This is a genomic window from Streptococcus oralis, assembly GCF_001075875.1.
Classification (GTDB): Bacteria; Bacillota; Bacilli; order Lactobacillales; family Streptococcaceae; genus Streptococcus; species Streptococcus oralis_I.
Map to the genome: position 1 here is coordinate 1 of NZ_JUOS01000115.1, position 57,671 is coordinate 57,671.

Sequence of the window (57,671 nt, forward strand, 5' to 3'; positions counted from 1 at the left end):
TGGTAAAATCTAGCTCAATTTGTGTATTTTTAGGGTAAAATTCACACCATTCAACTGAAATTGATTCAAATTAGATGAAATTTTGTTTTCTGTAAATGTGGGAAAACATTGATTTTAAGCGGATATTGAAACTTATTCAAATAAAAGTGTTTCCAACCAGGTCTTAAGAAAGCTCGTAAAGCATCACAATTTAGTAAACGTTAATTCGAAAGAATTACTATACTTACAAAGAGCACCTTTCGGGGTGTTCTTTTTTATTGATATCTTGTAGATTTATAATTAGAAATCTCCTTGAATGGTATCGGGTAAATGAAAAGATTCGGAGATCATATCCTATTTCTTCGTACTTTAGTCTAATACCTATAATGTAAAAAACTCTAGCTATCAGGTAGTTGATAGTTAGAGTTTTTTTCTATTCATATGATTTAATGAGATTAAATAAGGCTTCTACTTCTGATGACAGTGTAGCTGATTTGAGATAAGCATAATAAACTGTAAATGTTATCTGGTCCTCCGGTATTAGAGGGATTTTTATTAAATCATCATCTTCATCAGAAAGTGCGATATCAGCTAGTAAACTAAGGCCAATCCCTTTCTTTAAAAGTTCTTTAATGATGACAATATCGTCACTCTTAAAGAATATTTCTGCCTTGTTTTGATGCTTTTGATTAAGTAGTTCAAAAGCTTTCAGGTGAACAAAGTGTTCGTCTAAAAGTATAAAGGATTGATCTACTAAATCTTCAAAAGTGAGGGAAGGAGCAGTAGCAAGAGGATGGTTCTTAGATAAAACGACATACAGTTCTTTATGAAAGAGTTCATGCGTCTCTATTGAAGGATGATTGAGTGGTTCAATCAAACCTAGTAGGCTTGCATCAAGGTCTCCCTTGAGGAGAAGATTTAATAACTCTACGGAGCCACCGCGGATAGGGCGTACTTTTTTTAAAAAATCGAATTTATCTTTTTCGTTTAAGGCAGCAAAGAGATACTGAATGATAATAGGAGGGAATCCTACAGTAGAGTATTGGGCCAAGGAACGATTGATTTCTTTGCGAGTAGAAATAACCTCAGGTAAGATCTTTTCTGTATGCTTTAGAAGGATCTGCCCTTGAGGAGTTAGTTTGAAGGAACGATGTGAAGGATCATGGTAAATCAATTTGCAATTAAAAGATTCCTCTAAGCGCTTGATGGCATAAGAAATAGATGGCTGGCTGACTTTATGTTGTTTTGCTACTTCCGTATAGGATTGAAGCTGGCAGAGGTCATAAAAATATTGTAGATCTTTTAAATTCATATGGGCTCACTTTCATTAGTTGGAGAAGGAAAATAAGTGGAAATCACCAGATAAACACTTTTTATCCGTATCCTACAATTTGACTATACGAGTATTCACCGGTTAAAATGTAAGTGAGTCAGGGATATCAAAGGTTATCTAAGATACTTTCAAAAATGACCAACATCTTTTCTCGTTTATCAATAGGGAGCTGTTTAATCTTCATGTTGATTCTTTTGAGTGAAAGATTGTCGGTCTTATCAGAGGTTGATTCAAGGCTATCAAAATTGAAAAATTCCTCTGGGGTCATCTCTAGGGCGACAATCACTTTTTCAAGACTGTGAATGGTCAGATTCACATTTTGGTTTTCAAGTTGATTGATATACTTAAGCCCAAGTCCTGCTTGTTCCGAAAGTTCTTCCTGGCTCATTTTTTTCTGTGTTCGAAAATATTTCACTTTTTGGGAAATATATTGTTGTAAATAGTTTTTATTCGTCATATAAATAGAATACAAGTTTTGTATGACAAAAAAACATATTAAAAAATACAAAGTATTACATAGCAAACTTATATAATTTTTATTTTAATTCGGATTGTCAATTTGTATGATTAGTTTCTTTTACTCGAAACTTTTAGGAAAGAGTGATCATCGAGAGTTTTATGAGTTCAGAACTTTATAAAAAATAACACCTTAAAGTGCCATTAACAATAGTGTTTTAAGTATAAAAGAGCTTATTAGAAAATTGTCTTCGTAGACTCATTATAACATATGCGTACACGATTGTATTTTTTAAACGACAAAGTTTTCCAAACAATTCATTTTAGGTGGTATAATAGGAGTAAAAAGGAGGTTGCACTATGACTGCACATGATATTTTAAACAACCCTTTCCTCAATAAAGGGACTGCCTTTACCTTAGAGGAGCGAAAGGAACTAGGTCTTATTGGTTTACTGCCACCATATGTTCAAACGATTGAAGAACAAGCGGCGCAAACTTATGCACAAATGCAAACAAAAGCCAATGATTTGGAAAAACGTCTTTTCCTAATGGAAATTTTTAATACCAACCGAACTCTTTTCTATTACCTCTTTTCTCAACATTTGGAGGAATTCAATCCAATTGTATACGATCCAACCATTGCAGATACCATTGAAGGCTATAGTGACCTCTTTGTAGATCCACAATATGCGGGATATCTTGATATCAATCATCCTGAAAATATTGAAGCCACTTTGAAAAATGCTGCTGGGGATCGCGAGATTCGTCTCATTGTTGTAACAGATGCAGAAGGAATTCTTGGAATCGGTGATTGGGGAACAAATGGTGTCGATATTTCTGTTGGGAAATTGATGGTCTACACGGGTGCTGCTGGAATCGATCCTTCTATGGTCCTTCCTTTAGTTATTGATGCAGGGACTAACCGTGAAGAACTTCGTAACAACCCTAACTACTTAGGGAATCGTCACGAACGGGTTCGCGGTGAACGTTACTACGACTTCATTGACCAATTTGTTCAAACAGCAGAACGTCTCTTTCCTAAACTTTACCTTCACTGGGAAGACTTCGGCCGCTCGAATGCTGCCAATATTCTTGAAAAATACCGGAAACAAATTCCAACTTTTAATGATGATATTCAAGGTACAGGAATCGTTACCTTGGGTGGTATCTTTGGTTCACTGGATATTAGTGGTGAAAAATTAACAGATCAAGTTTATCTCTGCTATGGTGGTGGTACTGCGGGTGCAGGAATTGCCTCTCGTGTTCTTCGTGAAATGGTGAATGAAGGTCTTTCTGAAGAAGAAGCCTATAAACGTTTCTTTATGGTTGATAAACAAGGTCTTCTCTTTGCTGACATGGATGACCTAACCCCTGAACAAAAACCGTTTGCTAAGAAACGTGCTGACTTTAGTAATGCAGACAAGTTGACTGATCTGCTTGAAGTAGTGAAGACTGTGAAGCCAACCATTCTTGTAGGAACTTCGACTCAGCCTAATACCTTCACTAAAGAAATAGTAGAAGCTATGTGTGAAAACACAGAACGTCCGATGATTTTCCCTTTGTCAAATCCAACCAAACTAGCAGAAGCTAGTGCCAAAGATTTGATTGAATGGTCAGATGGCAAAGCTTTTGTCGCAACAGGAATTCCTGCTGATACAGTTTCTTATAAAGGTGTCGACTATGTGATTGGTCAAGCCAATAATGCCTTGATTTACCCAGGTCTTGGTCTAGGTATGCTGGCTTCTGAAGCAAGTCTTTTGACTGATGAAATGATTGGAGCAGCAGCTCATTCATTGAGTGGTATTGTCAATCCAGGCCAACCAGGAGCTCCTGTCTTGCCACCGTTCAAATATGTAGCAGGTGTTTCTATTAAAGTAGCAGAAGCAGTCGCTAAAAAAGCACAAGAGCAAGGTCTTGCGCGTGCTAAGGAAACAGATATGGCCAAAGCAGTTCGTGATTTGAAGTGGTATCCAGAGTATAAATAATTCATTGTTGCTGTCTATCCTTTGCTAGCGACAGATTTGTATGGGCTGTGGACTTAAGTAATTTAGAAAGGATACCTATGTCACTCTTGTTAACCTCGATTACGAGTATTATTCCGATTATCGCTATCATTGTTTTGGGGTATATTCTTCAGGTGAAGGGATGGTTTGGAGATGCCTTTGGACCTAACCTATCTCGTTTGATCATGAATGTAGCCTTGCCAGCGTCAATCTTTGTGTCGGTGATGAAATACCTAACACTAGATAAGCTAATCAGTCTTTCTGGAGGTCTCCTTTATACATTTGTGGCCTTTATCTTGGGCTATATCGTAGCTTATATTGCAGTTGTGGTTTTCAAGGTTCGTCCAGGACGGCGAGGAACCATGATTAATACTTTTGTGAATGCCAATACTATTTTTATTGGTTTACCTTTAAACGTTGCTCTTTTTGGGGATCAGGCTCTTCCTTATTTCTTAATTTACTATATCACCAACACGATTTCCACCTGGACATTGGGCGTGTATTTGATGACGAGTGACAGTAAATCGGGTCAAAGCAAGGAGACAAGTAAATTTGACTGGAAGAAATTGCTGCCAGCTCCGCTTGTAGGTTTTCTTGTGGCTCTGCTATGTTTGATTCTTCGAATCTCTATTCCAGACTTCGCAACGAATACCTTGACTTATGTTGGAAATATCGTCACTCCCCTATCTCTGATTTATATTGGTATCGTTCTTGCAAAGGCAGGCTTGAATACTATTACTTTTGATAAAGATACAATTGTCACTTTAGTTGGACGCTTTATCCTAGCTCCTCTAATCATGCTTCTTGTATTGAAGTTCTTTGCGCCAAATATGGCGACAGTAGAATTTAAGACCTTTATGATTCAGTCCGCTACACCAGCTCTAGCTGTTCTCCCAATCCTTGCTAATCAGGGAAAAGGAGATGTGGAATTCTCTACGAATGTGGTGACTCTAAGTACGGTTCTATTTATCGTTGTTATTCCAATATTACAAACTTTATTAGGATGAGAAGGAAGAGGATAGGATTGAAAGTTTTGCATTAAGAAATTTCACTATTATAGATACATCTATTCCTATTTCTTGAAATCAAAATCGGCAGAAACTCTTCGGACGTTTCCTATCAAGCGCTTTTGAGCTGTCCTAAAAGCCAGACTTTTCAAACTAGGATTGAAAAAAGCTCGTAAAGCATTACAATTTAGTAAACGTTCTTCGAAAGAATGACTATATTTACAAAGAACACCTTTCGGGGTGTTCTTTTTTAATCCTCAATAGAGAGTTAACCCCCAAAAATCACACCACTAGCCTTTGTCTTATACAATTTCTTCCTAGTATAAGTTTAGTATGATATAATTAAATGCGAATAATTTAAAGGAGTTATAAATGAAAATAGGAAAAAGCATCAATTGGATTTTGATTCTGTTAAGTTGTTTAATTGCTATAGTACTGATAAGTTTTATGCTCTTCTTTAATCATAAGAAGCAAGATGTAGAAGCAGTAAATGCTACAACAGAACAGGTTTCTGCTACTAGTACGACAGCGACTAGTACAACAACCACTAGTTCAACGACTACTCAAGATAGTGTTATGACTACTGAGGAAAAACCTTCGACACAAGAAGAGCAAACGAATGCTGAGTCACAAAAAATAGATGAGCAAGCCATTCTAAATGGAGATTTCTCTACTCTAGTTGGAACATGGAGAAATGGACTTGGGCAAGAGTTTACATTCGATAAAAATGGACTAGTGAATAGTGGTAACATTGAAAAAGTGAGTCTAGGTAACGATGGGAGTATTAACTTTAGTGTTAGAAGTGGGAATACAGGATTTGGTATGAGTGTTTATCCTGCGGGAACTACTATGAAGTGGGTTGATTCTGATCCAAGTAAAAATAGGCTTATTGCTGGTCAAGCTGCTCCAACTAGTTCAGAACAAGTCTTTTATAGAGTAGACTAAATGATTAACCATCTCATTAAATTTGAGATGGTTTTCTTCTTTATTTGTAAGTCAGTATCATTTTATGGAGATGAAGTAAGTAGGGTTCAAAAATAGATTTTTCCACTAGACATTCGTCTACTTTTTATTCTTTTCCATAAAGGTAACGACTGGCAATTAACCAAGTAGCAATATACATTATCACGTTAACCAAAAATGCGACAACGATGACTATATTCCAATCATGGGATAAATTAGTAGTTACAATCCCCATAATTGTTGTACCAAAAAGTCCACCAATCTGTTTGTTAGCGTTTAGAGTTGCACCAGCAATTCCAGATAATTCTTGACCAGCAGCTTCCATAAGAATGGTTGTAGTTGCTGGAGTTAACACTCCGATACCTAGACTCATTAAAGAAAATAAAGGAATTAGGATGTATAGTTGAATTTCATGAAAAAGAACTCCAATTCCAAAAATTCCTGCTGCTCCTACAATGGCAAAAATAATTGAGACAGTAGCGAGGCTTCCCACGGAAAATCGTTTTACAGCACGTGCGTAAAATAAATTACCAATAATTAAGACAATCATTCCTGGTAGAATGAGGAGTCCAGAAACCATTGAGGAAAGGTTTAAATAAGTTTGAAAATAGAGTCCTAGCACCAAAACAATGCCATATAGTGAAATGTTAACTACTAAACCTAATAGATTAGAGACAATAAACTTAGCATTTTTTAATAGTTGGTGGGGAACAATAGGTGCTTTACTTTTTTTATCGTGGACTACTAAACCAATAGCAAATAATATAAATATGAGAAGAAACAATAAAAGATTTGAGTTACTATAACCATATTGATTCCCTTCAACAAGGTAAATAACTAGACTTCCGATAGTTGTAACCAGAAATATATTACTAAAGATATCAATTCTGGTCTTTAGATTGGCAATATTATTTTTCACGAGAAGTAATATTGAAATTACTGTCAAAATTCCAAATGGAATATTGACTAAGAAAATACCCCTCCATCCGAAGTAGTTAATAATTAGTCCACCAATAAAAGAACCAGTACCGGTTGCAACAGAAATAATTGCTGTCCAGATTCCTAACATACGTGCTCTTTTAGTAGAATCGGGGTATGAAATGAATAAAAGTGCTAATGAACTTGGCATGAACAAAGAAGCACCGAAACCTTGAATGAATCTAATTATAATTAATGTTTCAATATTTGGTGAAACAGAGCACCCTAACGAGGCAAGTGTAAAAATTGTCATTCCAATTAATAAAATTCGTTTAGCACCATATTTTGTTGTTAAATTTCCTGAAAGTAGGAGCAAAGACCCTAAAGCTAGTGTATAGGCATTAATAATCCAAATGGATTGCTCTAATGAGACGCTCATAGCTGTTTCGATATGAGGAACAGCAAGAACCACTCCGGTTGTATCTAGGACCGCCATAATGTATCCTAGCGAAAGAATAAAAAGTAGATAAGCTGGCGCTTTTGTATTTGTTTTTTTCATCAAGCTTCCTCCGTTATTTCATCAAACCAATTTTTATTTATCAATCAAAAGCAATACATTTAACTTTCTGAAAATATTTTACTTGAGTATATCCAGTACCAAGGTATCTTCCACCAGCGCGACAGAGAATATCTTTGATACGGTCAAACTTAGTTATAATATTCATAGTAATTTCCACTTTCAAGTGATATAATTAGCTTATCATGTAATTATTTCTGAAACAAGAAGGGAAAAAAAGTATAGTAACTATCAAAAAAGGAGGAAACGAATGGAGACTTGCAAGATGCAACCTTTGAAAAAAACAATTTGTCCAGCAAGAAGGGTCTTGAATTTACTAAAAGGTAAATTTACTCTTGAGATTTTATCTGAAATTATTGATGGTAATATACATTATGGTAGTCTTTTGCGTAGTGTAGAAGGTATTAATCCGAGAATATTAGCTCAACGGTTACATGATTTCGAGAAAGAAGGTATTTTATCAAGAAAAGTTTTACCGACATCGCCTCCACAGGTTGAATATAAAGTGACAAAAAAAGGTATTGCCCTAAGAAGTATCGTTGAAGAAATGAAAAAATGGGAGCAAACTTATGGTGATTAGATTGAATTTGCATAATTTATTACTAATATTTTTCTATAAATAAAAAATGTAATTATGAAAGATTTTGTAACCTTGTTAATCAAGGCAATGTAAAACACTAGTTCAAATGTGTGACTAGAGTTTGTGGGCTCTATAATTTTTTGTAGTGGATAAAACCATAGGTAAAAATAGGAAAAATAAAAAATCATCTAAATTGAACTGCCCCCCAAAAGTTAGACAGAAAAAATCTAACTTTTGGGGGCGTTCTTTTTTGTATTACTAGATAATTATATTCGTTATACCTCAACATTCCCACTAGACAGTCGTCTGCTTTTTTTATATAATAAAAATAAACCAAAATGGTTGAATTTTTAAAAATAAAGTCAACCTGCAACGAAAGCATCAGACTAGGAGGTAAAATATGTACCAACCAGAAAAACTCAAGGCTCGGAGAAAAGAGTTAAAGCTAACACAGAAAGAAATTGCAGAGAAGCTTGGCATTAGTTTTCAGGCTTATTCGGCTTGGGAACGTGGAGTCAAGGAGCCTTCCGAAGAAAAAGTTAAACAGCTAGAAGAGATTTTAAAAGTACCAAAAGGCTATTTTACTCAAATCGAAATTGTCCGTCTCTATAACAGCCTTTCCAATCAAGGGAAAGAGAAGGTGGTGGTCTATGCTCGCGACTTGGCTCAAGAAGAACAAGCCAAGAAGGTGACTGTTATTTCAGAAAAACTCTACGAGTATCATGTCTACGAACGCATGTCAGCTGGGATTGGTGCTTCAGTTTATGATGATCGAAACTTTGACACGGTTTACTTTAATGAGGAACTAGCTCACGATTTTGCTTCCTGGGTCTCTGGAGATTCTATGGAACCCAAATATCAAAATGGATCAGTAGCTCTGATTCGAGAGACCGGATTTGATTATGACGGTGCTGTCTATGCAGTGGTTTGCAATAACCAGACCTATATCAAACGGGTCTATCGAGAAGAGGAAGGCTTGCGTCTGGTTTCCATCAATCCTAAATACAAGGATATTTTAATTTCTTACGAAGAAGATCCGCGGATTGTGGGTATTATCGTGGGCAATTTCGTACCCATGGAGGGATAGTCTATGGGCTACTTTGATTATTCCAGAGAGCCCAAAAGTGATATTGCCTTTGTCGATATGAAGTCCTTTTATGCTAGCGTTGAGTGTGTAGAAAGAGGACTTCATCCCCTCAAAACCTCCCTTTGTGTCATGAGTCGGGCGGATAATTCTGTTGGGCTGATTCTTGCCTCCTCACCTATGTTTAAAAAGGTCTTTGGAAAAGCAAATGTTGGCCGTGCCTATGACCTCCCCTTTGATATTAAGACGCGTAAATTTTCCTACTACAATGCCAAAAAACAAGGCTTACGGACAGACCCAGCCTATGTGAGATTTATCGAAGACTGGGCTCGGGAGACCGTCATTGCCCCTCCTCGGATGGATAAGTATATCGCAGTCAACATGGAAATTCAGCGCATTTTCCAGAATTATGGCAGTCCAGATGATATTTATCCTTATTCAATTGATGAAGGCTTTATTGATCTAACTAGTTCGCTTAATTATTTTGTTCCGGACCAGCAGATTTCTCGTAAAGATAAGCTGGACATGCTTTCGGCTCGTATCCAGAGAGATATCTGGCGACAGACCGGGATTTACTCGACGGTCGGCATGTCGAATGCCAATCCTCTGCTTGCTAAGTTGGCTTTGGATAATGAAGCCAAGCACACACCGACTATGCGAGCCAATTGGTCTTACCAGGATGTGGAAGATAAGGTCTGGTCTATTCCAAAGATGACTGACTTTTGGGGGATTGGACGTCGAATGGAGAAGCGCTTGAACGCCTTAGGAATTCATTCGATTAAGGAATTGGCTAATAGCAATCCGGATGTCCTGAAGAAGGAACTTGGCCAAGCTGGACTTCGCTTGTGGTTTCATGCCAATGGAATAGACGAGAGTAATGTTCACAAGCCCTATAAAGCCAAATCTCACGGCTTAGGCAATTCGCAAATTTTACCGAGAGACTATGTCAAGCAGCGAGACATCGAAATTATCCTTCGAGAGATGGCTGAGCAGGTGGCTATCAGGCTTCGACGGGCCAGAAAGAAGACGACAGTTGTGTCTATTCATCTTGGATTTTCTAAGCAGGAACAAAAACGCTCCATCCATACCCAGATGAAGATTGAGCCGACCAATAATACCGGTCTTTTAGTCAGTTATGTACTGAAATTATTCCATAGCAAATATACTTCTGGAGCTGTCAGAAGCGTTGCCATTAGTTATTCAGGATTTGTGGACGAGTCCTTTGCTTTAATTTCCCTTTTTGATGATGTTGACAAGCTAGAAAAAGAAGAAAGGCTCCAGACTGCCATTGATTCCATTCGAGAACAATTCGGCTTTACTTCTCTTTTGAAGGCAACTGCCTTAGAGGATGCATCGAGAAGTATTGCCAGAAGTAAGCTGATCGGAGGGCACTCTGCTGGAGGATTAGATGGATTAAAATGATTGATCGCTCTTATTTGCCTTTTCAATCCGCGAGGGATTATCAAGATCCAGGCATGCAGAAGTGGATGGGCTTTTTTCTATCGGAGCATACCAGTTCACTCAGTGCAGAAAAAAATCGTGTCGATGTATCGCCTGATTTGAATCCAGTCGAGAAGTTGTTGCTACTTTCCCAGCTCTACGTCGGACGCCTAAAAGGATCTTTCGTGGTCAAGGATAAAAATCATAAAAGTACGATATTGGGTGAAGTAAGAGAATTATCTCCTCAAGAAATCTCTATTAGAACGGATGAAGGCTATCGATTAATAAGGGTAGATGATATTCTCACAATCCAACTTTGTCAGGAGGAAGTTTATGACTAGAAAAGAGTTATATGAAAACAAACTACAGATGGACTATTTTTCAGATGACTACATTCGTTTTGAGGAAGATTTCCAAAAATACTCTGCCATGAATGTACCCTTGACTTTCTTGATTGATGATATTCTGCGAACCATGGCTATCAACCAAAAGAACTACTTTGTCTTGAACAAGGAAAATGCCCAGGATGGTAGAGATCATTATTATTATTTTGAGATAGATTATCGCGTAGGATGTAGAAGTTTTCACTATAAAAAGCATGTAAATAGATAATTTGAACGCTACGACAGATGAAGTCTATATTTATTTTGAAAATAAATTACCCAGTGAATTAGCACCCCTAACAGAGAGTGCTAAAACATCATAAATTCATCAAGTGATTTCGAAAATTTTGAGAATAACGGAAAAAACGTTAAAAATGGTTGATCAGTAGATAAATATATCGATGACTATATTTTTTATCATATTGTAAAATAAAAATTTCTGAAAATTTTTTATGGATCTGAAATTTTCTCCACAAGAATACAAAGACTAGTAGATTTAAGAATGTATAGACTCCGAAAGTTAAATTTTTCGGGGGTGTAGTACAGAGGAATTCCTCCCTCTCAAAGCCTCTCTTTTGTCATGAGTTGTGTGATCTATCCTTGGATATCAAGAAATGCAAATCTTATGAACTATAATGCCAAGAAATAAGGCTTGTCAACAGATCCAAAATTTATCTAAGATTGGTTCCGAGTACTTCTGCTTATTCCTTCTAGAGATTGCAGTCAATATGGTGGAAATTTAGACCATTTAATGCAGAATAGAGAGTCCGATTTGTCATCAAAAAAACATCATTTTCTTAGTTCTTGTCATAGATTTGTAATGAAAATGTACTTTCTTTGTAAAAATCAAAATGCTATAATTCTCTAAACAATTTTCCTTGCACAGGGAGGTTATTATGAAAAAATATAGATTGTTAAAGAAAAGTTTCTTGGCGCGTATCCTTGGATTGCTGATGGTATTTCTCTTCTTATCAGCATTCACAGCACCTGAAAAACCAGACTATGGTATCTACGATCCAAATCATTATTTGACAGAGGACACTATCACACAAATTCGTGATTTGAATGAAGCTAATAGTAAAAAGGCAGAAAAGCTTCAAGTGGGAGTTTATATCGTGGACAGTTTAGAAGGAGAAAACATTGAAACGGTCGCTAATGAGACGGCTAGAGCCTGGAAGATAGGTTATTCAGGAGATAATTTTGGAAGTTTGATTGTGGTAGCTGTTCAAGATCGAAAATCAAGAGTTGAAACAAGTAATAATACCGCAATTAGAATAACAGACTACCAAACCAAGCAGATCTTGGCAGCCAGTCGTACAGATTTTAAAAATGGGGACTATAGTAAGGGAATTCTAGCGATTGCCAAAGCTTTGGATAATCAGTTTTATAAGGGAAGTGGAACCTTTTCATCTGATGAAACGTCGTTTGCAGATGCTTCCGCCAAAATCAGACGTTACTCTGATAGCATCAGTGGTAAAAAATCGAGTCGAAATAGTAGCTCGTCTAGTCATCGTAAGAACAGTGATCCTATGGACAATGTGTTCGGAGTCGGGATAATCATTTATTTCATTATCATATTTATAGCCATTATTAGAGGAGGCGGCGGTGGCCGAGGAGGAGATTCCTCTGACGGAGGATGGTGGTTTAGTGACTCATCCGATTCGGATTCATCTTGGTCAGACTCAGGTTCAGATTCTTCTGGTGGCTGGGACGGCGGAGGCTTTGATGGTGGAGGTTCATCTGATGATTGGTAATGTCAGTATAAAATTTAAAGAAATGAGTAGGTTTAGATATGAAAAATAAAGGAATCATTTATGTATTGAGCATTTTACTAGCTATTATCTTGCTGGGAGGTTGCTCGGTCGTAGGTACTTATAACGGTCTTGTCTCTGAACAGACCAAGGTAGAACAAGCTCAAGCAAATGTAGCGACAGCCCTCCAACGTCGTTCAGACTTGATTGGAAATTTGGTAGAGTCTGTAAAGGGACAAATGAACCATGAGACAGAGGTCTTCACCCAGATTGCAGAAGCACGTGCAAAAATTGGGAATGGCTCTGTTACTTCGAAGGAAAACCAAGAGGCTCAAGGTGAGTTGAGTTCAGCTATTTCACGCCTGCTTGTGTTGACAGAGAACTATCCTGAGCTTAAGAGCAATCAAAATGTGGAACAACTCATGACGGAGTTGGCTGGAAGCGAAAATCGTATTTTTGTAGCCCGCAAGGATTACAACCAGGCAGCAACTGACTACAATCAAAAATTGAGAAGCTTCCCAACTGTTCTCTTTGCTAATATGATGAACTTTAAAGAAGCAGAAACCTTCAAAGAAAGCGAAGAAGCCAAGACAGCTCCAAAGGTTGACTTTAGTACTTCTACATCAAAACAGTAGACTGGCCGTTTATTTCTAAGAATTGCAAGATCTGGAAACTACTTTCCAGGTCTTTTTGCTATAATAAAAATAGGAAACAGTTCTGGAGGTGATGAGATGGAGAAGTTGCTACAATTGTTGATTTTAGTGCCCTATTTTTTCTTTTTTAGTTGGCAAAGGAAGGTACGACCAGGAAGTAAGCACTTTTCATTCCTTTACTATTTTTACTGGATTTATTTACCTCTCATGGCCTTGTTTAGTCTAACCTTCACTCTTTTTTCGCTAATCTTATTTAATTTTATTTTACTAGAGCCCAAGGATTTGGCTAGGTGGTTGATATGGATAGTTTTAGTCTTTTTATCCTTACTCAATGACTGGATAGTTTATACTTGTCTAAAGTTTATGAAAAAACTGAAGTTGGAAAAGAATAAGGCTAATCTTCCTTGAGAGAACTGAGGAAATTAGTGCCTAATAACTGAAGGATGCTTCGATTCTCAATGTTGAGTTAAGTAGAAGTTTAAATTAGGGAAAAATGAAACTAAGAGTAGGAATTTTAAGAGGAACTAATCTCGATGATTAGCCCTTTTTTGCCCTAAGGGAAAACGGAATATTTCTTGAAAAAATTGGGCAAATATGCTACAATAAAAAGAACATTCTAAAATATTCAGAATTTAAAGTAAGGAAAAAAATGGCAAATTTACTAAAAACAATCATCGAAAATGATAAAGGCGAACTCCGTCGCTTGGAAAAGATGGCGGACAAAGTCTTAAGATATGAAGATGAAATGGCTGCGTTAACAGACGAGCAATTGAAAGCAAAAACAGAAGAATTCAAACAACGCTATCAAAATGGTGAGACTCTTGACCAACTTTTGTATGAGGCGTTTGCTGTTGTACGCGAGGGAGCTAAGCGTGTTCTTGGTCTTTTCCCGTATAAGGTTCAGGTTATGGGGGGAATCGTTCTTCACCATGGTGACGTTCCTGAGATGCGTACTGGTGAGGGGAAAACCTTGACAGCGACTATGCCAGTATACCTTAACGCCCTTTCAGGTAAAGGTGTACACGTAGTTACGGTCAATGAGTATCTATCAGAACGTGACGCGACTGAGATGGGTGAGTTGTACTCATGGCTTGGTTTGTCAGTAGGGATCAACTTGGCAGCCAAATCTCCAATGGAGAAAAAAGAAGCTTATGAGTGTGATATCACTTATTCAACAAACTCAGAGATTGGTTTCGATTATCTTCGTGATAACATGGTTGTTCGTGCGGAGAATATGGTTCAACGTCCGCTTAACTATGCCTTGGTCGATGAGGTTGACTCTATCTTGATTGACGAAGCTCGTACTCCTTTGATCGTTTCAGGAGCCAATGCAGTTGAAACTAGCCAACTCTACCATATGGCGGACCATTTTGTGAAGTCTTTGGATAAGGATGACTATATCATTGATATTCAGTCTAAGACAATTGGTCTATCTGATTCTGGTATTGACAAGGCTGAAAGCTACTTCAAACTAGAAAATCTCTATGATATCGAAAACGTAGCCTTGACTCACTTTATCGACAATGCCCTTCGTGCTAACTACATCATGATTCTTGATATTGACTATGTGGTCAGCGAAGAGCAGGAAATCTTGATTGTCGACCAATTTACAGGTCGTACCATGGAAGGTCGTCGTTATTCTGATGGTTTGCACCAAGCGATTGAAGCCAAAGAAGGTGTGCCAATCCAAGATGAAACCAAGACTTCAGCTTCTATTACCTACCAAAACCTTTTCCGTATGTATAAGAAATTGTCAGGGATGACAGGTACTGGTAAGACTGAGGAAGAAGAATTCCGCGAAATTTACAATATTCGTGTTATTCCTATCCCAACAAACCGTCCGGTTCAACGTATCGACCACTCAGACCTACTCTATGCAAGTATCGAAGCTAAGTTTAAGGCTGTTGTCGAAGATGTAAAAGCTCGCTACCAAAAAGGTCAACCTGTCTTGGTTGGTACAGTTGCAGTTGAAACCAGTGATTATATTTCTAAAAAATTGGTAGCCGCAGGCGTTCCTCACGAAGTATTGAATGCCAAGAACCACTACAAAGAAGCTCAAATCATCATGAATGCTGGCCAACGTGGTGCAGTTACAATCGCGACCAACATGGCCGGTCGTGGTACTGATATTAAGCTTGGTGAAGGTGTTCGTGAACTTGGTGGACTTTGTGTCATTGGTACAGAACGCCATGAAAGCCGTCGTATCGATAACCAGCTTCGTGGACGTTCAGGACGTCAAGGGGACCCAGGGGAGTCACAATTCTACCTTTCTCTGGAAGATGATTTGATGAAACGTTTCGGTTCAGAGCGCTTGAAGGGTGTCTTTGAACGTCTCAATATGTCAGACGAAGCAATCAAATCTCGTATGTTGACACGTCAGGTTGAAGCAGCACAAAAACGTGTTGAAGGAAACAACTACGACACACGTAAACAAGTCCTTCAATACGATGATGTCATGCGTGAGCAACGTGAGATTATCTACTCACAACGTTACGATGTCATCACTGCTGATCGCGATTTGGCTCCTGAGATTCATGCAATGATTAAACGCACTATTAATCGTGTTGTTGATAATCATGCGCGTGCTAAACAAGATGAAAAACTAGAAGCTATCTTGAATTTTGCAAGATACAACTTGCTTCCAGAAGATTCAATTTCACTTTCAGACCTAGAAGGTTTATCAGACCAAGCAATCAAAGATGAACTTTATCAACGTGCCTTGAAAGTCTATGATAGCCAAGTTGCTAAGCTTCGTGATGAGGAAGCTGTTAAAGAATTCCAAAAAGTCTTGATCCTACGTGTTGTAGACAACAAGTGGACAGACCATATCGATGCTCTTGATCAGTTGCGAAATGCTGTTGGTCTCCGTGGTTATGCTCAGAATAACCCAGTCGTTGAGTATCAAGCAGAAGGTTTCCGTATGTTTAATGATATGATTGGTTCCATTGAGTTTGATGTGACTCGTTTGATGATGAAAGCACAAATTCATGAACAAGAGCGTCCACAAGCAGAGCGTCATATCAGTACGACAGCAACTCGTAATATTGCTGCACAACAGACTGAGCTTCCTGCAGATTTGGATCTTAGCCAAGTTAAGCGTAACGACTTATGCCCATGTGGTTCTGGTAAGAAATTTAAAAACTGTCACGGTAAACGACATTAAGAATGACTAATTTTCAGGCGGATGCCTAGTGAAAAGTGAATTTTCGCTTGGCGTCCGTTTGCTTTATAAGGAGGATGAATCATGGTATTTACAGCCAAAAGCCCTAAAATTAATATTGAAGAAGTTCGTAGTTTGTCTAAATTAGAAGGACAGGCACTTGCCAATAAACAACAACGCGATCAAGAACTTGAAGCGATTATTCGTGGTGAAGATCAACGCATTTTGTTAGTGATTGGTCCGTGTTCGTCTGACAATGAAGAAGCAGTTCTTGAGTATGCTAAGCGTTTGGCAAAACTGCAAGAAGAAGTAAAAGACCGTGTCTTTATGGTCATGCGCGTCTACACTGCTAAACCACGTACTAATGGTGATGGCTATAAGGGCTTGATTCACCAACCAAATGCCAAAGAAGCACCTAGTCTCATCAATGGGATCAAGGCGGTTCGTCACCTGCATTACCGTGTTATTTCTGAAACAGGAATGACGACAGCGGATGAAATGTTGTACCCAGAAAACCTTCCTTTGGTAGATGACTTGATTTCTTACATGGCAGTTGGAGCTCGTTCGGTTGAAGATCAACAACACCGTTTTGTAGCTAGTGGAGCAGATTTTGCGACAGGTTTTAAAAATCCAACGTCTGGAAATCTCAATGTCATGTTCAACGGTATTTATGCGGCTCAAAACAAACAAAGTTTCCTTTTCCTAGGGAAAGAAGTTGAAACGACTGGAAATCCTCTATCGCATGCTATTCTCCGTGGTGCCCTCAATGAATACGGGAAAAACATTCCTAACTACTACTATGATAATTTGATGGATACCATTGCCCAGTATGAAAAGATGGGCCTTGAAAATCCCTTTATCATCATTGATACCAACCATGATAACTCAGGCAAGCAGTATATGGATCAGATTCGTATCGTACGTCAGACCTTGATTAACCGTGACTGGAATGAAAAGATTAAAAAATATGTTCGTGGTTTCATGATTGAGTCTTATCTAGAAGACGGTCGTCAAAATGAACCAGAGGTCTTTGGGAAATCTATCACCGATCCATGTCTAGGATGGGACAATACTGAGGCTCTTGTACGTGAAATCTACCAAAGACTAGGAGAATAATATGGCATTTATTGAAAAAGGTCAAGAAATCGATATTGAAGCGATTAAGGCGGAAACACAGTTATCTGCAAAAGCCTTGCAACATAAGGAAAGCCGTGACCAGGAACTAGCAGACATTCTTTCAGGAAAGGATGACCGAATCTTGTTGGTCATTGGACCTTGTTCGTCTGACAATGAAGAAGCAGTTCTTGAGTATGCTCGCCGTTTGGCAGACTTGCAGAAGAAAGTTGCGGATAAGATTTTCATGGTCATGCGTGTTTACACAGCCAAGCCACGCACCAATGGAGATGGCTACAAGGGTTTGGTTCATCAGCCAGATACTTCTAAAGCACCAAGTTTGATTAATGGTTTGCAGGCTGTACGTCAGCTTCATTATCGTGTTATTACAGAAACTGGATTGACTACAGCAGATGAAATGCTTTATCCCTCCAATCTAGTTTTAGTTGACGACTTGGTAAGCTACCATGCCGTGGGAGCGCGTTCAGTAGAAGACCAAGAACACCGTTTTGTAGCTTCAGGGATTGATGCACCAGTAGGGATGAAAAATCCAACCTCAGGAAATCTATCTGTTATGTTTAATGCCATCTATGCTGCACAAAACAAGCAAACATTTCTTTACCATGGACAAGAAGTTGAGACTTCAGGTAATCCCCTGGCCCACGTTATCCTTCGTGGAGCTATGAATGAATATGGGAAGAATGAACCAAACTTCTACTATGAAACTCTCTTAGATGCTATCGGCCGTTACGAGTCTATGGGGCTTGAAAATCCTTTTATCATGATTGATACTAACCATGATAATTCAGGCAAGCAATATATGGAGCAAGTTCGAATTGTTCGTCAGGCTCTGCTCAATCGTGACTGGAATGAAAAGATCAAGAAGACAGTTCGAGGTTTCATGATTGAATCTTACTTGGCAGATGGTCGCCAAAATCAACCAGAAATCTTTGGTTGTTCTATTACAGACCCATGTCTAGGATGGGAAAACACAGTAGCCTTGGTAGAAGAAATCTATACTACCTTAACAAAATAAGTGAAAAGGATGGAGTTGGGGGAACCTCAACTCTTTTTGACGAAAATGATAGTTGGACACGGAATCGATATCGAAGCATTAGCTTCCATACAACATGCAGTTGAAAAAAGAGAAGGCTTTGCGCAGCGTGTTTTGACAGACAAGGAATTGAAGCGCTTTGTCAGTCTCAAAGGTCGTAGACAGATTGAGTATTTGGCTGGTCGTTGGTCAGCTAAAGAAGCTTTTTCAAAGGCTATGGGAACGGGTATTGGAAAGCTAGGATTTCAGGATTTGGAAATTTTGAATAATGAGAGAGGTGCTCCCTACTTCAGCAAATCCCCGTTTTCAGGAAAAGTTTGGCTATCTATCAGCCATACAGATCAGTTTGTGACAGCTAGTGTTATTTTGGAGGAAGATTATGAAAACTAGTCCACATAGACCAACCAAGGCCCTTATTCATCTAGAAGCAATTCGCTACAATATCCAACAAATGGGAGCGCACATTCCCCAAGATACCCTCAAATGGGCAGTTGTAAAAGCCAATGCCTATGGACACGGAGCGGTTGCTGTTGCAACAGCTATCCAGGGTGACGTTGATGGTTTTTGCGTTTCGAATATCGATGAAGCCATCGAGCTTCGTCAGGCAGGAATTTCTAAGAAGATTCTTATTTTAGGAGTATCTGAGGTTGAATCTCTTTCATTGGCTAAGGACTTTGATATTACCTTGACAGTGGCTGGGTTGGAATGGATCCAGAAACTCATAGCCACAGAGTCAGACTTATCAGGTTTAACTGTTCACCTTAAAATTGACTCAGGTATGGGACGAATTGGTTTTAGAAGTGCAAGCGAGGCTGAAGAAGCTCAAACTTTACTCAAGGAGCATGGAGCAAATGTTGAGGGAATCTTTACACACTTTGCAACTGCTGATGAAGAGTCGGATAGCTATTTTAAGGAACAGTTAGAGTGTTTCAAGGAAATACTTGCTGGCTTGCAAGAAGTACCAGAATTGGTTCATGCTAGTAACTCCGCAACGACTCTATGGCATGCAGAAACTATTTTCAGTGCTGTTCGCATGGGAGATTCCATGTATGGCCTCAATCCAAGCGGACAAGTTTTGGAATTGCCTTATGAACTAAAACCAGCCTTAACTTTGGAGTCAGCTATTGTTCATGTTAAAACAGTCCCAGCTGGGGCTTGTATGGGTTACGGAGCAACTTATCAAGCAGACGGTGAGCAAGTCATTGCAACGGTACCGATAGGTTATGCAGATGGTTGGACACGAGATATGCAGAATTTCTCAGTTCTGGTGGATGGACAATTGTGCCCCATCGTAGGACGTGTATCCATGGACCAAATCACCATTCGTTTGCCTAAGCTTTATCCATTGGGTACCAAGGTAACCTTGATTGGCTCAAACGGGGACAAGGAGATTACTGCAACAGATGTAGCGGTTTACCGTGGAACCATCAATTATGAGGTAGTTTGTCTCCTCAGTGATCGAGTTCCGAGAGAATATTATTAAAAAACAGAAGGAAAGGAGTGTAGCATGAATTTACACCAACCCTTGCATGTCTTGCCAGGCGTGGGACCTAAATCAGCAGAGAAATATGCCAAACTAGGAATTGAAAATCTGCAAGATCTCTTGCTCTACTTTCCTTTCCGTTATGAAGATTTTAAGACCAAGCAGGTGTTAGAACTAGAAGATGGTGAAAAGGCTGTCCTATCTGGTCAGGTGGTAACGCCAGCTAGTGTTCAGTATTATGGATTTAAGCGCAATCGTCTTCGCTTTAGTCTCAAACAGGGAGAAGTTGTGTTTGCGGTTAACTTCTTTAATCAACCCTACCTGGCTGACAAGATTGAACTAGGAGCAACTTTGGCTGTCTTTGGCAAGTGGGATCGTGCCAAGGCAAGCCTCACAGGAATGAAGGTTTTAGCCCAAGTGGAGGATGACCTCCAGCCTGTCTATCGCCTCGCACAAGGAGTTAGTCAAGCAGGCCTTGTTAAAGTCATTAAAACAGCCTTTGACCAGGGTCTAGATCTCTTGATAGAGGAAAATATCCCTCAGTCCTTGCTCGATAAATACAAACTCATGTCTCGCTGTCAGGCTGTTCGTGCCATGCATTTTCCTAAGGATTTAGCAGAATACAAACAGGCCCTTCGTCGAATCAAGTTTGAGGAGCTCTTTTATTTCCAAATGCAATTACAGACCCTCAAGTCTGAAAATAAGATTCACGGAAGTGGATTGGTCCTGAATTGGTCCCAGGAAAAACTAACTGCCGTTAAAGAGAAATTGCCTTTTGCCTTAACCCAAGCCCAAGAAAAAAGCCTGCAAGAAATCCTGACAGATATGAAGTCGGACCAACACATGAATCGACTCTTACAAGGGGATGTTGGTAGTGGGAAGACAGTGGTTGCGGGTCTAGCGATGTACGCGGCTGTAACGGCTGGTTATCAGGCAGCTCTAATGGTTCCGACAGAGATCCTTGCAGAGCAGCATTTTGAAAGTTTAGAGAGTCTCTTTCCAGATTTGAAACTAGCCCTCCTAACAGGTTCACTAAAAGCTGTAGAAAAACGCACGGTTTTGGAAACGATTGCTAAGGGCGAGGTTGATGTGATCGTCGGGACCCATGCCCTTATACAGGATGGGGTGGAATACGCTCGACTTGGTTTGATTATCATCGATGAACAACACCGATTTGGTGTGGGACAAAGGCGTATTTTACGGGAAAAAGGAGAAAATCCAGATGTCCTTATGATGACGGCAACTCCGATTCCACGGACCTTAGCCATCACAGCTTTTGGAGATATGGATGTTTCCATTATTGACCAGATGCCAGCGGGACGAAAACCGATCGTAACACGCTGGATTAAACATGAACAGTTGCCCCAGGTCCTGACTTGGTTGGAAGGAGAAATTCAAAAAGGGTCTCAAGCCTATGTCATTTCGCCCTTGATTGAAGAATCTGAAGCCCTAGATCTTAAAAATGCTATTGCTTTATCGGAAGAATTGACGGCTCATTTTGCAGAAAAAGCAAAAGTTGCTCTCTTACACGGTAAGATGAAGAGTGATGAAAAAGACCAGATTATGCAGGAGTTCAAAGATAGAAAAACAGATATTCTGGTTTCGACAACGGTTATCGAGGTTGGGGTCAATGTGCCAAATGCGACGGTTATGATTATCATGGATGCTGATCGTTTTGGGCTTAGTCAACTCCATCAGCTTCGAGGTCGTGTAGGTCGTGGGGATAAGCAGTCTTATGCAGTTCTAGTGGCCAATCCTAAAACGGACTCAGGTAAAGACCGCATGCGCATCATGACGGAAACGACCAATGGATTTGTCCTTGCAGAAGAAGATTTGAAAATGCGTGGCTCTGGTGAGATTTTTGGAACCAGACAGTCGGGCTTACCAGAATTCCAAGTGGCTGATATTATCGAGGACTTCCCAATACTTGAGGAAGCACGTAAGGTAGCTGGTTATATCAGCTCTCTTCCTAACTGGCAGGAGGACTCAGAGTGGCATATGATTGCCCTAAATCTAGAAAAGAAAGAACATTTAGATTAAGCTTTCTCTAAGAAAATCTTAAGTTTGCTTTCAGGGTTATTGCCTATACTAGGGTCATCAAAAAGAAACGAGGACTCTCACATGACAATGACAATTAAAGTGAATTACCAAAAAACGTTTCAACAGGAACAAACTCCTTCTCCTAAATACTAAGTAAAAGAGCGGTAACGCTCTTTTTATATGGGATTCTCAGGTAAGGGATTTAGAAAAGTGCTTATGTTTATTTGATTTACTGAATGTATAAACTTCAACATCACTTCAAACAACACCTTAGTCTTAACAGGCAATCTAAAAGCAGTGCTTTGAGAAACCTGTGACTAGCTTTCTAGTTTGCTCTTTCGTTTTCATTGAGTCAAAAGTTACTTTTAGTTTTTTCTAAGGAAAATATAAGCTATGTTTTAGGAAGGGATTTTATACTGGGTTCATCAAAAAGAAACGAGGACTCTCACATGACAATGACAATTAAAGTAAATTACCAAAAAATGTTTCAAGAAGTAGTAAAGGCAGACAAGCTTGCTACAAAATAGTAGTTATTAAGGGCGGTAGAGCCCTTTTTAAATACTTGCTTTAGGCGAAATATGATAGATTTTTAGTAGACAGAATCGGCAGAATCACGCTATACCAATTTTTATTCTTGACAAGTAAAAGAAACAAGTATATACTGTTTTTGCTGATTCTGCAAAGCGAGAATTAGACTATACCAATTTAAGGGGAAAGCACAGTTTGTCTGTGTCGTATATACTATGTGTGGAATTGTTGGTGTTGTTGGAAACACAAATGCAACTGATATTTTGATTCAAGGGCTTGAAAAGCTCGAATACCGTGGTTATGATTCTGCGGGAATTTTTGTCCTAGGTGGTGCTGAAAACCATTTGGTGAAGGCTGTTGGTCGTATTGCAGAATTGTCTGCTAAAACTGCTGGTGTTGAGGGGACAACTGGTATTGGACATACTCGTTGGGCCACTCACGGTAAACCAACAGAAGACAATGCTCACCCACATCGCTCTGAGACAGGACGTTTTGTCTTGGTCCACAATGGGGTGATTGAAAACTACCTTGAAATCAAGGAAGACTACCTTGCAGGTCACCACTTCAAGGGGCAAACAGATACTGAAATCGCAGTTCACTTGATTGGAAAATTTGTTGAAGAAGACGGCATGTCAGTACTTGAAGCCTTTAAAAAAGCTCTTCACGTCATCCGTGGTTCTTATGCCTTCGCTTTGATTGACTCTGAAAATTCAGATGTCATCTATGTGGCTAAGAACAAATCACCACTTTTGATTGGTCTTGGAGATGGTTACAACATGGTCTGCTCAGATGCTATGGCTATGATTCGTGAAACTAACCAATACATGGAGATCCATGACCAAGAGTTGGTTATCGTGAAAGCTGATAGCGTTGAAGTGCAAGACTATGATGGCAACAGTCGTGAGCGTGCTAGCTACACTGCTGAGCTTGATTTGTCAGATATCGGTAAGGGAACTTATCCTTACTACATGCTTAAGGAAATCGATGAGCAACCAACAGTGATGCGTAAGTTGATCCAAGCCTATACAGATGAGGCTGGTCAAGTAGTGGTGGACCCTGCTATCATCAAGGCTGTTCAAGAGGCAGACCGCCTCTACATTCTAGCAGCTGGGACTTCTTACCACGCAGGATTTGCTTCTAAGAAAATGTTAGAAGAATTGACAGATACGCCAGTTGAACTTGGTATTTCATCTGAGTGGGGCTACGGTATGCCACTTCTCAGCAAGAAACCACTCTTCATCTTTATCAGTCAGTCTGGTGAAACAGCTGATAGCCGTCAAGTTTTGGTTAAGGCCAATGAAATGGGAATTCCAAGCTTGACAGTGACAAACGTGCCGGGATCAACTTTGTCACGTGAAGCTAACCATACTATGTTGCTTCATGCAGGTCCTGAAATTGCCGTTGCTTCAACCAAGGCATATACTGCGCAAATCGCAACTCTTGCCTTCCTTGCGAAAGCGGTCGGTGAAGCAAATGGCAATGAAAAAGCCAAAGCTTTCGATTTGGTTCACGAATTGTCTATCGTGGCTCAGTCTATCGAATCAACTCTCTCAGAAAAAGAATTGATTGATAGCAAGGTGCGTGATCTTCTTGAAACAACACGTAACGCCTTTTATATAGGACGTGGTCAAGATTACTACGTAGCCATGGAAGCCAGTCTTAAGCTTAAAGAAATCTCTTATATCCAATGTGAAGGTTTTGCGGCTGGAGAGCTCAAGCATGGAACTATTGCTTTGATTGAAGAGGGGACACCTGTTTTGGCCCTCTTGTCAGACCCAGTTCTTGCCAACCACACTCGCGGAAATATCCAAGAAGTGGCAGCACGTGGCGCTAAGGTCCTCACTATCGCAGAAGAAAATGTTGCTAAAGATACCGATGATATTGTCCTTACGACCGTACACCCTTACCTCTCACCAATCTCAATGGTCGTACCAACACAATTGGTCGCTTACTTTGCAACTCTACACCGTGGACTTGATGTGGACAAGCCACGTAACCTTGCCAAGTCTGTAACGGTAGAATAAACCCAAAGTTTAAATCATAAACAAAAGTGAACAAAATAGTTTTCTGGAAATCAGAATGCTGTCCTGTTCACTTTTTTGTATACTTAATGAAAATCAATGATCAAACTAGTTCTCTTGTGTAGATATCTCAAAGCAGTGCTTTGAGCAACCTGCGGCTAGTTTGCTCTTTGATTTTCATTGAGTATCACTCCTTTTAAGAATTCATGAGAAATAAATCTAAAATTAAATGTTATCCTAGTTTCTATTAAAATTAGAATTCTTTTTGAAAGCTATAAAAAAACTCTAAGAGCTGGACGATAAGGATCCAACTCTTAGAGGAGTGAGTGTCGTATTTTACTTGCGATATAAACGATCGTATTGGTAGTAAGGATCAAAGGTTACATTGATTCCTAGTTTGCGAAGAACATTTTTGTCTTCGTCTGTTAGGATAATCGTAGAGTGAGCTTCGCTTCCTTTGAGGTTTCCGAGTTCTTTCATGGCACGATCTGCATCAGGATTCTGCATAGCTGTGATTGCAAGTGCGATAAGGATTTCATTTGAGTGGAGTCGGGGATTGCGACTACCCAAGTGATTGATTTTCAAACCTTGGATTGGTTTCACCACTTCTGGTTCAATTAATTTTGTTTCAGCATTGATGTTAGCTGATTTCTTGATTGCATTGATCAAAGCAGCGGCTGTTGGACCAAAGAGTTCTGAGTTCTTACCAGTAACGATTTCACCAGAAGGTAATTCAAGAGCTAGAGCAGGTCCGCCTGTTTCTTCTGCTTTTTGACGTGCGGCAACAGCAACTTTTCTATCAGCTGGTGTGATACCTAGGTCATTCATGAGAAGCTCAATCTTCTTCACAGCAGTTTCTCCAACCTTCTCAGCTTTGAAGTCAAGAACTGTCTGGTAATAGCGACGGATAATTTCCTGTTTAGATGCTTCAATGGCAGCGTCGTTATCAGTGATTGCAAAACCAACCATGTTGACACCCATGTCAGTTGGAGATGCATAAGGAGACTCCCCCAAGATACGTTCCAGCATACGCTTAAGGACAGGGAAAATTTCAATGTCGCGGTTGTAGTTGACTGTGGTTTCTCCATAAGTTTGGAGATGGAATGGGTCAATCATGTTGACATCATCTAGGTCTGCTGTAGCAGCTTCATAAGCCAAGTTGACTGGATGATGAAGTGGGAGATTCCAAACTGGGAAGGTTTCAAATTTGGCATAACCAGATTTGATACCATTGATTTGGTCGTGGTACATGTTAGACATACAAGTTGCCAATTTCCCTGAACCAGGCCCAGGAGCAGTCACGACAATCAAGTTACGACTAGTTTTGATATAGTCGTTTTTCCCCATACCTTCAGGAGAAATGATGTGATCCATATCTGTCGGATACCCCTTGATAGGGTAGTGGAGATAAGAGTCGATACCATTTTTCTCTAATTGATTACGGAAAGCATCAGCTGCCGGTTGGCCTGCATATTGAGTAATGACAACTGAACCAACAAAGATACCGAGTTCATTGAATTTATCGATCAAACGAAGCACTTCTTGGTCATAAGAAATGCCCAAGTCTCCACGAGCTTTTGAGTGCTCGATATTGCTAGCGTTAATAGCGATAACAACCTCAACTTGCTCCTTCAATTCTTGTAAGAGTTTGATTTTGTTATCTGGTTCGTATCCAGGGAGGACACGAGCAGCGTGGAAATCTTCTAACATTTTGCCACCAAACTCCAAGTAGAGTTTGCCGTCAAATTGGTTGATGCGCTCCAAGATATGGTCGCGTTGTAGATTTAAATATTGTTCAGAACTAAAAGCTTGTTTTTTCATTTTTTTACCTCTGACCTCTATTATATAAAAAAAATAGAAGATAAGAAACAACGGAGGTTCGAAATAAGGAAAAAGATTGAAGCAAACGCTTGCATAAAATTAAGAAAAAGTCTATGATGGAATAAAGTGAATGTTAAAAGGGGAAAAAAGATGCAAGAAAAATGGTGGCACAATGCCGTTGTTTATCAGGTCTATCCAAAAAGTTTTAAGGATAGCAATGGAGATGGGATTGGTGATTTACCTGGGATTACCAGTAAGCTAGACTATCTAGCGAAGTTAGGGATCACAGCGATTTGGCTTTCTCCTGTTTATGACAGCCCTATGGATGACAATGGTTATGATATTGCCAATTATCAAGATATCGCGACTATCTTTGGAACCATGGAAGATATGGATGAGTTGATTGCTGAGGCTAAGAAACGAGATATCCGAATCATTATGGATTTGGTGGTCAATCATACATCAGATGAGCATGCTTGGTTTATCGAAGCTTGTGAAAATCCTGATAGTCCTGAGCGAGACTACTATATCTGGCGTGATGAACCTAACGAATTGGAGTCAATTTTCAGTGGTTCTGCCTGGCAATATGACGAAAAGGCTGGTCAATATTACCTGCACTTTTTCAGTAAGAAACAACCAGACCTTAACTGGGAAAATGAAGAACTACGCCAAAAAATCTATGAAATGATGAATTTCTGGATTGATAAAGGGATTGGTGGATTTCGTATGGACGTTATTGACATGATTGGGAAAATTCCTGATCAGAAGATTGTCAACAATGGTCCTATGCTCCATCCCTATCTCAAGGAAATGAATCAGGCTACTTTCGGCGACAAAGAGCTCTTGACAGTAGGGGAGACATGGGGAGCGACACCAGAAATCGCAAAACTCTATTCAGATCCAAAAGGACAAGAACTGTCTATGGTCTTCCAGTTTGAACATATCTGTCTTCAGTATCAGGAAGGACAACCTAAGTGGCAGTACCAAAAAGAGCTAAATGTTGGGAAATTAAAAGAGATTTTCAACAAATGGCAGACAGAATTAGGAGTTGAGGATGGCTGGAATTCCCTCTTCTGGAACAACCATGACCTCCCTCGAATCGTCTCTATCTGGGGAAATGACCAAGAATACCGCGAAAAATCTGCCAAAGCGTTTGCAATCTTGCTTCATCTCATGAGAGGGACTCCTTATATCTACCAAGGGGAGGAGATTGGGATGACCAATTTCCCATTTGAAAACCTAGATCAAGTAGAGGATATTGAATCCCTCAACTATGCGCGTGAAGCTCTTGAAAAAGGTGTTTTAATGGAAACAATCATGGATAGCATTCGCGTGATTGGTCGTGATAATGCCCGTACTCCAATGCAGTGGGATGAGACAAAAAATGCTGGTTTCTCAGACGGACAACCTTGGCTTGCAGTCAATCCAAACTATGTGAAGATAAATGTAAAAGAAGCTTTAGCAAACCCAGATTCTATCTTCTATACTTATCAAAAATTGGTAAACATTCGTAAGGAAAATAGCTGGTTGGTGAGAGCTGATTTTGAACTCCTTGAAACAGCTGAAAAAGTCTTTGCTTACATCCGTAAAGATGGCGACCGTCGATTCCTAGTTGTGGCTAACTTGTCCAACCAAAAGCAAGAGTTCGCAGTTGAAGAATCAATCACATCTATCTTGATTGAAAATACATCAGTAGAAGCAGCTTTAGCTACACAGACCTTGGCTTCATGGGATGCCTTCAGTGTCGAATTAGCCAAATAAACCCATAAACTCAAGTATCCAAAGATGCTTGAGTTTTTTTCTAAAATAAGTGTAGAAATTTCTTTAATAAATATTAGTTTGAATTTTCTAAAAAATACCCTTAAAACCTTTGCTTTTATATAAAAATAGGGTATAATGGTGAAAAATAGTATTTTAAAGGAGAATACCGATGAAATCGAAAAAGTGGCTCGCAGTAGCAGGGATAACGATGAGCGCAGCTCTTCTTTTGGCGGCTTGTGGCAAGACTGAGAAAAAAGCAGATGCTCCAACAACATTTTCGTATGTTTATGCTATTGATCCAACAACATTGGACTATAGCGTTACTAGTAAAAGTTCAACATCAGATGTCATCGCCAACCTGGTCGACGGACTTTTGGAAAATGACAAATATGGAAACTTGATTCCATCGCTTGCTGAAGACTGGTCTGTTTCACAAGATGGTTTGACTTACACATACAAGCTACGTAAAGGTGTCAAATGGTATACTTCTGAAGGAGAAGAGTATGCTGAAGTCAAGGCCCAAGACTTTGTGACTGGTTTGAAACATGCTGCAGATGGTAAATCAGATGGCCTAACACTTATCCAAGACTCCATCAAAGGATTGGCAGAGTACGTTAGCGGTGAAACGAATGACTTTTCAACGGTAGGGATCAAAGCAGTTGATGACTATACGGTTGAGTATACCTTGAACAAACCAGAAAGCTTCTGGAATTCTAAGGTAACAACAGCAACCATGCTCCCAGTTAATGAAGAATTCTTAAATTCTCAAGGGAAAGATTACGGTGCAGCAGCGCCTTCAGGTATTCTCTACAATGGTCCTTATATTTTGAAGAACTTCACTTCGAAATCCGTGATTGAGTACGAAAAGAACCCGAATTACTGGGACAAGGACAATGTGAAGATTGACCACGTCAAGCTTACTTTCTACGACGGCTCTGACCAAGAATCATTGATTCGTAGCTTTGCGTCAGGCTCATATACGACAGCTCGCCTCTTCCCAACTAGCTCAAGCTTTGATTCAACTAAGAAAGAATACGGCGATAAGATCGTTTATAGTCCACAAGAAGCCACTAGCTATTACTTTACTTTCAACGTAAATCGTCAGTCTTACAATAAAACAGCTAAGACAGATGATGCCCAAAAAACATCAACTAAAGAAGCGCTTCTCAATAAAAACTTCCGTCAAGCCATCAACTTCGCTCTTGACCGCCATGCTTACTCTGCACAGATGAATGGCGAAGAAGGTGCAGACAAGATTATCCGTACCAGCCTTGTGCCTTATGACTATGTTCAGGTTGGTGAAAAGACCTTCGGTGAATTGGCTCAAGAACAATTGGTAACATACGGAGACCAGTGGAAGGATGTAGCTTTGACAGATGGTAAAGATACCCTTTACAATCCAACAAAAGCAAAAGCTGCCTTTGAAAAAGCAAAATCAGAATTGCAAGCTAAAGGTGTAACCTTCCCAATCCATTTGGATATTCCAGTTGAACAGACAGATGTCATTGCTGTACAGCAGACCAACTCCCTCAAACAGTCTGTCGAAGCAGCACTTGGAAGTGAAAATGTTGTCATCGATGTACTGCAAATGACTGACAATGAGAAAATGAGCATTACATCTCAAGCTAAAGTGCCTTCTCAAAAAGACTATGACTTGAATGGAACTGGTTGGGGGCCAGACTATCAAGATCCGGCAACCTATCTCAATATTCTAGATGCTAAGAAGGGTTCTGCCCTTAAACACTTGGGTATCACAAAAGGTAAAGATCCAGAAGTCATGACTCAAGTTGGACTTGATGAGTACAAGAAACTCTTGGATGATGCAGCATCAGAAACGAGCGATCTCAACAAACGCTATGAAAAATATGCCAAAGCACAAGCATGGGTTTCAGATAGCTCACTCCTTATCCCTGTAGCATCTTCAGGTGGTTCTCCGACAGTTAGTCGTACAGTGCCATTTACAAAAGCATACTCTCAAGTTGGTATCAAGGGTGATCCATTTGTATTTAAAGGCTTAGAGTTGCAAAACGATATTGTAACCACTAAAGAATACGAAGAAGCTCTTAAGAAATGGCAAAAAGAGAAAATCGAAACAAATGCCAAATACCAAAAAGAACTAGCAAATCACGTTAAATAGTCTTTTGTAACGAATAAAGAAATCCTGTTTTAAAGCAGGATTTCTTTCTTTTCTCCTTTTATTAACGAATGGATAAATAAGGATATAACTTTACTTTTAGGTCAAAATTTGATAATATAGTTGTATGTTACAAAACCTAACATATAAGGAGAAATGAAACATGAAACTTAAAAAACGTTTGATTGGAGCGGGGCTGACACTTGCTGCTGCGGTCTTGTTGACAGCGTGTGGGAAGACAGCATCGGATGCTAAAACCTACTCGTCAACATTTGGTGCCGATCCAACAACCTTCAACTACCTTTTGGACTATTCAGGCGATAACACTGCTGTTGTAACCAACTTGATAGATGGTTTGCTTGAAAATGACAATTATGGAAATCTCATTCCTGCTCTTGCAGAAGATTGGAGTGTTTCAAAGGATGGCTTGACTTACACTTATAAACTTCGTCAAGATGCTAAATGGTTCACGGCTGATGGGGAAGAATACGCCTCAATTAAAGCACAAGATTTCGTCACAGGTATCAAGTATGCAGCTGATAACAAGAGTCAAGCGCTTGATTTGATTCAAAACTCAATCAAGGGATTAGATGATTATGTGACAGGTGCAAATACTGACTTTTCAAATGTTGGAGTCAAAGCCTTGGATGACCATACTGTCCAATATACCTTGACACGACCAGAACCATTCTGGAACTCTAAGACTACCAATAGTATCTTGTTCCCAGTGAATGAAGAATTCTTGACTTCTAAGGGTAAAGAATTTGGAGAGTTGAAAGCAGATGGTATTCTTTATAGCGGTCCTTATTTGTTAAAAGAATTTACATCAAAATCATCACTTGAGTACAAGAAGAATCCTCATTACTATGACCAAGAAAAAGTAACGATTGAAAGAGTTAAATTGGCCTATGTTGATGGTTCTGACCAAGATATGACAATCCGCAATTTCGAAAGTGGAGCCTACTCGTCTGCTGGTGTCTACCCAAATAGCTCAAACTTTGCAAAGACTAAGGAAAAATATAAGGACAACATCGTCTATAGCTTGCAGGACGCAACTTCTTGGTACTATAATTTTAACGTTAACCGCCAAGCATACAATCATACAGCTAAGACTAGCGATGAGCAAAAACAAGCGACCCAAGCTGCTATTTTAAATAAAAACTTCCGTCAAGCCATCAACTTTGCAATTGATCGTACAGCCTACTCGGCTCAATCTAATGGAGAAGAAGCTGCTAAAAACACCCTTCGTAACACGCTTGTCCCACCAACTTTCGTGCAGGTTGGAGATAAGACCTTTGGTGAGACAGTTTCATCTAAGTTGGTAAACTACGGTACGCAGTGGTCAAATATGAATCTTGAAGATGCTCAAGATGGATACTTCAACAAAGAAAAAGCACAAGCTCAATTTGCTGAGGCTAAGAAAGAATTAGAAGCTCAAGGCGTGAGTTTCCCGATTCATTTGGACTTGCCTGTAGATCAAGTTAACAAAACCTTGCTTCCAAAGATTCATTCGCTTAAACAATCTGTCGAATCAACTCTTGGGGCAGAAAATGTAGTGATTGATGTCGTTCAAATTTCAACAGAAGACTATGCCAATGCGACATTCCAAGCACCAACCACAGCTGATCATGACTATGATTTGAACTTGGATGGTTGGTCTGCAGACTACCAAGATCCATCAACTTATCTTAATCCTTTCAACGCTGAGGATGGATTCTATCTCAAGATTTTAGGACTTGATCCAAGCAAGGATACGGATAAGATTACAAGTATTGGATTGGACCAGTATACTCAAAAATTGAAAGCGGCAGATGCAGAAAATACAGACGTAGCCAAACGCTATGAAAATTATGCAGATGCACAAGCCTGGTTGATTGATAGTTCGCTATTGCTCCCTGTAAATTCAAACGGTGGTGGAGCTTCAGTGACACGTGTGACACCATTTACACGAGCTTACTCACTTGTTGGAATCAAAGGTACTGGAAGCAACTACAAGTACATGAGATTGCAAACTAAAGTAGTAACAACTGCTCAATTTGACGAAGCTAAAGTCAAATGGGAACAAGAACGTAAAAATTCTGTCGAAAAGAGTCAAAAAGACTTTGAAAGTCACGTGAAATAATTTTAAGAAGAGGAAACGGGGCAGAAATCTGTAGGCAAATGTCGGTGTCGTAGACTAAATGACGAACAAAAAATTATCAGCTGCCGCGACAAAACTTCATTAGCAATTGCCATAAAGGTCGGGATTTTTGCCCGGCCTTTTTAACATAGAAACCTTTTTTAAGTAACGTTTTAGCCATTTTATCATTGGAGTTTACTATTCTTGTTTTTAAGGTAAATAAAAACGATTACCAAGTGTATATTGATGGTATCCAGTACCACTTTGTGATATAATTAAAGTAAAAAATACTTTGTAGAGGTGTAAGTTGAGTAGACATTCAAAAGGAAGAAAAACGAGCAAGATTCAACAAAACATCAATATCATTTTGTTGTTTGTATATGTCGTGCTTGCTTGTTTTTTACTGTTTTTAATATTCAGATATCATATTTTAGCAATTAGCTATGCCAATGTCCTTATAGCGATCGCTATGATTTTGCTTGCGCTAATAGCCTTGTTTTTGATTTTAAAGAGAAAAGCCAAGATATTCACCATGATTTTACTCGTGGTTCTGGTCATTGTGAATGCAGTTTCTTTGATTGGAGTTCATCAATTCGTTAGCCTAGCAAATCAATTAAATGCAACATCTAACTATTCTAGTTACTCCATCAGTGTTGCAGTTTTGGCGGATAGCGAGATTGGAAATGTCTCAGAATTATCCAGTGTGGCAGCCCCAACCAAAACAGATGCAGAAAATATCAAAAAATTGCTCGATGATATTAAGACAAGTCAGAGTAAAGACTTAACGGTTGAAGACAGTTCTTCCTATCTTGCAGCTTATAAGAGTCTCTTAGCTGGAGAGACCAAGGCAATTATTTTGAACAGTGTCTTTGAAAATTTGATCGAACAAGAGTATCCAGACCATGCCAAAAAGATCAAGAAGATTTATACCAAAGAACTAACCAAGAGCGTTGAAGCGCCTAAAGTTTCTCAAAACAAGGCTTTTAATATCTACATCAGTGGGATTGACACATACGGACCGATTAGCTCCGTTTCTCGTTCGGATGTCAATATCATTATGACGGTCAATCAAGAGACCAAGAAAATTCTCCTGACAACAACGCCTAGGGATGCTTATGTGCCTATAGCTGATGGTGGCAATAACCAAAATGATAAATTGACCCATGCAGGTATTTATGGCGTGGATGCTTCCATTCATACCTTAGAAAATCTCTATGGAATTGATCTGAATTACTATGCACGACTCAACTTCACTTCCTTCTTGAAATTAATTGACCTCTTAGGTGGTGTCGATGTTTATAATGATCAAGAGTTCACATCTCTTCATGGGAACTATCACTTCCCTGTTGGGAATGTTCATCTAAACTCTGAGCAGGCTCTAGGATTTGTTCGTGAACGTTATTCCTTGACCAATGGTGATGGAGACCGTGGACGTAATCAACAAAAAGTCATTGCTGCTATTATTCAAAAACTAACTTCAGCAGAAGCCTTGAAGAATTTTGATGGTATTATGCAAGGATTGCAAGATTCTGTACAAACCAATATGCCTCCTGAAACCATGGTTAGCTTAGTAAATGCCCAACTAGCAAGTGGAGGAAAATATACTGTCATCACTCGAGATCTAAAGGGAACTGGTCGTATGGATCTTCCTTCCTATGCCATGCCTGACAGTAGCCTTTATATGCTAGAGGTCGATCCAAATAGCTTGGAGACACTCAAAACAGAAATCAAAGATATCATGGAAGGAAAATAAGATGATTGATATCCATTCACACATAGTTTTTGATGTAGACGATGGCCCAAAGGATAAGTCAGAGAGTATAGCACTTCTTAAGGAAGCCTATGCCCAAGGAGTCCGTACCATCGTTTCGACCTCCCATCGTCGGAAGGGGATGTTTGAAACACCAGAGGAGGACATTGCAAGAAATTTTAAAGTTGTCAAGGAGTTGGCTAAGGAGATTGATCCCGACTTCACCATCTTGTATGGAGCAGAAATCTATTACAGTAGTGATGCTTTAAACAAATTAGAGAATCAACAGATTCCTCAACTAAATGGTACCCGTTATGCCTTGATAGAATTTAGCATGAATACCCCTTATCGTGAAATCCATAGCGCATTGACCAATATTTTGATGTTGGGAATAACCCCTGTTATTGCCCATATAGAGCGTTACGATGCTTTGGAAAACAATGAAAAAAGGGTGCACGACCTCATCAACATGGGATGCTACACCCAGGTCAACAGTTCGAGTATTCTTAAACCAAAACTGTTTGGTGATACCTATAAATTCATGAAAAAGCGTGCTCGCTATTTCTTGGAGAGGGATTTGGTCCATATAGTTGCTAGTGATATGCATAATCTAGATAGTCGTCCACCTTATATGCGAGAGGCTTATGAGATAGTGAGCAAAAAATATGGCCAAGATAAGGCTCGGGAACTCTTCGTGAAAAATCCCGAAAAAGTCATTAAAGATCAAATAATATAGGAGTAAAAATGAAAGAACAAGATACTATTGAAATCAACGTTATTCAGTTGTTAAAGGCACTATGGGCAAAGAAGCTACTAATCCTTCTTGTAGCTATCGTGACAGGAGTTGCTGCATTTGCATATAGTAGTTTTGTGGTCAAACCTGAGTATAGAAGTACAACGCGAATCTATGTGGTCAATCGAAATCAAAGTGACAAACCAGGTTTGACAAATCAGGATCTACAAGCAGGAACATACTTGGTTAAGGACTACCGTGAGATCATTCTTTCCCAAGATGTTCTTGAAAAGGTGGTTTCTGATCTAGGCTTGACCATCAATGCAAAAACATTGTCTAAGAAGGTTCAGGTAACGGTTCCTGCAGATACACGTATCGTATCTATTTCAGTTAGCGACCATAAACCAGATGAAGCAAGTCGTATTGCAAATGCACTTCGAGAAGTTGCAGCACAGAAAATCATCGCAGTTACTCGAGTTTCGGATGTAACGACTCTTGAAGAAGCCCGTCCAGCTACTGGACCATCATCACCAAATATCCGTCGCAATACCTTGATGGGAATCGGTGCTGGAGCAGGTCTGGTGATTATCGTGGTTCTACTAGTTGAGCTACTAGATGATCGTGTTAAACGTCCAGAAGATATCGAAGATGTTATGAAAATCTCACTCCTTGGAGTCATTCCTGACATGGATAAATTAAAGTAAGGGAGAACTTATGGCAAAGTTAGAATTATCACAACAAAAACTGAACTCTGTAAAAAAAGCAGAAGAGTACTACAATGCTTTACGTACAAATATACAATTGAGTGGCAATAACTTAAAGGTTATTGCTGTTACATCGGTTGACCCTAGCGAAGGAAAGTCTACAACAGCTACTAATGTTGCTTGGGCTTTTGCGCGTGCAGGCTACAAGACGCTGTTGATTGACGCCGACATCCGAAACTCAGTCATGTCTGGAGTATTCAAGTCAAGAGAAAAAATTACTGGTTTGACAGATTATCTAGCTGGCACTCAGGACTTGTCAAATGGCCTTTGTGAGACAAACGTTGAAAATTTATTTATGATCCAGTCAGGAGCAGTTTCTCCAAATCCAACGGCTCTCCTTCAGAGTGATAAGTTTGGAAGTATGATCGAAACCTTGCACAAATATTTTGACTATATTATCGTCGATACGGCACCGATTGGAGTTGTAATTGATGCAGCCATTATCGTCCAAAAATGTGATGCATCTATTTTGGTCGCGGAAGCTGGTGTGGCAAAACGAAGAGAAATTCAAAAAGCTAAAAGTCAGTTAGAGCACACTGGAATACCATTTTTGGGTGTAATTTTGAATAAATTTGACATTCAACGTGAAAGATATGGTTCTTATGGGGCCTATGGTTCCTACGGGAAAAAATAAAATGAAGTTAGGGAGACTAGTATGGAAGGAAGGGGTTTCTACAATGTAACTCTGGCGTTCTTACAGAGTATACTTGTTAGTTTTTTAGCTTATGTACTGATTGCAATTTCAGAAACTGATATTGTTTTAGATACAGTATTTGTCCTTTTTTTCCTTCACTTTGCAGCCTTCTACATTAGTGGCTACGGTAAGGATTTTTTCAAACGAGGTCAGTATGTTGAACTAGTTGAAACGGTCAAATACATCCTCTTTTATGCCTTGTTAATTAGTTTTTCAAGTTTCTTCCTAAAAGAGAAATTTGTAATTTCTAGACGAGGAATGCTTTATCTACTTTCCTTGTATGGTGTTTTGAATTATCTACTCAGTTTCTTTGTGAAGCGTTATTGGAAACCCTTTAACCACAATTTGAAGGGTAGTCGTAAGATTTTGTTGATCACAGCAACATCACGTACTGAAAAAGTACTGGACCGATTATTAACAGCTAACGATGTGCAAGGGGAACTGGTCGCAGTATCTGTTTTAGATAAGCCAGAATTCACTCATGATAAGATCCTTGTTGTACCAAGTGAGGAATTGCTTACCTACACGACGCATGAAGTAGTAGATGAAGTCTTTGTCAATCTTCCAAGTGAGGACTATGACATCGGGGCTATTATTTCTCAGTTTGAAACAATGGGAATTGCTGTAACAGTCAATCTCAATGCTTTCGATAAAAACTTAGGTCGCGATAAACAAATCCATGAGATGGCGGGCTTGAATGTAGTGACATTTTCTACAAATTTTTACAAGTCGAGCCATGTGATTGCCAAACGCATCCTCGACATTTGTGGGGCCATTGTTGGATTGATCCTATGTGGGATTGCTAGCCTATTTTTAGTTCCTATGATTCGAAAAGATGGTGGGCCTGCAATTTTTTCACAAACTCGTGTCGGAAAAAATGGTCGTCACTTTACCTTTTATAAATTCCGCTCGATGCGAGTCGATGCAGAAGCGATCAAGGAACAGTTGATGGGTCAAAATACGATGCAAGGTGGTATGTTTAAGATCGATAACGATCCTCGAGTGACAAAGATTGGACAATTTATCCGAAAAACTAGCTTGGATGAATTGCCACAATTTTGGAATGTTTTGATTGGCGACATGAGTCTAGTCGGTACGCGCCCACCAACTCTAGATGAGTACGAAAAATACACACCTGAACAAAAACGTCGTCTAAGCTTCAAACCTGGTATTACAGGTTTGTGGCAAATTAGTGGTCGAAGTGAAATTACAAACTTCGATGAGGTTGTTAAGTTGGATGTGGCTTATATCGATGATTGGACCATCTGGAAAGATTTTGAAATATTGCTAAAAACTGTAAAAGTTGTATTGATGAGAGATGGAGCGAAGTGATTCTATGAATAAAGTGAGAGAAATTCAATTAGGAGAGTTAACTCTTTTAGAAAGTTATATCGACCTTTGTAAAAGATATAATTTGCGTTATTACGCCTTGGGTGGTACATTACTCGGTGCCATTCGTCATAAAGGATTTATCCCATGGGATGATGATATGGATTTAGGAATGCCTAGAAAAGATTACGAAAAATTCTTGTCAATCTGTGAGAAAGAGCTTCCTGAAAGTGTTATTTTAAGACTTCACGATGATAATCTAGGTAATACTTCGATTATGGATACTTCAATTCAAATTCAATTTGGCAGTGAATGGTGTAGTCCTTTTATTGATATCTTTCCTTTAGATGGTTACCCAGAAGACGGAATCCATTACTGGTTGCATACGAATAAAATAAAGTTCTATCGTGCCTTGTCTAAAATTTCTGTTATCAATCGTTTGCACGAGAGAGATAGAGGATCGTTTGAAAATGCGATTGTGAAAGTTTCAAGAGCCTTAAAATTAAATAAACTTTTAAACACTTCAAAAATTAACAAAAAATTACAAAGTATCATTAAACAATATGATTACGAGACTAGTAGCATTGTCGGAAATGTCTTGGGTTCCTACCGCGAACGAGAACTCGCAAGAAAAGAAGTGTTTGGGGAACCGCAATTACTAGAGTTTGAAAACTTACAAATTAGTTGTCATGAGAATCCTGATGAATATTTGACAAAGATATATGGTGATTACATGCAACTTCCAAAAGAAGCTGAGCGTAAAGGTCATTTTGAGTCTACGTGGGGAGATTAAATTGAATAGTTTTGAATTAATGGGGGTCAGAGTTGACCCCTTAACAATGGACGAAACTGTCCAAGCTGTTGAAAAATTTGTTATTGAACAACGTTCGCTCCACTTAATGGGAGTGAATGCAGATAAAATAAATCAATGCCAAACAGATGAATCGATTAAAAAGATAGTGAATGATTCTGAAATCATTAACGCAGATGGAGCCTCGGTTGTTCTTGCTTCTCGTTTCTTGGGTTATCAAGTGCCAGAACGAGTCGCTGGGATTGATTTGATGCAAAGATTGCTCCAATTAGCTAATGAAAAATCTTATTCGGTTTACTTTTTTGGTGCCAAAGAAGAAGTCTTAATAGATATGCTAGAAATCTTTAAGAAGGATTACCCGAACTTACGAGTTGTCGGACATCGAAACGGTTATTTTTCTGAGCAAGATGAGTACAGTATTCAGGAAGACATTCGAGCGAAAAATCCTGATTTTGTCTTTGTGGGGATTACTTCTCCTAAGAAAGAATACATCATTCAAAAATTTATGGATCATGGTGTGAATTCTGTATTTATGGGAGTCGGAGGTAGCTTTGACGTCCTATCTGGCCATATCAAACGTGCACCCCTCTGGATGCAAAACGCACATCTAGAGTGGTTGTTCCGAGTGGCAAATGAACCTAAACGTCTTTTTAAACGTTATTTCGTAGGAAATGCCACCTTTATTAAGCGAGTTTTAGATGAAAAACGAAAATCAAAAAAATAACATTTTACACATCTCACGTACCATGGATATCGGTGGTGCAGAGCGGATAGTTTATCAGTTAAGCTCGGACCTGAAAGATGAGTTTGATAGTGTTCATGTGGCGTCTACTGGTGGGCTTTGGGAGAGCGAACTAGCTGCTCAAGGGATTCAACATCATAAAATTTTAGATATCGATAGTAAAAATCCCGTGACAGTATTAAAACTTTTAAGTAGTATCCGCCAAATAATCAAAAAGAATGATATTTCAATAGTCCACACTCACCATCGTATGGCTGCTTTTTATATCCGTTTATTAAAACTTGTTCATCCAAAATTGATACACGTTTATACAGCCCACAATGTCTTTAAAGATAAATTGCCTCTATATAGATTTGCTTTAAAAAATGCCAAAAGTGTAGCAGTAGGAGAAGCAGTAAATAAAAACCTAAAAGAAGACGTAGGCATTACTAATAGCAGGATTATTTATAATGGAGTCGTCTTAAAAGAAACGGATGTTCAGGTCGATGAGATTATTAGTTATAGTGGGATTAAACTTGGCTGTATAGCTAGATTGTCTGAACAAAAAGGTTTGACTTATCTTATTGAAGCTATGTATCTACTGACCGTTAAGGATATTCGGTTGTTTATCGTTGGTGAAGGCGAGCTTCGAGAAGAATTGGAAAACAAGGTTAAAGAGCTACAACTTCAAGATTCGGTAACTTTTTTAGGATATCGGAAGGATATTGTAGAATGTGTTAATAGTTTTGATTTTTGTGTTTTGCCTTCAGTATTTGAAGGATTTGGCTTAGTTGCTATTGAGGCATTTATGAATAGCAAAACCTTAGTTGCGACGGATATACCGGGATTAAACGAAGTTGTTACAAGTGAAAATGGGATTCTAGTTCCAGCAAAAGACCCTGCTGCTCTGGCATCTGCTATTGATAAATTATCTACAGATGCAACATTAAGACAGGAACTTGCTAGCCAAGGAAAGAAAGACTATGAAAACAAATTTAGTTATCCTTTGTTTTTGGAGAGCTATCGGGAATTGTATAGAGAACTAAAGGGAGAACAAAAATGAAAAAAGTCATGCTAGTTTTTGGGACGCGTCCAGAAGCAATCAAAATGTGTCCTTTGGTAAATGAGTTGAAAAAAAATGACTCCATCAAGACTGTCGTCTGTGTGACAGGTCAACATAAGGAGATGTTAGAGCAGGTTTTAGATGTATTTAAGGTCGTTCCTGATTATGATTTAGGGATTATGAAAGCTAATCAGACCTTATTTACAATTACGACTAGTATTTTAGATAAGATTCAAGCTGTACTTGAACAAGAAAAACCTGATATTGTTCTTGTCCACGGGGATACCAGCACAACATTTGCTACAGCTTTAGCTGCCTTTTACATGGGCATCAAAGTTGGACATGTGGAAGCAGGATTACGAACTTATAATCTTCAAAGTCCATTTCCTGAGGAGTTTAATCGTCAAACGACATCTATTATAGCGGATTACCATTTTGCACCGACAGAAGTTGCAAAGGAAAATCTTCTAAAAGAGGGAAGAGAGAATATTTTTGTAACGGGTAATACGGTTATTGATGCTTTAAAGACAACTGTTCAGGATAATTACAATCATCCAATTTTAGAGTGGGCTAAGGACAGTAAATTGATTATGTTGACAGCTCACAGACGTGAAAATCTTGGGCGACCAATGGAAAATATGTTTAATGCTGTTAATCGTATTTTAAATGAATTTGAGGATGTTAAAGTTGTTTACCCAATTCATAAAAACCCTAAGGTTCGTGAGCTGGCAAGTAAAGTATTTGGTGACAATGAACGTATGAAAATTATTGAACCTTTAGAGGTCATTGATTTCCATAATTTTATGAACCAAAGCTACATGATTTTAACAGATTCTGGTGGAGTTCAGGAAGAAGCTCCATCATTAGGAAAACCTGTTTTAGTCATGCGTGACACAACAGAGCGTCCAGAGGGGATTGCTGCTGGAACATTAAAACTAGTGGGTACGGATGAAGAAAATATTTACTCTAATTTTAAACTTCTTTTAGAAAACCAAACAGAATATAACAAGATGAGTAAGGCTAGCAACCCATACGGAGATGGAAAAGCTTGTGAAAGAATCGTCGATATTATTTTGGAAGGATAGGGATAATGGATAAGGTTTCTATTATTGTACCAGTGTACAATGTCGAAGATTGCTTAAGCTATTGTGTAGACAGTCTACGACAACAGACCTATAAAAATATAGAAATCATACTGGTAGACGATGGTTCTGCAGATTCTTCAGGAGAAATTTGTGACCAATATGCTCAGGAAGATGAGCGTATTAAGGTACTTCATATTGATAATGGAGGACAATCTCGTGCCAGAAATATTGGAGTCCAAGCATCATCTTCTGAATGGATTATGTTTTTAGATTCTGATGATTATTACGATTTGAAAGCCGTCGAGTATTTAGTTGCTTTGAGAGATAAATACGCAGTCGATTTAGTCGTCACGTCAATTGTTGAAGTACGAACTTATCAATCAGAATTGAATACTGACGACATTTCTCTCGAAAATAGTGAGAAATTAGATCGTTATACAGGCCTTGTTCGTATGTTTTACGGAAATAGTGTTGGAACACATCCAGGTGGTAAACTCTATAAGAAAGAGATTTTACTTCAGTATCCTTATCCAGAGGGAATGATATACGAAGATTTAGCGATGGCTTACGAGCATATTCATTACTGTGCTGAAATTGCGGTTGGGTATAGAAGTGTTTATAAATACTACCGACGTATGGGCAGTACTGTTAATTCGAAGTACAGTGAACGTCTCTTGAATTTTTACAAGGCGATGGAATGGAATAGAAGTTATATCGAACGAGACTATCCTAATGATAAGGAAATGAGAAGAGCTTTAAATGTCCGCTACGTCTTTAATGGTCTACATGTTGTACATGCTATGCTCAGTTCAAATATGTATTCGGATGTCAATAAAATCGGAAAAGAATACACTAGATACTTCAGCGATATTATTCCTAATCCAAATATAACAGGGAAAAATAAAGTGAAATATTTGTTATTGCTACTATCACCAAGATTATATAAAAAAATTAGAGGAAAGATTGGTTAGAAACTTATGAAAGTCTTAAAAAACTATGCGTATAATCTTTCCTATCAACTTCTAGTGATAATTCTTCCTATTATAACGACACCTTATGTAACAAGGGTGTTTAGTTCAACTGATTTAGGAACTTATGGTTACTTCAATTCCATTGTTACCTACTTTATTCTTTTAGCTACTTTAGGTGTTGCTAACTATGGAACAAAAGAAATTTCAGGTCATAGGAAGGATATCTGGAAGAATTTTTGGGGCATATACACCTTGCAACTTAGTGCCACTATCCTTTCGATCACCTTATATATTATCATGTGTCTCTCCTTTCAATTTATGCAGAATCCTGTTGCTTATATATTGGGATTGGGTTTGGTATCTAAGGGGATGGATATTTCTTGGTTATTTCAAGGGTTAGAGGATTTTCGTAAGATAACAGTTAGAAATATTACTGTCAAACTTGTAGGTGTTATTTCGATTTTCTTGTTTGTAAAATCAGCAAATGATTTATATTTATATGTTTTTTTGTTGACTATATTTGAGCTGCTGGGGCAGTTGAGTATGTGGTTGCCAGCAAGGGAATTTATTGGTAAGCCTCATTTTGATTTATTATATGCAAAGCACCATCTAAAGCCTGTAATTTTGCTATTTCTACCGCAGATTGCTATTTCGCTATATGTTACTTTGGATCGTACTATGCTAGGAGCGTTATCCTCAACTAAAGACGTCGGAATTTATGACCAAGCCTTAAAATTAGTCAATATTTTGCTTACACTAGTGACTTCGCTAGGAAGCGTGATGCTTCCTCGTGTTGCCAATCTCCTATCAACTGGAGATCACAAGGCTGTAAACAAAATGCACGAGACGTCCTTCTTGATATATAATTTAGTCATTTTTCCTATCATTGCAGGGATGTTAATTGTTAATGACGATTTCGTGCAATTTTTCTTAGGACAGGATTTCCAAGATGCTAAGTATGCGATAGCAATTATGATTTTTAGAATGTTCTTTATTGGCTGGACAAATATTATGGGTATTCAAATCTTGATTCCACATAATAAAAATAAAGAATTTATGATTTCGACAACTATTCCAGCTATTGTGAGTGTCGGTCTGAATTTATTATTACTACCTAAATTAGGTTACATCGGAGCAGCAATTGTTTCTGTATTAACAGAAGCCTTAGTATGGGCTATTCAACTATATTTTACAAGAAACTATTTAAAGGAAGTGCCTCTTCTTGCTTCGACATTTAAAATTATAGGAGCATCGGCTCTTATGTACGGTGTATTACTCGTGGTCAAAACTACAGTAAATATTACACCTGCTGTAAATGTTATGGTATTTGCTACAATAGGAGCGGTACTTTACATTTCTCAAATACTATTCTTAAAGGTTATTAGTCCAAAAGAGTTGAAAAAGCAGTTATCTAATGAGTAAAATTTTATAGAATAAATACGAAATTTTGGTGACTTATAGCCTTGTTGCAAAAATAGAACTCTTTTGTGGATTAAATTGCTTTGATTGATTAAATAGTTAGGAAAGGGAGGATGGAAGAGTATAAGTGGACTAGAAGTTTAAAGAAATAATATTATTTTCATTCAATTCGAAATTTTTTCTATCTAGTTCACCCTATATTATTCTTTTTCAAAAAAATGATAAAAATTAAATTTGAAAACCTACTAGTCAGCATTGTTGTATCTATTGTGGTGTTTTTTAATACTATATCTACTACTATGCTAGATAGGACTTTTTTTCAAGTCAAAGTAAATTTTCTATTTTTAGTTGTATTGCTTTTAGGGCTTCGTTTTTTGTATAAGATGCGTATCTCATACAAATATCTTTTACTTTCGATTTTTTTATTAATTTCGGGGGTATTAGTGTATTTTCAAACGAATAGGCTTAATTTTCTTGTCTATTCAATGCTACTTGTCTTCTTGGTTAATGTAGATATTAAAGTGGTGTTGAAGAACTATGTAGTTGTGGTTGGAATCCTTGTAGTAGCAGTTTTTCTTTTATCACTCGTTGGTATGGTCCCTAACTTGCAATATAATCGTGCGGGTGTTATTCGAAATTCGTTTGGGTTTATTTATCCAACGGACTTTGCATCACATTGTTTCTATCTATTTTTAGCAATTTCTTATCTTTTAAAAGATAAATTTATTTGGACCAGATCTCTGTTTGGTGTATTGCTATCAGCTTTTATTATAAAATACTGTGATGCACGTTTAAATGCTTTGTCTATTCTCTTAGCAACGATAATATTTGTATATTTTTACTTTACTAAAGAGAAAAAATATAGATTGTATTCTATTTTACCCTTTTCATCAATTATATTTTCAGGACTAATTTTATATTTGACATACTACTTTTCATGGTCTTCTCAGTTTTTTGTTTCGATAAATAAACTTATTACTGGTAGACTTTCTTTGGGGAAAAATGCATTCAATTCTTATGAATTACATTTATTTGGGACAAGAAACGTTCAATTTATCGGATCAGGTGGAAAAACAGAATCTGTAATAGGGTATAACTATGTAGATTCCTCTTATGTGCAGATGTTGTTTACATATGGAATAGTGCCTGTAGTCCTATTGATAATAATTTATGTTATCGCCTCAAGAAAACAGTATAAGGATGGTCAATATTTATTAGTTGCGATTTTATCATTGATTGCTTTTAACTGTATGATTGAAGCCTTTTGGTTTGTTCCTACATATAATATATTCATGTTTTTACTATTTACAACAAATACTTTTAGTAAAAAAGAATCGAATGATATTACTAAATTAAATGCTACCTAGTTCTAGTACTAGACTTTAGGAGGCTCTAATAGATGCTAAGAGTTCTTTCTAAGAAAGAAAAAATAAAGTTTGCTGGCCCGGAGTCAGCATTAATAAGAAATTGTAGAGTTCATTAACGGAGTTTTAATATGTATGACTATTTAATTGTTGGTGCAGGTTTGTCTGGAGCAATCTTCGCACACGAAGCTACAAAACGTGGTAAAAAAGTAAAAGTGATTGACAAGCGTGATCACGTTGGTGGAAATATCTACTGTGAAAATGTGGAAAGCATCAATGTCCACAAGTATGGAGCTCATATTTTCCATACATCAAACAAAAAAGTTTGGCATTATGTTAACCAGTTTGCAGAGTTCAATAACTATATCAACTCACCAGTGGCTAACTACAAGGGGAGCCTTTACAATCTTCCTTTCAACATGAATACCTTCTACGCTATGTGGGGAACTAAGACCCCGCAAGAAGTCAAGGATAAGATTGCTGAGCAAACAGCTGATATGAAGGATGTTGAACCTAAAAACCTGGAAGAGCAAGCAATCAAGTTGATTGGTCCAGATATCTACGAAAAGTTGATTAAGGGCTACACAGAAAAACAATGGGGACGTTCTGCAACAGAACTTCCACCATTTATCATCAAGCGCCTCCCAGTGCGTTTGACCTTTGATAATAACTACTTTAATGATCGTTACCAAGGAATTCCAATCGGTGGTTACAACGTCATCATTGAAAACATGCTAGGCGACGTAGAAGTAGAACTTGGTGTTGACTTCTTTGCCAATCGTGAAGAACTTGAAGCTTCAGCTGAAAAAGTTGTCTTTACAGGAATGATTGACCAGTACTTTGATTACAAACATGGTGAGTTGGAGTATCGCAGTCTTCGTTTTGAACACGAAGTCTTGGATGAGGAAAATCATCAAGGGAATGCTGTGGTTAACTATACAGAACGTGAGATTCCTTATACTCGTATCATCGAACACAAACATTTTGAGTATGGCACACAACCTAAGACAGTTATCACTCGCGAGTACCCAGCTGATTGGAAACGTGGAGATGAACCATACTATCCAATCAATGATGAAAAGAACAATGCTATGTTTGCTAAGTATCAAGAAGAAGCAGCCAAAAATGACAAGGTTATTTTCTGTGGGCGCCTAGCTGACTATAAATACTACGACATGCATGTGGTTATTGAGCGTGCCTTGGAAGTCGTAGAGATAGAATTTACTAAATGACAAAAGAAAAGATTGATATTGTTGTTCTTTGGGTTGATGGGAGTGATTCAGAATTTATCCGTGAAAAGCAAATAGTTGAAGGACAAGATGATGGCTTGGATCTTTATATTGATGGTGACATGCGATACCGTGACTATGGAACCTTCAACAATTGGTTCCGTATGATTGAAAACCATGCTCCTTGGGTCAATAAGGTCTTTCTAATCACCAATGGACAGAAACCTGAATGGCTGAACTTGGCTCATTCTAAGTTGAGGTGGGTTACGCATAAAGAATTTATGCCACAAGAATATCTTCCGACCTTTAACTCAGCAGCAATTGAATTAAATCTGCATCGTATCGAAGATTTGTCAGAAAACTATCTCTATTTCAATGACGATATGTATATGATTAGGGATTGCAAACCTTCAGATTTCTATAAAAATGGTTTGCCTAAACTACTTGCTGTTTATGATGCAATAGTTCCTTGGGCTCCGATTACAAAGACATATCTCAACAATATCGAGTTAATTTATCGCCATTTCCCTAATAAGGCTGCTATGAAAACATCGCCCTGGAAATTCTTTAATTACCGCTATGGTTTGCGCTTGTTTAAGAATTTAGTATTGCTACCTTGGGGACCAACAGGATATGTCAATCCGCATTTGCCGGTTCCTATGAAGAAGAGTACTTTAGCGCACCTCTGGGAAATCGAATTTGAAACCCTTGATAGGACGTCAAAAAGTCAAATTCGAGACTATAAAGTTGATGTGAATCAGTATATATGTCAAAACTGGCAGATTGAAAGCAATCAATTTTACCCAATTGAACACAATATAGGGAAGTCGATTGACCTGAATCGACTTGATCAGCTGGACCGTATTTTTAAGGATAAGCATAAAAAGCTTCTTTGTGTAAATGACAATGTTGACTTCAAAGAAGAAAATTTGCTCCGTTTTAAAAAGTTCTTAGATGAACGTTATCCTGAAAAGTCGGCTTTCGAACTATGAGAACAAAGAGATGAAATATTATTTAAAAGAAGAATTTTTAAAGGATAAAAATATCAAAAACGCTGGTAATAAGGCGCGAAATGATGTCGAGGAAATTGTAAAACAAGAGGGTTTTAGTCCTTTGTTATTGACGGTTGAAGACTGGTACAAAATGAGTACGATTAAAGCTCAACAACACAAATCAAAAGCCTTGGCACAAGCCTTTTCGCGGTTGAAACCAGGAGATCAACTGTTAATTCAATTTCCTATGCTCCATCATAGCTTCTTTACCACCTATTTAGTAAAAAAATTGCAAGCTAGAGGGGTTAAAGTCTATTTTATTATTCATGATTTAGAAGTCTTGCGTTATGTCAATCTGGATACAGTACCTTTAAAGCATAAAATTCGCGTACAGCTTCAAGAATCAAGTCTTTTAAAAGCTGCTGATGGCCTAATTGCTCATAATCCGATCATGAAGTCATTCCTGGTCAATAAGGGCATTTCAGAACAAAAAATTGTCAGTCTAGGTATTTTTGACTATCTAATTCCCGATTTTCAGGAAAAAGAAGAACTATCGAAGGATCAACCGATCATTGTGGCAGGTAATCTAGCACAAGAAAAAGCGGGTTATTTGTACGATTTGCCGTCTAGCCCTGCCTATAACCTTTATGGTGTTGGCTTTGATGAAACTAGAAAGTTAGCAAACCAAGAGTATTTCGGTTCCTTTCTCCCTGATGAACTCCCTGCTGCACTTTCAGGAGGATTTGGACTTGTCTGGGATGGTGATAGTTCCGAAACTTGTAGTGGTGTTTTTGGGGAGTATCTTCGATATAATAATTCTCATAAGGCATCGCTTTATCTAGCTTCTGGGTTTCCATTGGTGGTATGGAAACAATCTGCTTTATCTAGTTTTGTACTAGAGAACCAGTGTGGAATTGCAGTTGAATCGTTACACGATCTAGCTCAAGTCATTGAACAATTAACCCAGAATGACTATCAAAAGTTACTAAAAAATGTGAGAAGTGTAGGTCAAAAAATTCGAAAAGGGAACTATCTGCATACAGCATTAAGTCAATACGAATTTTAACAAATAGTTCTAATTACTTTTTTATTCTTTGAGAAGTGTATTTACTAATAGATGGGGAAAGAGTGGTTGTGGAAGTTTTGAAACACTATTCCACTTTAAAGATTGAATAATTTGGGCTTTTTTCTACATTTGTCAAGTCTATCAAGCACTTAATAAAAAAAGATATAAGGCAGTAGCTGTATAGAGGTTGTTGTCTTATTTGGCTCTTTGTTAACAGTAGTGGCTTGAATAAAAGCTAACATATGGAGTGGACAATCGTTGTCCTCTCCATTTTTATATTCAGAGCGATGAAAATCCGTTTTAAACTAACTTCCACTTTGGCTAACCAAGTGGAAGTTAGTTTGAGAAATCACCTTCAAGAAAAAGCTTGTTTAAATGTTAGAAAATTCGAGCACGAATGTTTTTTTTGTGTTATAATATTTTGTGAGTAGTTATGCCTTGGTGTAGCTATTAAAAATAGAAGTGTGAAACTGGGAAGATAGAGAGGACGCAGTGTAATGACTAGAAATGGTTTTTTTACAGGCTTAGATATCGGAACTAGCTCTATTAAAGTGTTGGTTGCAGAGCTTGTAAATGGTGAAGTAAATGTAATTGGCGTTAGCAATGCCAAAAGTAAAGGTGTCAAAGATGGGATTATCGTTGACATCGAAGCAGCAGCGACTGCTATTAAGTCTGCAATTTCTCAAGCAGAAGAAAAAGCAGGAATTTCAATCAAGTCTGTAAACGTTGGCTTGCCAGCTAATTTGCTACAAGTGGAGCCAACTCAAGGCATGATTCCAGTGACATCAGATACAAAAGAAATTACGGATCAAGATGTCGAAAATGTTGTCAAATCAGCCTTGACTAAAAGTATGACTCCAGACCGTGAAGTTATCACCTTTATTCCAGAGGAATTTGTCGTAGATGGATTCCAAGGAATTCGTGATCCTCGCGGAATGATGGGTGTGCGTTTGGAAATGCGCGGTCTCTTGTACACTGGCCCACGTACCATCCTCCACAATCTTCGTAAAACTGTTGAGCGTGTAGGCGTTCAAGTCGAAAACGTGATTATTTCACCTCTTGCAATGGTTCACTCTGTCTTGAATGAAGGTGAACGTGAGTTTGGTGCGACTGTTATTGACATGGGTGGTGGTCAAACGACTGTTGCCACTATTCGCAACCAAGAACTTCAATATACAAATGTCAACCAAGAAGGTGGCGATTATGTCACAAAAGACATTTCAAAAGTTCTCAAGACTTCTAAGAAAATTGCAGAAGGTCTAAAATTGAACTATGGTGAAGCTTATCCACCACTAGCTAGCAAGGAAACTTTCCAAGTTGAAGTGATCGGTGAAGTTGAACCAGTTGAAGTAACTGAAGAATACTTGGCTGAGATTATTTCAGCAAGAATCAAGCACATTTTTGAGCAAATTAAGCAAGACTTGGAAAGACGTCACCTATTAGACTTGCCAGGTGGTATTGTCTTGATTGGTGGGAATGCTCTTCTTCCAGGTGTCGTTGAATTGGCCCAAGAAGTATTTGGAGTACGCGTTAAGTTATTCGTACCAAATCAAGTGGGTATTCGCAATCCTGCTTTTGCTCATGTCATCAGCTTGTCAGAATTCGCTGGTAGTCTTACTGAAGTGAATATTTTGGCACAACGAGCAATTCGAGGTGACGAAAGTTTACGCCACCAACCGATTGACTTTAGAAGTTCAGCTCAACCAGTTTCACCTGGTTCTCCACGACCAGTATTTAATACAGTGGCAACTCCTGAGCCTGAAACAACTCAATCTGTTGAACCAGTAGCTCCTCTTCAATCAGAAGAAAAGAGCAAAGGTAAATTAACGGATCGTTTCCGTAGCTTGATTGGAAGCATGTTTGACGAATAAAATAGAGGAATATAAATATGACATTTTCATTTGATACAGCAGCAGCACAAGGTGCAGTCATTAAAGTAATCGGTGTCGGCGGTGGTGGTGGAAATGCCATCAACCGTATGGTTGACGAAGGCGTTTCTGGCGTTGAATTTATCGCAGCCAACACAGATGTACAAGCTTTGAGCAGTACAAAAGCTGAGACAGTTATTCAGCTCGGCCCTAAATTGACTCGCGGACTTGGTGCAGGAGGACAACCTGAAGTTGGTCGTAAAGCTGCAGAAGAAAGCGAAGAAGTATTGACAGAAGCAATCAGCGGTGCTGACATGGTCTTCATCACTGCTGGTATGGGTGGTGGTTCTGGTACAGGTGCTGCACCAGTTATCGCTCGTATTGCAAAAAGTCTTGGTGCTTTGACAGTCGGTGTTGTAACTCGTCCATTTGGTTTTGAAGGAAGCAAACGTGGACAATTTGCCATCGAAGGAATTAACGAACTTCGTGAGCATGTTGATACACTCTTGATTATCTCAAACAACAACTTGCTAGAAATCGTTGACAAGAAGACTCCACTTCTTGAAGCATTGAGTGAAGCTGACAACGTTCTTCGTCAAGGTGTACAAGGGATTACAGATTTGATTACAAATCCTGGTTTGATCAACTTGGACTTTGCAGACGTTAAGACGGTTATGGCCAACAAAGGTAATGCCCTCATGGGTATTGGTATCGGTAGCGGTGAAGAACGTGTTGTAGAAGCTGCTCGTAAAGCAATCTACTCACCACTTCTTGAAACAACTATCGATGGAGCAGAAGATGTGATTGTCAACGTAACGGGTGGCTTGGACTTGACTTTGATTGAAGCTGAAGAAGCATCAGAAATTGTGAACCAAGCAGCTGGTCATGGTGTTAACATCTGGCTTGGAACATCTATCGATGAGACAATGAAAGACGAAATCCGCGTGACTGTTGTTGCAACAGGAGTACGTCAGGATAAAGTTGAGAAAGTTGTAACTGCTCAACCACGTCAAGCAACACATCGTGAACCTGCTCGAACTAGCCATGTACAAACTTTTGACCGTAATTTTGATATGGCTGATACAGCAGAAATTCCAACTCCAAGTTATCGCCGTCAAGAAGCGCCAAAGACATCGGCCTTTGGTGACTGGGACTTGAGACGCGATGCCATTGTTCGTCAAGGAGAACCAGTTGTTTCTCCAGTGGAACGCTTTGAAGTTCCAGCGGCAACAGATGAAGATGAGTTGGAAACACCACCATTCTTTAAAAATCGTTAATGAAGATGAATTTAAAAGAAAATACGAACCTTGTTTTTCAACAGATATCGAATGCAGTTCAGGAAGCCGGTCGTGAAAACGATTCGGTTTCTGTGATTGCGGTGACCAAATATGTAGATGTTGAAACAGCCTCAGCTTTGGTTTCGCAAGGAGTGCAACACATTGGTGAGAACCGTGTTGATAAATTTCTTGACAAGTATCATGCTCTAAGTGATAAGAATCTTATCTGGCATTTGATTGGAACCTTACAGAGACGTAAAGTCAAGGAAGTGATTTCTTATGTGGATTATTTTCATGCTTTAGATTCCTTAAAGCTAGCTCAGGAAATTCAAAAACGAGCGGACCACAAGATTAAGTGCTTTTTGCAAGTAAATATTTCTAAGGAAGAAAGTAAGCATGGTTTTTCGAAAGAAGAATTGTTAGCCCTCTTACCAAAACTTTCAGAATTAGACCAGATTGAGTATGTAGGTCTGATGACCATGGCTCCATTTGAAGCAACTAGTCAAGAGTTACTAGACATATTTAAAGAAACGCAAGAATTGCAAAAAACCATTCAAGAAAAACATCTCCCTAATATGCCGATGACCGAACTAAGTATGGGTATGAGTCGAGACTTCAAAGAAGCGATTCAATGTGGTTCAACTTTCGTTCGAATCGGTACAGCATTTTTTAAATAGGAAATAACCATGTCACTAAAAGATAAATTTGATAAGTTTATAGATTATTTCACTGAAGATGGAGAAGAGGTGGCACCAAGCGTTGCTGAATTAAAGTCTGAACAAACCTTAACTTCAGTTTCGGCTCCAAAGGAAGAACTTCCACGAGCTCAACAGTTACCACAATCTTCACAAGTGAATTCTAAAGAGAAAAATATTACGCGCCTTCATGCTCGTCAGCAAGAGTTGGCGATGCAGAGCCATCGTAGCACAGAAAAGGTAACTATTGATGTTCGTTATCCTCGTCGCTACGAAGATGCAACAGATATCGTTGATTTGTTGGCAGGTAACGAAAGTATTCTCATTGACTTCCAATACATGACTGAAGTACAAGCACGCCGCTGTCTAGATTACTTGGATGGAGCTCGTCATGTGCTAGCTGGTGAATTGAGAAAAGTTGCAAATACTATGTATCTTTTGACACCAGTAGGAGTTGTGGTTAATATTGAAGACATTCGCTTGCCTGATGGTTCTCACGGTGAAGAGTTTGATTTTGATATGAAGAGAAATCGAGTGAAGTAATGATTTTTCTAATTCGTTTAATACAGAATGCTGCAACTATCTATTCATGGATACTTGTAGCTTTTGCTCTATTATCTTGGTTACCCAATGCCTATGATACAGCACTAGGTCGTTTGTTAACTAGCTTAGTCAAACCGATCCTTCAACCCTTGAGACGTTTGCCACTAAGGGTTGGTGGTTTTGATTTTACAGTTTGGGTGGCTGTCATTTTAGTTCATTTAGTCGGTAACTATCTAATCCGTTTTCTTTTAATACTAGCATGAGAAAAGATATTTATCAGCATTTCTCAGTCGAGGATATTCCTTTCATTGATAAGGGATTGGAGTGGCTTAGGCAGGTAGAAGAGCACTACGCTCCCATCCTAACTCCCTTTATCAACCCCCATCAGGTCTTTATTTTAAAGACATTGGGGAATCATCAAGGAATTCAAGTTTTTTCAAGCAACGATTTTGTAGCTAGCGAGTATAGTCGTGTGCTTCTTACACCAGATTATTTCATACCGACTTTGATGGATTTTGAAATGGAATTGCTTGAGATTGTTTATTCTAGTAAGTTCGACCAATTGACACATGCCAAGATTTTAGGAACTGTTCTGAATCGATTGGGAATTGATCGCAAATTGTTTGGTGATATTTTAGTTACGGAGAATAGAGCCCAAATCATTGTGGACCAAAGATTCACTTCTCTCTTTCAAGATGGGATTCAAAAGATTGCTAGATTACCTGTTAAACTAGAAGTCGTATCTTTTGAAGAATTGGTAGAAGCCGTGAGTGATTATCAGGAAAAGGAAGTTTTAGTTCCGAGTATGCGCTTGGATGCTTTCTTGTCAAATGTTCTGAAATTGTCTCGCTCGCAGACGGCTGATTTATTAGAAAGAAAATATGTTCAGGTAAATTACCATCTGGTTGAAAAATCTGACTACCAAGTTAAATTAGGTGATTTAGTAAGTGTCAGACGTTTTGGACGGATTATCTTACTCAAAGAAAATGGTCAAACCAAAAAAGATAAGAAAAAAATAACAGTCCAATTACTACTAAGTAAGTGAGAAGAAAAATGTCGATTACACCACAAGAAATTATTGATAAAGCTTTCTCCATTAAATTCAGAGGCTATAATAAGGAAGAAGTTGACGAATTTTTGGATAAGATTTATTTTGACTATGAGGAACTTGTCCGTTACAAGGATGAAACTGAAGTCTATATCAAAAGATTAGAAGAACGTCTTTCGTCTTTTACTGATGATTTTCCTAAAAGAACAGTGACAAGCGAGCAAGAACCAGAACCATTGAATGATTCTATTTTTTATTAAGTAAGTGAGGGGAAAATATGCCAATTACATCGTTAGAAATCAAGGATAAAACCTTTAGTACCAAATTCAGAGGTTTTAATCCTGAAGAAGTTGATGAATTTCTAGATATTGTTGTTCGTGATTATGAAACGCTTGTTCGTAGTAACCATGAAAAAGAGCAACACATTAAAAATTTAGAGGAACGTTTGTCTTATTTTGATGAGATTAAGGAGTCATTGAGCCAGTCTGTATTGATTGCTCAAGATACTGCAGAACGTGTCAAACAAGCTGCTAATGAACGCTCTCAAAATATCCTTAAACAGGCTGAACAAGATGCTCAGCGTCTGCTTGATGAAGCTAAGTATAAGGCTAATGAAATCTTGCGTCAAGCTACAGATAATGCTAAGAAGGTTGCAGTAGAGACAGAAGAATTAAAGAATAAGAGCCGTGTCTTCCATCAACGTTTGAAATCTACGATTGAGAGTCAATTGGCCATTGTAGACTCTTCTGACTGGGAAGAAATTTTGCGTCCGACAGCAACTTACCTTCAAACAAGTGACGAAGCTTTTAAAGAAGTTGTCGGAGAAGTTTTGGGTGAAGATGTAACTGGATATCATGATGAAGAACCAATTGACATGACTCGTCAGTTTTCACCAGAGGAAGTAGCAGAGCTCCAAGCTCGCATTGAAGCAGCTAATCGAGAATTGGCTGAATCACAAAAAGAAACAGTTCCAGATACTGCTAGTTCAGTAGTAGAAGGAGTCGTTTCTTCAAACCAAGATTCTCAACCAGCACCCTTGACAGAATCTATTGATCTTTTATAAGAAAGAAAATCTGAGAACAAGATCTAACCAAACATATTTACAGCGAGTAGGCGACGGTGGAAGTCCTACAATCCCTGTTGATTAGATTATCCTCTCAAGTTATCAAGTCTGAAGTTAGTAGGATTTGACGTTTCCCACGTTACGGGAAAAGAGGGAGAAAGACTAGTTCTTTTTCCGAACAAAGGTGGTACCACGATTTTCGTCCTTTTTAGCGAGTCGTGGTTTTTATTTTGTCTATATAAAAAAGGAGATATCATGAAACTCAAAGAAACTTTAAATCTTGGGAAAACTGACTTCCCAATGCGTGCAGGTCTTCCAACCAAAGAGCCAGTTTGGCAAAAAGAATGGGAAGAAGCAAAATTGTACCAACGCCGTCAAGAATTAAATGAGGGAAAACCTCATTTCACTCTTCATGATGGCCCTCCATACGCTAACGGAAATATCCACGTTGGTCATGCTATGAACAAGATTTCAAAAGATATCATTGTTCGTTCTAAGTCTATGTCAGGATTTTACGCACCATACATCCCGGGTTGGGATACACACGGACTACCAATCGAGCAAGTTTTGGCAAAACAAGGTGTCAAACGTAAAGAGATGGACTTGGTTGAATACTTGAAACTTTGCCGTGAATACGCTCTTTCTCAAGTAGATAAACAACGCGAAGACTTCAAACGTTTAGGTGTTTCTGGTGACTGGGAAAATCCATATGTAACTTTGACCCCTGACTATGAAGCAGCGCAAATTCGTGTCTTCGGTGAGATGGCTAACAAGGGCTATATCTACCGTGGTGCCAAGCCAGTTTACTGGTCATGGTCATCTGAGTCAGCTCTTGCTGAAGCAGAGATTGAATACCACGATTTGGTATCAACATCACTTTACTATGCCAATAAGGTCAAGGATGGCAAAGGTGTGTTAGACACTGATACTTACATCGTTGTTTGGACAACAACTCCATTTACTATCACTGCTTCTCGTGGTTTGACTGTTGGTGCGGATATTGATTACGTTTTGGTTCAACCTGCTGGTGAAACTCGTAAGTTTGTGGTTGCTGCTGAATTGTTGAACAGCTTGTCCGAGAAATTTGGTTGGGCTGATGTTCAAGTGTTGGCAACTTACCGTGGTCAAGAATTGAACCATATCGTGACAGAACACCCATGGGATACTGCAGTAGATGAACTCGTTATCCTTGGTGACCACGTTACAACAGACTCTGGTACAGGTATTGTCCATACAGCTCCTGGTTTTGGTGAGGACGACTACAATGTTGGTGTGGCTAATGGTCTTGAAGTTGCTGTGACAGTTAACGAACGCGGAATCATGATGGCTAATGCTGGCGCTGAGTTCGAAGGTCAATTCTATGACAAGGTGGTTCCAACTGTTATCGAGAAACTAGGCAACCTCCTTCTTGCTCAAGAAGAAATCTCTCACTCATACCCATTTGACTGGCGTACGAAAAAACCAATCATCTGGCGTGCAGTGCCTCAATGGTTTGCTTCTGTATCTAAATTCCGCCAAGAAATCTTGGACGAAATTGAAAAAGTAAAATTCCATTCAGAATGGGGTAAAGTCCGTCTTTACAACATGATTCGTGACCGTGGTGACTGGGTTATCTCTCGTCAACGTGCTTGGGGTGTTCCACTTCCGATCTTCTATGCTGAAGACGGCACACCAATCATGACAGCTGAAACCATTGAGCATGTAGCTCAACTCTTTGAAGAGCATGGTTCCATCATCTGGTGGGAACGTGATGCTAAAGACCTCTTGCCAGAAGGATTTACACATCCAGGTTCGCCAAATGGTGAGTTCAAGAAAGAAACAGACATCATGGACGTTTGGTTTGACTCAGGTTCATCATGGAATGGTGTTTTGGTAAATCGTCCAAATCTGACTTATCCAGCTGACCTTTACCTTGAAGGTTCTGACCAATACCGTGGTTGGTTCAACTCATCACTTATCACATCTGTTGCCAACCATGGTGTAGCACCTTACAAACAAATCTTGTCACAAGGTTTTACCCTTGATGGTAAAGATGAGAAGATGTCTAAATCTCTTGGAAATACTATTTTGCCTAGCGATGTTGAGAAACAATTTGGCGCTGAAATTCTTCGTCTTTGGGTAACAAGTGTAGATACTAGCAATGACGTTCGTATCTCAATGGATATCCTTAGCCAAGTATCGGAATCTTACCGTAAAATCCGTAACACTCTTCGTTTCTTGATTGCTAATACATCTGACTTTAACCCAGCTGAGGATGCAGTAGCTTACGATGAGCTTCGTTCAGTTGATAAGTACATGACGATTCGCTTTAACCAGCTTGTTAAGACCATTCGTGATGCTTACGCAAACTTTGAATTCTTGACAATCTACAAGGCCTTGGTGAACTTTATCAACGTTGACTTGTCAGCCTTCTACCTTGATTTTGCCAAAGATGTTGTTTATATCGAAGGTGCCAAATCATTGGAACGCCGTCAAATGCAGACTGTCTTCTATGACATTCTTGTCAAAATTACGAAACTCTTGACACCAATCCTTCCTCACACTGCGGAAGAAATCTGGTCATACCTTGAGTTTGAAACAGAAGACTTCGTTCAATTGTCAGAATTGCCAGAAGCAGAAACTTTTGCTAACCAAGAAGAAATCTTAGATACATGGGCTGCCTTTATGGACTTCCGTGGACAAGCTCAAAAAGCCTTGGAAGAGGCTCGTAATGCCAAAGTAATCGGTAAATCACTTGAAGCTCACTTGACAGTTTATCCAAATGAAGTTGTGAAAACTCTACTCGAAGCAGTAAATAGCAATGTAGCTCAACTTTTAATCGTGT

The 57,671-nt window shown here is 38.7% G+C and carries 48 protein-coding genes and 1 pseudogene (1 of these 49 running past the window's edge); 45 read left to right on the forward strand and 4 right to left on the reverse strand.

All coding sequences use genetic code 11. The features are described 5' to 3' along the window. Positions 1-412 precede the first annotated feature (412 nt). Positions 413-1,291 (reverse strand): LysR family transcriptional regulator, encoded by an 879-nt coding sequence (locus ADM33_RS06505; RefSeq protein WP_049503904.1) that lies wholly within the window; start codon positions 1,289-1,291, stop codon positions 413-415. A 127-nt stretch (positions 1,292-1,418) separates the two neighbouring features. Next, positions 1,419-1,769 carry a helix-turn-helix domain-containing protein gene (locus tag ADM33_RS06510; protein ID WP_025168989.1) on the reverse strand — a complete coding sequence of 117 codons (351 nt, stop codon included), beginning with the start codon at positions 1,767-1,769 and terminating at the stop codon, positions 1,419-1,421. 359 nt (positions 1,770-2,128) lie between these two features. On the opposite strand from ADM33_RS06510, the gene ADM33_RS06515 reads away from it, so the two are divergent. The 3 genes from ADM33_RS06515 to ADM33_RS06525 all read left to right on the forward strand — a co-directional run bounded on the left by ADM33_RS06515 (position 2,129) and on the right by ADM33_RS06525 (position 5,724). Continuing rightward, complete coding sequence (locus tag ADM33_RS06515) at positions 2,129-3,754, forward strand: malolactic enzyme (RefSeq protein WP_049503906.1); 1,626 nt, start codon at positions 2,129-2,131, stop codon at positions 3,752-3,754. A 77-nt stretch (positions 3,755-3,831) separates the two neighbouring features. Next, a complete protein-coding gene (locus tag ADM33_RS06520) occupies positions 3,832-4,779 on the forward strand; it encodes an AEC family transporter (protein ID WP_049503908.1) in 948 nt (315 codons plus the stop codon). A gap of 372 nt (positions 4,780-5,151) precedes the next feature. Next, on the forward strand, positions 5,152-5,724 hold the full coding sequence (locus tag ADM33_RS06525; RefSeq protein ID WP_049503910.1) for a DUF6287 domain-containing protein: 573 nt from the start codon (positions 5,152-5,154) through the stop codon (positions 5,722-5,724). A 124-nt stretch (positions 5,725-5,848) separates the two neighbouring features. On the opposite strand, the gene ADM33_RS06530 is transcribed toward ADM33_RS06525, so the two are convergent. Then, positions 5,849-7,219 (reverse strand): DHA2 family efflux MFS transporter permease subunit, encoded by a 1,371-nt coding sequence (locus ADM33_RS06530; protein WP_049496071.1) that lies wholly within the window; start codon positions 7,217-7,219, stop codon positions 5,849-5,851. 268 nt (positions 7,220-7,487) lie between these two features. Between ADM33_RS06530 and ADM33_RS06540 the strand changes: the two genes are divergently transcribed. The 14 genes from ADM33_RS06540 to glmS all read left to right on the forward strand — a co-directional run bounded on the left by ADM33_RS06540 (position 7,488) and on the right by glmS (position 24,530). Further along, complete coding sequence (locus ADM33_RS06540) at positions 7,488-7,817, forward strand: winged helix-turn-helix transcriptional regulator (protein ID WP_049496066.1); 330 nt, start codon at positions 7,488-7,490, stop codon at positions 7,815-7,817. 400 nt (positions 7,818-8,217) lie between these two features. Beyond that, entirely contained in the window at positions 8,218-8,904 is a 687-nt protein-coding gene (locus ADM33_RS06545) for an XRE family transcriptional regulator (protein ID WP_049503912.1), read from the forward strand. 3 nt (positions 8,905-8,907) lie between these two features. Continuing rightward, on the forward strand, positions 8,908-10,323 hold the full coding sequence (locus ADM33_RS06550; protein WP_049503913.1) for a Y-family DNA polymerase: 1,416 nt from the start codon (positions 8,908-8,910) through the stop codon (positions 10,321-10,323). Next, entirely contained in the window at positions 10,320-10,682 is a 363-nt protein-coding gene (locus tag ADM33_RS06555; RefSeq protein WP_049503914.1) for a hypothetical protein, read from the forward strand. The genes ADM33_RS06550 and ADM33_RS06555 overlap by 4 nt, the downstream gene beginning before the upstream one ends. Beyond that, a complete protein-coding gene (locus ADM33_RS06560; RefSeq protein ID WP_049503916.1) occupies positions 10,675-10,953 on the forward strand; it encodes a DUF5960 family protein in 279 nt (92 codons plus the stop codon). The genes ADM33_RS06555 and ADM33_RS06560 overlap by 8 nt, the downstream gene beginning before the upstream one ends. Positions 10,954-11,620: 667 nt before the next feature. Then, positions 11,621-12,478 (forward strand): TPM domain-containing protein, encoded by an 858-nt coding sequence (locus tag ADM33_RS06565; RefSeq protein WP_049503917.1) that lies wholly within the window; start codon positions 11,621-11,623, stop codon positions 12,476-12,478. Between the two features lie 38 nt (positions 12,479-12,516). Then, positions 12,517-13,110, forward strand: coding sequence for a LemA family protein (locus tag ADM33_RS06570; protein WP_000790850.1), 594 nt, complete (start codon positions 12,517-12,519; stop codon positions 13,108-13,110). A gap of 667 nt (positions 13,111-13,777) precedes the next feature. After that, positions 13,778-16,291, forward strand: coding sequence for a preprotein translocase subunit SecA (secA, locus tag ADM33_RS06580; protein ID WP_049503920.1), 2,514 nt, complete (start codon positions 13,778-13,780; stop codon positions 16,289-16,291). An 81-nt stretch (positions 16,292-16,372) separates the two neighbouring features. Next, entirely contained in the window at positions 16,373-17,404 is a 1,032-nt protein-coding gene (locus ADM33_RS06585; RefSeq protein ID WP_049503922.1) for a 3-deoxy-7-phosphoheptulonate synthase, read from the forward strand. 1 nt (position 17,405) lies between these two features. Then, on the forward strand, positions 17,406-18,437 hold the full coding sequence (locus tag ADM33_RS06590) for a 3-deoxy-7-phosphoheptulonate synthase (RefSeq protein WP_049503924.1): 1,032 nt from the start codon (positions 17,406-17,408) through the stop codon (positions 18,435-18,437). Positions 18,438-18,482: 45 nt separating this feature from the next. Beyond that, positions 18,483-18,845: a holo-ACP synthase gene (acpS, locus tag ADM33_RS06595; RefSeq protein ID WP_049503983.1), complete on the forward strand. Its 363-nt coding sequence runs from the start codon at positions 18,483-18,485 to the stop codon at positions 18,843-18,845. Continuing rightward, complete coding sequence (alr, locus tag ADM33_RS06600) at positions 18,835-19,938, forward strand: alanine racemase (protein ID WP_049503926.1); 1,104 nt, start codon at positions 18,835-18,837, stop codon at positions 19,936-19,938. The genes acpS and alr overlap by 11 nt, the downstream gene beginning before the upstream one ends. Positions 19,939-19,962: 24 nt before the next feature. Further along, on the forward strand, positions 19,963-21,978 hold the full coding sequence (recG, locus tag ADM33_RS06605) for an ATP-dependent DNA helicase RecG (RefSeq protein WP_049503928.1): 2,016 nt from the start codon (positions 19,963-19,965) through the stop codon (positions 21,976-21,978). 743 nt (positions 21,979-22,721) lie between these two features. Then, complete coding sequence (gene glmS / locus ADM33_RS06610) at positions 22,722-24,530, forward strand: glutamine--fructose-6-phosphate transaminase (isomerizing) (RefSeq protein WP_049503930.1); 1,809 nt, start codon at positions 22,722-22,724, stop codon at positions 24,528-24,530. 333 nt (positions 24,531-24,863) lie between these two features. On the opposite strand, the gene ADM33_RS06615 is transcribed toward glmS, so the two are convergent. After that, on the reverse strand, positions 24,864-26,348 hold the full coding sequence (locus ADM33_RS06615) for a DUF1846 domain-containing protein (protein WP_049503931.1): 1,485 nt from the start codon (positions 26,346-26,348) through the stop codon (positions 24,864-24,866). A gap of 150 nt (positions 26,349-26,498) precedes the next feature. Between ADM33_RS06615 and ADM33_RS06620 the strand changes: the two genes are divergently transcribed. The 28 genes and pseudogenes from ADM33_RS06620 to ileS all read left to right on the forward strand — a co-directional run. Continuing rightward, entirely contained in the window at positions 26,499-28,109 is a 1,611-nt protein-coding gene (locus ADM33_RS06620) for a glycoside hydrolase family 13 protein (RefSeq protein WP_049503932.1), read from the forward strand. 169 nt (positions 28,110-28,278) lie between these two features. Continuing rightward, entirely contained in the window at positions 28,279-30,246 is a 1,968-nt protein-coding gene (locus ADM33_RS06625; protein WP_049503934.1) for a peptide ABC transporter substrate-binding protein, read from the forward strand. A gap of 160 nt (positions 30,247-30,406) precedes the next feature. Next, positions 30,407-32,365 (forward strand): peptide ABC transporter substrate-binding protein, encoded by a 1,959-nt coding sequence (locus ADM33_RS06630; RefSeq protein ID WP_049503935.1) that lies wholly within the window; start codon positions 30,407-30,409, stop codon positions 32,363-32,365. Between the two features lie 304 nt (positions 32,366-32,669). Next, on the forward strand, positions 32,670-34,115 hold the full coding sequence (locus ADM33_RS06635; protein WP_049503937.1) for an LCP family protein: 1,446 nt from the start codon (positions 32,670-32,672) through the stop codon (positions 34,113-34,115). Position 34,116: 1 nt separating this feature from the next. Next, entirely contained in the window at positions 34,117-34,848 is a 732-nt protein-coding gene (cps4B, locus tag ADM33_RS06640) for a capsular polysaccharide biosynthesis protein Cps4B (protein WP_049503939.1), read from the forward strand. A gap of 8 nt (positions 34,849-34,856) precedes the next feature. Beyond that, the gene (locus ADM33_RS06645) at positions 34,857-35,549 is read left to right on the forward strand and encodes a capsular polysaccharide biosynthesis protein (RefSeq protein ID WP_049503940.1); all 693 of its coding nucleotides are present in this window, start codon (positions 34,857-34,859) and stop codon (positions 35,547-35,549) included. A 10-nt stretch (positions 35,550-35,559) separates the two neighbouring features. Then, positions 35,560-36,243 (forward strand): tyrosine-protein kinase, encoded by a 684-nt coding sequence (locus ADM33_RS06650; protein WP_049503942.1) that lies wholly within the window; start codon positions 35,560-35,562, stop codon positions 36,241-36,243. A 21-nt stretch (positions 36,244-36,264) separates the two neighbouring features. Continuing rightward, positions 36,265-37,635, forward strand: a complete 1,371-nt coding sequence (locus ADM33_RS06655) for a sugar transferase (RefSeq protein WP_049503944.1) — start codon at positions 36,265-36,267, stop codon at positions 37,633-37,635. Between the two features lie 4 nt (positions 37,636-37,639). After that, positions 37,640-38,425, forward strand: a complete 786-nt coding sequence (locus ADM33_RS06660) for a LicD family protein (protein ID WP_049503946.1) — start codon at positions 37,640-37,642, stop codon at positions 38,423-38,425. A gap of 19 nt (positions 38,426-38,444) precedes the next feature. Continuing rightward, entirely contained in the window at positions 38,445-39,167 is a 723-nt protein-coding gene (locus ADM33_RS06665; protein ID WP_049503984.1) for a WecB/TagA/CpsF family glycosyltransferase, read from the forward strand. Next, complete coding sequence (locus ADM33_RS06670) at positions 39,142-40,227, forward strand: glycosyltransferase family 4 protein (protein WP_049503948.1); 1,086 nt, start codon at positions 39,142-39,144, stop codon at positions 40,225-40,227. Before ADM33_RS06665 ends, ADM33_RS06670 begins: the two co-directional genes overlap by 26 nt. Then, on the forward strand, positions 40,224-41,312 hold the full coding sequence (gene wecB, locus ADM33_RS06675; protein ID WP_049503949.1) for a non-hydrolyzing UDP-N-acetylglucosamine 2-epimerase: 1,089 nt from the start codon (positions 40,224-40,226) through the stop codon (positions 41,310-41,312). Before ADM33_RS06670 ends, wecB begins: the two co-directional genes overlap by 4 nt. 5 nt (positions 41,313-41,317) lie before the next feature. Beyond that, positions 41,318-42,283, forward strand: coding sequence for a glycosyltransferase family 2 protein (locus ADM33_RS06680; RefSeq protein ID WP_049503951.1), 966 nt, complete (start codon positions 41,318-41,320; stop codon positions 42,281-42,283). A 6-nt stretch (positions 42,284-42,289) separates the two neighbouring features. Continuing rightward, entirely contained in the window at positions 42,290-43,705 is a 1,416-nt protein-coding gene (locus ADM33_RS06685; RefSeq protein ID WP_049503953.1) for a flippase, read from the forward strand. A gap of 215 nt (positions 43,706-43,920) precedes the next feature. Next, positions 43,921-45,069, forward strand: coding sequence for a hypothetical protein (locus tag ADM33_RS06690; protein ID WP_049503956.1), 1,149 nt, complete (start codon positions 43,921-43,923; stop codon positions 45,067-45,069). Positions 45,070-45,197: 128 nt separating this feature from the next. Beyond that, positions 45,198-46,298, forward strand: a complete 1,101-nt coding sequence (gene glf, locus ADM33_RS06695) for a UDP-galactopyranose mutase (protein WP_049503957.1) — start codon at positions 45,198-45,200, stop codon at positions 46,296-46,298. Next, on the forward strand, positions 46,295-47,287 hold the full coding sequence (locus ADM33_RS06700) for a stealth family protein (protein WP_049503959.1): 993 nt from the start codon (positions 46,295-46,297) through the stop codon (positions 47,285-47,287). The genes glf and ADM33_RS06700 overlap by 4 nt, the downstream gene beginning before the upstream one ends. A 10-nt stretch (positions 47,288-47,297) precedes the next feature. After that, entirely contained in the window at positions 47,298-48,353 is a 1,056-nt protein-coding gene (locus tag ADM33_RS06705) for a sugar transferase (RefSeq protein WP_049503960.1), read from the forward strand. A 497-nt stretch (positions 48,354-48,850) separates the two neighbouring features. Beyond that, a pseudogene (gene ftsA / locus ADM33_RS06710) lies at positions 48,851-50,042 on the forward strand (cell division protein FtsA); the annotation flags it as partial. Next, complete coding sequence (locus ADM33_RS11915; RefSeq protein ID WP_373094392.1) at positions 50,033-50,224, forward strand: cell division protein FtsA C-terminal domain-containing protein; 192 nt, start codon at positions 50,033-50,035, stop codon at positions 50,222-50,224. The pseudogene ftsA and the gene ADM33_RS11915, both read left to right, overlap by 10 nt. 17 nt (positions 50,225-50,241) lie before the next feature. Continuing rightward, positions 50,242-51,498 (forward strand): cell division protein FtsZ, encoded by a 1,257-nt coding sequence (gene ftsZ / locus ADM33_RS06715; RefSeq protein ID WP_049503964.1) that lies wholly within the window; start codon positions 50,242-50,244, stop codon positions 51,496-51,498. Between the two features lie 5 nt (positions 51,499-51,503). Then, on the forward strand, positions 51,504-52,175 hold the full coding sequence (locus tag ADM33_RS06720) for a YggS family pyridoxal phosphate-dependent enzyme (RefSeq protein ID WP_049503986.1): 672 nt from the start codon (positions 51,504-51,506) through the stop codon (positions 52,173-52,175). A gap of 9 nt (positions 52,176-52,184) precedes the next feature. Beyond that, entirely contained in the window at positions 52,185-52,736 is a 552-nt protein-coding gene (locus ADM33_RS06725) for a cell division protein SepF (protein WP_049503965.1), read from the forward strand. Further along, positions 52,736-52,999 carry a YggT family protein gene (locus tag ADM33_RS06730; RefSeq protein ID WP_049503967.1) on the forward strand — a complete coding sequence of 88 codons (264 nt, stop codon included), beginning with the start codon at positions 52,736-52,738 and terminating at the stop codon, positions 52,997-52,999. The genes ADM33_RS06725 and ADM33_RS06730 overlap by 1 nt, the downstream gene beginning before the upstream one ends. Then, complete coding sequence (locus tag ADM33_RS06735; protein WP_049503969.1) at positions 52,996-53,781, forward strand: RNA-binding protein; 786 nt, start codon at positions 52,996-52,998, stop codon at positions 53,779-53,781. Before ADM33_RS06730 ends, ADM33_RS06735 begins: the two co-directional genes overlap by 4 nt. An 8-nt stretch (positions 53,782-53,789) precedes the next feature. Then, positions 53,790-54,044: a DivIVA domain-containing protein gene (locus tag ADM33_RS06740; protein WP_049503971.1), complete on the forward strand. Its 255-nt coding sequence runs from the start codon at positions 53,790-53,792 to the stop codon at positions 54,042-54,044. Between the two features lie 17 nt (positions 54,045-54,061). After that, entirely contained in the window at positions 54,062-54,847 is a 786-nt protein-coding gene (locus ADM33_RS06745; protein ID WP_049503972.1) for a DivIVA domain-containing protein, read from the forward strand. Between the two features lie 255 nt (positions 54,848-55,102). Next, a protein-coding gene (gene ileS / locus ADM33_RS06750; RefSeq protein ID WP_049503974.1) for an isoleucine--tRNA ligase crosses the window boundary here: on the forward strand, positions 55,103-57,671 show its 5' portion. It continues 224 nt past the right edge of the window; 2,569 of the gene's 2,793 nt are visible here — the first part of the coding sequence; the start codon lies at positions 55,103-55,105; the stop codon falls past the right edge of the window.

Coding starts and splice junctions, on each gene's coding strand:
- ADM33_RS06505 (WP_049503904.1), bottom strand. CDS start 1,291: ATGAATTTAAAAGATCTACAATATTTTTATGACCTCTGCCAGCTTCAA.
- ADM33_RS06510 (WP_025168989.1), bottom strand. CDS start 1,769: ATGACGAATAAAAACTATTTACAACAATATATTTCCCAAAAAGTGAAA.
- ADM33_RS06515 (WP_049503906.1), top strand. CDS start 2,129: ATGACTGCACATGATATTTTAAACAACCCTTTCCTCAATAAAGGGACT.
- ADM33_RS06520 (WP_049503908.1), top strand. CDS start 3,832: ATGTCACTCTTGTTAACCTCGATTACGAGTATTATTCCGATTATCGCT.
- ADM33_RS06525 (WP_049503910.1), top strand. CDS start 5,152: ATGAAAATAGGAAAAAGCATCAATTGGATTTTGATTCTGTTAAGTTGT.
- ADM33_RS06530 (WP_049496071.1), bottom strand. CDS start 7,219: ATGAAAAAAACAAATACAAAAGCGCCAGCTTATCTACTTTTTATTCTT.
- ADM33_RS06540 (WP_049496066.1), top strand. CDS start 7,488: ATGGAGACTTGCAAGATGCAACCTTTGAAAAAAACAATTTGTCCAGCA.
- ADM33_RS06545 (WP_049503912.1), top strand. CDS start 8,218: ATGTACCAACCAGAAAAACTCAAGGCTCGGAGAAAAGAGTTAAAGCTA.
- ADM33_RS06550 (WP_049503913.1), top strand. CDS start 8,908: ATGGGCTACTTTGATTATTCCAGAGAGCCCAAAAGTGATATTGCCTTT.
- ADM33_RS06555 (WP_049503914.1), top strand. CDS start 10,320: ATGATTGATCGCTCTTATTTGCCTTTTCAATCCGCGAGGGATTATCAA.
- ADM33_RS06560 (WP_049503916.1), top strand. CDS start 10,675: ATGACTAGAAAAGAGTTATATGAAAACAAACTACAGATGGACTATTTT.
- ADM33_RS06565 (WP_049503917.1), top strand. CDS start 11,621: ATGAAAAAATATAGATTGTTAAAGAAAAGTTTCTTGGCGCGTATCCTT.
- ADM33_RS06570 (WP_000790850.1), top strand. CDS start 12,517: ATGAAAAATAAAGGAATCATTTATGTATTGAGCATTTTACTAGCTATT.
- secA (WP_049503920.1), top strand. CDS start 13,778: ATGGCAAATTTACTAAAAACAATCATCGAAAATGATAAAGGCGAACTC.
- ADM33_RS06585 (WP_049503922.1), top strand. CDS start 16,373: ATGGTATTTACAGCCAAAAGCCCTAAAATTAATATTGAAGAAGTTCGT.
- ADM33_RS06590 (WP_049503924.1), top strand. CDS start 17,406: ATGGCATTTATTGAAAAAGGTCAAGAAATCGATATTGAAGCGATTAAG.
- acpS (WP_049503983.1), top strand. CDS start 18,483: ATGATAGTTGGACACGGAATCGATATCGAAGCATTAGCTTCCATACAA.
- alr (WP_049503926.1), top strand. CDS start 18,835: ATGAAAACTAGTCCACATAGACCAACCAAGGCCCTTATTCATCTAGAA.
- recG (WP_049503928.1), top strand. CDS start 19,963: ATGAATTTACACCAACCCTTGCATGTCTTGCCAGGCGTGGGACCTAAA.
- glmS (WP_049503930.1), top strand. CDS start 22,722: ATGTGTGGAATTGTTGGTGTTGTTGGAAACACAAATGCAACTGATATT.
- ADM33_RS06615 (WP_049503931.1), bottom strand. CDS start 26,348: ATGAAAAAACAAGCTTTTAGTTCTGAACAATATTTAAATCTACAACGC.
- ADM33_RS06620 (WP_049503932.1), top strand. CDS start 26,499: ATGCAAGAAAAATGGTGGCACAATGCCGTTGTTTATCAGGTCTATCCA.
- ADM33_RS06625 (WP_049503934.1), top strand. CDS start 28,279: ATGAAATCGAAAAAGTGGCTCGCAGTAGCAGGGATAACGATGAGCGCA.
- ADM33_RS06630 (WP_049503935.1), top strand. CDS start 30,407: ATGAAACTTAAAAAACGTTTGATTGGAGCGGGGCTGACACTTGCTGCT.
- cps4B (WP_049503939.1), top strand. CDS start 34,117: ATGATTGATATCCATTCACACATAGTTTTTGATGTAGACGATGGCCCA.
- ADM33_RS06645 (WP_049503940.1), top strand. CDS start 34,857: ATGAAAGAACAAGATACTATTGAAATCAACGTTATTCAGTTGTTAAAG.
- ADM33_RS06650 (WP_049503942.1), top strand. CDS start 35,560: ATGGCAAAGTTAGAATTATCACAACAAAAACTGAACTCTGTAAAAAAA.
- ADM33_RS06655 (WP_049503944.1), top strand. CDS start 36,265: ATGGAAGGAAGGGGTTTCTACAATGTAACTCTGGCGTTCTTACAGAGT.
- ADM33_RS06660 (WP_049503946.1), top strand. CDS start 37,640: ATGAATAAAGTGAGAGAAATTCAATTAGGAGAGTTAACTCTTTTAGAA.
- ADM33_RS06665 (WP_049503984.1), top strand. CDS start 38,445: ATGGGGGTCAGAGTTGACCCCTTAACAATGGACGAAACTGTCCAAGCT.
- ADM33_RS06670 (WP_049503948.1), top strand. CDS start 39,142: ATGAAAAACGAAAATCAAAAAAATAACATTTTACACATCTCACGTACC.
- wecB (WP_049503949.1), top strand. CDS start 40,224: ATGAAAAAAGTCATGCTAGTTTTTGGGACGCGTCCAGAAGCAATCAAA.
- ADM33_RS06680 (WP_049503951.1), top strand. CDS start 41,318: ATGGATAAGGTTTCTATTATTGTACCAGTGTACAATGTCGAAGATTGC.
- ADM33_RS06685 (WP_049503953.1), top strand. CDS start 42,290: ATGAAAGTCTTAAAAAACTATGCGTATAATCTTTCCTATCAACTTCTA.
- ADM33_RS06690 (WP_049503956.1), top strand. CDS start 43,921: ATGATAAAAATTAAATTTGAAAACCTACTAGTCAGCATTGTTGTATCT.
- glf (WP_049503957.1), top strand. CDS start 45,198: ATGTATGACTATTTAATTGTTGGTGCAGGTTTGTCTGGAGCAATCTTC.
- ADM33_RS06700 (WP_049503959.1), top strand. CDS start 46,295: ATGACAAAAGAAAAGATTGATATTGTTGTTCTTTGGGTTGATGGGAGT.
- ADM33_RS06705 (WP_049503960.1), top strand. CDS start 47,298: ATGAAATATTATTTAAAAGAAGAATTTTTAAAGGATAAAAATATCAAA.
- ftsZ (WP_049503964.1), top strand. CDS start 50,242: ATGACATTTTCATTTGATACAGCAGCAGCACAAGGTGCAGTCATTAAA.
- ADM33_RS06720 (WP_049503986.1), top strand. CDS start 51,504: ATGAATTTAAAAGAAAATACGAACCTTGTTTTTCAACAGATATCGAAT.
- ADM33_RS06725 (WP_049503965.1), top strand. CDS start 52,185: ATGTCACTAAAAGATAAATTTGATAAGTTTATAGATTATTTCACTGAA.
- ADM33_RS06730 (WP_049503967.1), top strand. CDS start 52,736: ATGATTTTTCTAATTCGTTTAATACAGAATGCTGCAACTATCTATTCA.
- ADM33_RS06735 (WP_049503969.1), top strand. CDS start 52,996: ATGAGAAAAGATATTTATCAGCATTTCTCAGTCGAGGATATTCCTTTC.
- ADM33_RS06740 (WP_049503971.1), top strand. CDS start 53,790: ATGTCGATTACACCACAAGAAATTATTGATAAAGCTTTCTCCATTAAA.
- ADM33_RS06745 (WP_049503972.1), top strand. CDS start 54,062: ATGCCAATTACATCGTTAGAAATCAAGGATAAAACCTTTAGTACCAAA.